The following is a 57671-nucleotide window of genomic DNA, read 5'->3' as shown; positions in this document are numbered from 1 at the left end:
TGTCCAGATCCGCCTGGATGCCTTGAATAAGGCCGCCATTCATATGGACCACTTCGTCGTTCGCATCGCGCACCATGATGATGTGCTCGCCGAAAACCTTCAATCCCTGATAGGTTTGCTGCAGTCTTTCATAGGTGCGGCCATTTGCTTCGGTTCGGCTCGAAAGCTTGACTAGGCCATTCTCCCCTAACAGTCCCAAAGCAGCATCGTTGCTGAGGGAAGCCATAGATGAGCCAGACGCTGCGAATCCCGCGCTTTGGTAAGTGCGGAGATCTACGCGCTCCGCCGCCATTGTATGAGCGGAAGCGAGCGTAAGGCCGACTATCAAGGCATTAAGCTTAAAGTGTCGATCAGACATGCTAAAACTCCAGTTTTAATTATTTAACCGGGTCGAAGCATACTGGCGCTTAACGAATTGGAAGATATATACGCAAGAGAACGATATATAAAAAGATAGGCAAACGAAAATAGAACAGGCTTTGGATATAGATACACCTGATCCAATAGGATCATTTCATGCTTTGGTAAAAGTATGAAATGCAGTGAAGTGACGGCAAATAAACTTCACATTCCATGTAAAAGTCATATAAGGCTTTTAGCAAACCCGTTTGTTATCTTTTTTACGCGTTAACCCTGTCGCGTTAAGGCTATCCATACACTGCACTTGGTAGCCCTTTATTATCCGAATCGCCAAACATCCAAGTACAGTTCTTTCCCATCCTTGTTATGGCGACGCGCCACCCGGGTCATTCAAGCATCTGTTTGATGAGAGGGCTAACCCTCTGAATTCCTGGGCTTGGCGACAATCCGCCAACTTGAATGCCGGAGTCGTTCCTTGATGCGATTTTTGTATGAGTTGGTATTTCCATTCGCATCGTTTGCTGACGCCGCGGCAAGCAAGTGGAAAAAATAGTAGGTTAAAAAATTACAATCTGTCAACGTTAATAAGGACTAGGATAATCGATTATCTATAGGTATTTTCCGTAGTGGCAAAAGCCTATACCTAGCCTTAAAACACAGGTTAAGTGGTTGATTCTTTCGGTTTTTACTGATGGTATTTAATAAACGGCATTAAGTTTAGAGAGCTGCCGCTCAACTCGAACGTCGCTGACTTTGACATAAATATTTTAAAGGGCTCGGTAAATATTACGGAGATGAAATAAAGGTTCTGTTTAAAAATTGATTTCTCCCTTTGGTTTCAATAGAAGAAACGTATAGTGAGAATTTGGAAAAAGCGCGCTTTACTTGCTTTTTATATATGCAACCTAATTGTGTATTAGATTTTGGCGTTAAGCGCGGATGGGACAATGGCGGTTTCAAAATTGGGACAATGTTTCCCTCTTATGGCGCTATCCGGGTAAGGAGAAGTTGTTAAAATCCCAAAAAACGCAGGAAAAATACCTGCCTTTAAAATGACGATGCGAGTCAGTGCGTAACAGGGTCGGTTGTGCGGTGGATGTCCCCGCGCAGCGGGAAGTAAAGACAAGACAGGGTGATAGTGGAGCATGGGAACGATAAACGTGAAGGATCTGCAAGGCGCGGAAGTAAAAATCCAGGCGGTCGACGGGCTCTCTCTGATGGAGCTGTTGCGGGACAATGGCTTTGAGATGGCGGCGATCTGCGGAGGCGCCTGCATCTGCGGCACCTGTCATGTTTATGTGCGCGGGGAGAACGCGCGCCACTTACCCGAACCTGCATATGATGAAGCCGAATTATTGGAAACCAAGTCTGATTACATTCAGGGAGTATCGCGGCTGGCGTGCCAGATAAATTATGCGGAAGAGTTGGACGGACTGATGTTGGAGTTGACTGAAGATAACTGATTGACGCATAAGTTGTCCCGCCAGGACGCCAGAGGGCGGGACGCACGCAAACGGTTAAGGTCTGTTGTTCTGGGGTGGCGACTTAATCGTTTTATAGTCCGCATTGCCGTGTCTGCGGAACTAAACTCGCCGCCACGCATCCAATTCTCACATCTCTTCACGCATAAATATCTCGATGCCGGGCAAACCGGATAGGGTATTTCATCCAGGTCGAAAACTTGTAGGACAATAGGGTTAAGTTATGGTGACGGAAGCACTTTTTAAAAAAATATCCCGGTTTAGGCTAAAGGTTTATTTAAAGCTTCACCGAATCAGTTTACATTCTGTTCTCGGGATGAATGCTCACTCCATAAAACATCAAAAAATACTGAATAACTATTACTACCCCTGGAACTAATAAGGACCGGGTTTGCCGGTTCACAACACCCTGAATTTCTGCGTGAGAACGTTACGCGTTTCTCACCGGAGGCGGCGCTCTTTGCGGTTCAGCGGTAAGGCGTTGCGACTGAAATGGTTCACCGAATGTGAATATTTAACAGCACGGACGGATGAACTTGCTTATAACTACAACGATGGATCACCAGCTGTTGGAATAGGTTGCAGTTTAGTTGAAAAGACGTTGGTTGCAGGACCAACTGACCGGTAGCTGGAGGCCAGACGCCGGGCGTTAATAAAACTAAGAAAATAAGCTTTTCATTATAGTTAGGGATGAATGCACTATGGATCTTAACAGTATGTGTATTTTTACCAAGGTTGCGGAAACCAAGAGCATTACCTCCGCAAGTCAAATGCTTGGTATAAGTAAACAAACCATCAGTCGTAAAATTATTCAATTGGAGGAATCTTTAGGCGTTTGCCTGATCAGGCGAACCACTCGTAACTTCGAATTGACCACCGCCGGTCAAGCGTATTTCCAATACTGCACTTGTATAGTGCAGCAGGCGGAGGAGGCCAATGCGATGGTCAAATCTCTGCAAAGCACTCCCGTAGGTGAAATAAAAGTCAGTATGCCCCTGGCGTTTAATAACAATAACGCCATGTCGAAATTGTTCACCAATTTCCTCAAGAAAACGCCGCAGGTAAAAATCGATATTCATCTGAGCAACCGCCGCACCTGTCTTATCAGTGAAGGAATAGACATGGCGTTTCGGCTGGGACCCCTGGTGGATTCGACTATGATCGCCCGCGGTCTTGGCGTATTGACCTTTGCATATGTGGCGAGCCCGGAATATGTGGAAATGAACGGACTGCCTGACAATCCCAATGACGTTATCAATCACACCATCATCGCTATGCATGACTGCAAACTTCTGGACGATTTTCGGATCAACGAGAAGATAGGCGATCGCGTGCAGATAAATGATTTTTCGTTGGCGAAGCAAATGGCGATGGACGGTTTTGGCATTGCGGTGTTACCGGTATTTATGTGTGTGGATGAAATAAGAGAAGGCATTCTGATTCCTATTCAGAAAGAATGCTTCCAGCCCACGCGGCAACTTAATCTGGTGTACACCCAATCCCGTCACCAACCCGCCCACGTCAGGAAGTTCATAAACCACGTTGTAGAGGAAACCCGCCCAATCCCTCCCTGGGAAATATATGTCGACGATGTTTTCCCATCCCATACCATGATTCCCCCGCATAAGAGTGTCGACAGAGAACCGTTGCTGATGCAGAAATAGTCGGTAGTAAGCAGCGCGCCCGGAGCTTTCCGATATTGTCCCATTACGGAAATATCGGAAAGCTCGCTCTTTCTACTTTATATATGCTTGTATTGACTTTGCGCTGGTGAGTACTTGACTTGATTCAGAGAATACGGCTCTCATCAACTTTTTCGAATGTCTGAATATAAGAGAAAAAGTAGTGAAGTCTCACGTTATTAAATGGCAACGGAACGAAACGGTGGATACTTTTCTTTATTATCCCGTGTCACGATGCTTGGCTTTATGTCGATAAATTGCACTTCTTTTATTTGAGCCTGAAATGCAGAGGGTGTGCTCATTCCCGTTATCTCGATAATATAGCGAACGTATATCCAGCGGCCATTGTTTCTGTGATTAAGGAAAGATTCAGCGTCCTCCGCGCTCATTTTCAGGCTGGGTGTCGCTGAAGAATTCTCAACTGTAACCGTGATCTCGCGAGGCAATACCTCGATATTGCTGCCCCCACTAAGGGCGAAGTCTTTCGCAGGCCTGAATGGAAACGCTTTTTTGTCAAAGTCGTACTTCCCTAACTCAACAGGAACCGTAATTTGATACGCGTTTTGCAAGGAGTGTTGAGTCAGTGCATTTTCCAGCTCCAGAGTGGCTCGATGAATTTCTTTGCGGTATGAAATTTCATTGTTCCGTAGCGAAACGAACTTATTCCCAATGTTGTGTTTTAAGTAGTCCTCTCCATATGGCGCCAGGTCTTTAACGCCTGACTGTGTCAAGCCTTCCAGCATCATTTCATGCCAGGCGAGCACTTCCTGCCTGGTTTCTATATTGCGGCGATTGGCCTCAGAAGCCTCATAGTTTATTGGTTCCTTTGTAACAGGGTTGTTCCAGCACGAGATGCATTTGCCGTCCACATACATATGGCGTCCATTCGACGCGCATCCGGTAAAGGAGAGCGCCATCAACGTTGCTATCAGAATTTTGACTATTTTCATCGTTATCCTTAATCAGGTTTTCATATTAACTTTGGCTGAAAGGGGGTATTGAAACGAGCGCGGGGTCCGTGTCTCGGAGGGGAAATGCTCTATCAAAAAGGCGCTTTGTTTTCTCATTATCCATAATGTCGGACGCTTCCTTTTGAGACTAGGCGTCGCCAGCTCTCTGTATACTTAAAAAAGCCGGGCTCGCTCATGCAAGGGACTGAATAATAACTATTATTTCTGCGCCTATCTATATATTAAGATGGAAGGATTCTTGTGATATGGGTTGTTGTGGACTATCTGTATTGGGTTATTATTAACCTGGCATCGATATAGATATGATACAATGCCCATATGATTATAGAAGACGCTCGCTCATTACCTGCCGCAGCGCAGGAAGAAAAAAGAAAACAGGCCGTGCGACTGCGCAAGCAGGGGTATAGCTATCAGGAAATAGCCGATAAGGTCGGTGTCCATAACCTGACGGTGGGAAAGTGGATCAGAGCTTATGAAGCGCAAGGGGTTAGCGGGATTAAATCCAAGCCCCGGGGACGAGAGCCCGGTTCGGGACAGCGATTAACGCCAGGGCAGGAGAACCGAATCAGATGTTTGATTGTCGATAAAAGCCCGGACCAGCTCAAGCTGGAGTATGCGCTCTGGACCCGTAAGGCGGTGCAACAGCTTATTGCGCAGGAGACGGGAGAGCACTTGGCGATCCGAACGGTTGGCGGTTATCTGGCCGCCTGGGGTTTCACGCCGCAGAAGCCGGTGAAGAAAGCGTATGAGCAAAACCCGTCTCAAGTCGAGAAGTGGCTGAAGGAGGAATACCCGGTCATCAGCGGACGAGCGAAGGCGGAAGGGGCGGAGATCTATTGGGGGGATGAGACAGGGCTTCGAAGCGACGCTCAACATGGGCGGGGCTATGCGCCGAAAGGGAAAACGCCGGTGATTCGCCTGAACGCCAAGCGTGAGTCGGTCAATATGATCTCAGCGATCAGCAACCAGGGCAAAGTGCGGTTTCAAATCTATGACGGCTCAATGGACGCAGACCGGTTGATAGGGTTCATGAAGCGGCTGATCCAAGACGCCCAACGGAAGGTCTTCCTGATACTGGACAATTTGAGAGTCCATCACGCCAAGGTTGTGAAGGCCTGGCTTGAGGAGAATGAGGATCGTATAGAAGTGTTCTATTTACCCGCCTATTCCCCGGAATTGAACCCGGACGAATACTTGAATTGTGACTTAAAAGCGGGAGTTCACAGTGGTAAGCCGGCGCGAAAGAAAGGGGATCTCAAAAAGAAAGTTCGATCACATATGTGTATGTTGCAAAAGAAGCCTTCGAGGGTGAAAAAATACTTTAACCACCCAAGCATCAAATATGCGGCATAGAATGCCTATATCGATGCCGGATTAATAACATGCCAATATGATTGCCATGTTAATTATTTGATGGAGTGATGAATATATAACCGTACTTACTTCGGTTTAGGGCGTATCCCAGCGTCTTATCTGAATAAGAGACGGCGGCTAAGCATCAGCCGCTGTGGCTGGGGATGTTCTTCGCCAGTGAAACAGTCCCAGCGACGTCAACAATCCCAATATGACCAGAGAGACGCCGATATATTCGGCGGAGCTTGGCGTTTCGCCGAGTATTACGTCGCCGAACAGCACCGCCAGACCCGGCGCCAGGGAGGTGAAGACGGCGGCTTGGGCTGCGCCCAAAATGGAGATGGATTTTGTATAACACACCAGGGCGATGGCGGCGGCGAGGACGCCCTGGAATACGCCTTGAACCTGTAATTCCTGTCCGCTTGCCTGAAGAAGGTGGGGGTCGCCGAACGCCAGATAGGCGGGGACATATATCAACATAGACAGAACGGAGACGATGGCCGCTCCGGTTACCGGCGAAACATTGTAGCGTTTGCTGTTGAGCGTGTAGGACGCCCACAGGAAACCGGACAGGACGAATACCAGATCGCCAATCCAGGCGTCGGCGAGTGCGTCCGACGAAGTGGTGACGCTCCGGTAACCAATACTCATGATGCCCAAGGCGATCAGCAAGAAACCGATCCAGCGCGGAGAAGAGGGTCGGTCGCCCAATAACAGGACGCTGCCCAGTGTGGCGAACAAAAAGGCGCAACCGGAAATAATAACCCCGCCATGACTTGCGGGCGCTAAAGTGAGGCCACCAACGCTGATCAGTACATAGGGAGCCCCGGCGCCGGTAGTGAGAATCAGCGCCTGTCTCCAGGTCAGACCTCCCAGACCCGACTTGATGACCCAAGGCAGAAAAATCACGCCAGCCACGATAAAGCGAATGGCGGCCACATCGTAGGCGGTTAAAGTCTGCTGTACGCCCAGGCGGGAAATAACCGGCCAGATACCCCAAATCAATGCCGCCAAGACGCCCATGGTGATGCCTTGTCCAATACGAGCCCGCTCAACTGTCACGATTCACCTACTGCTATCTGAAACTTTGAATTACTGAATACCAGAGCGACATTTTAGGAGGATAGGGTTGAATAATTTATGCGTATTTATGATTTAGAATGTCGAAAACACGCTTATTTTCATAATAAACGCATAAAAGAGGCGAAAATGAACGCACTGGACTCGTTTGACGTCGCATTGCTAAAAGCATTGCAGGAAGACTGCCAGCAAACCTCCCAACAACTGGCGGAGAAAATCGGTCTATCGCCCACGGCGATCCAACGTCGCATTAAAAGATTGAGAGAGCAGGGGATTATTCACAAGGAAGTGGCGATCCTGAACTCGCAACTGCTGGGTAACAGAATGACCGTGATCATTCAGGTAATTCTGGAAAAAGGCGGACCACGAATCGTCGACGCCTTCAAACGCAGGATCATCAAATTCCCAGAGGTGCAGCAATGCTACTACGTAGCAGGGGAGTTCGATTTCGTATTAATCGTCAACGTGGCCAACATCGCCGAATACGACCTACTCACCCGCAAACTGTTTCCGGACGACATGAAGATCAGTAAGTTCTACACCATCATCGCCATCGAAGCGGTAAAAGCCGACTTGAGTTTACCGTTGTGAGTTTTTGCCGGATTTGGCGCAGAGGGTTATCACAAAACTCAATTCCTGTGCATTTCGCCAGTCAGAATACAATAATGGACTGCCTTCGAACCTTATGGCATAGCCCTTCTGACGGCTTGTGTATTGAGTGGTAGTTTTGTTACGGTTTGTTTCGGTTATAAAAGCAATATTTATTGCAATCAATTCAATACAAGCCATCGCCACTTTGATATCACCTTGGGTAATACCATTTGGGGGACTCCGGGTTTGCTGATACGTGGGAAAAATGGGCTGAAAGCTACCTTTCAGCGCAGCCAGAGGATTTTAGGGATTAATCATGAGTTCTTGATATTTACTTGAAAAATCGCTTAGTAAGGCGGCTCAACTTACTTGTTAAAAATAGATTTCAAGCCCCACCAAGGTGCTGTACAGGAATGTTATATGACCAGCAAGCTTCGGAAATTTCCCCTTTTACTTTTGACCGCCGTCCTCGGTGGACTACTTTCCGGCTGTGGCGACTCCGCTGAGGAGGAAGCGAGGTTCCAGGCGGAAATAGCCAGGGATGACCGCATCAGCGCCCTGCATGCGGCTTGCCTTGAGTCCCCGACTGCTCTGGAGGAATACCGGGCATGCGTTCAGCACTCCCGCGAAACCAGGAATCCTGTATTAAGCCTCAGTAGTGGCGGAGAAAAACTTCCAGATGACATCTTCGCCGGCGCGGGATTGGAACATGTCACTGTCCTTTTCTTAAACAACAATAAGCTGACCACCTTGCCATCTTCCCTGACAAACCTGACAAATCTGACAAAGTTGTATCTGTTCGAGAATGAATTCACAGAGATTCCCGAGGTGGTGTTCGAGTTGCCCAGGTTGGAGAAAATGTCCATCACCTTTAACCGAATCTCCCATATCAGCGACAAGATCAACAACCTGAGCAACCTCAAATCCCTGGACTTGGCGGTCAACGAGCTGGCCACGCTGCCAAAGTCCCTGACGGGCCTGACCCGGCTGAAATATCTGAATCTGGCGGCCAACCGCTTCGCCACCATCCCCGCTTCCATCACCACCCTGCCCAATGTCGAGTACCTGTCCTTTGCCCGCAACCGACTGGAGGCCGTCCCGGACGCGGTTACGCAAATGCACTCGCTGAAGGGCCTGTTTTTAACCGACAACCATATTCATATTCTGCCGGAGCAATGGGACGGCATGGATCGGCTTGCGGTTCTCCACCTCGCCCGCAATTCCCTGTCCTCGTTGCCGGCATCCTTGGCCCGTCTTCCCCAGTTGGGCCAGTCCATCGAAGGCCATATAGGGCGGCTGCCTTTCGATGTGGATAACGCGGAAGGCATGGACGAAAAGTTCGAAGAAAGAGGGATTCGTGAAGTCGCTCACGGCATCGACATTTCCAACAACAAATTCACCCGCCTGGACCCGGCCTTTTGCCTGGTTGGCTGGATCAATCTTGAGAACAATCCCTTGACCACGGAAAAATTCAACTTTAGTTGCGGAAAGTAGACAGGAAAGGAGCAAGTAGAATGAGTGATCACCTTAATATTCACCGGAAATTAGAGATTCTCTCCGATAAAGCCAGCGATGCGAAATCCCGTTGGGATGAGTATGTCAGCGCCCCGTATTCCAGCGCGTATGAGGCGGCCCATAAGAAGTTTCAGAGCGTGTTAAATGAAGACAAGAAATCAAAACAGCAGGCGCTCGACCTGGCTTTCCTGGCGCTGTCCCTGTGCGGCGGCGCCCTGCTGACCTCCGCCTTCGCCGCCACCGCCCGGGTGGCGCTGGCGGACGCCATGTTGAACTATATCTGTAAAAGAAACCTGACGCGCGTCTTCAAGACCGTCGCCTTTATCGAGAACAGCGCGGCGACGCAATTCGTGTTCGGAGAAGTATGGAACATTGTGAAAACCAAGGGCATGGCCTCGGCCAAGCGTGATATTGAAACCAAGTTCAACAGCCCGGCGAAGCTTCTGTCGGATGAGCCCTGGCGGGTGGATAGCGCTCTCAAGGAGTTTACCGAACAGGCGAAGAACTCGGTCAAAGCCATGGTCGGCCACGTCGCCTCCAATAGCAAACTCTCTATCGAGGATCGGGGCCGGATTTACAAAGGCTTAATCAACGGCCCGTTTTTTGCTCCGCCCGACAAAACTCCTTACACCGATGAAGACAAGCTCGCCAAGGAAATCGAGTTCACCATGTATCTGAACCTGATTATCGACAGCGACTTTATACAAAAGCGCAAAGGAGGGAGAACCTCTATCGGCGTCAGCCCCTCTGCGGCGGATTATCCGAAAAATATTGGCTTCGGCAGGGGCTACCATCAAAAAATCGGGTATAACCGTATCGGCCAGACCATTATCGACCGGATAAATGTACTGCATAAAAGCCTGTACAAAGCGGAAAGCAAATTTATCGATTCTGGATATCTAGGCGAAACCATGAACAAGGAAATTATTCTGCGCGCCGAGTCTTTGCTGGCTAAAATTGGCGGCCGAAGTGATATCTATCGGCAGAAGTATGCCCCGTTGATCGTAGATAAGAGAGTTCAGAAAATTTCCTGAAGCAGGGATAGCAAGCCTTTTGGAATGTCCCGTCTACGTCGCTTTAGCAGGCGGGTGTAGGAAACGTGCTCCCATCGCCACCGTTGTCAAACGTCCAACCTGGCGGGCGACGAATTCATATAATTCACTGCTACTACCATCGCTCTGGGATAGTGCTGTACAGGAATGTCATATGACCAGCAAGCTTCGGAAATCTCACCTTTTACTTTTGACCGCCATCCTCGGCGGACTACTTTCCGGCTGCGGCGACTCCGCTGAAGAGGAAGCGAGGTTCCAGGCGGAAATAGCCCGGCAGGAACGGCTTGAAGCTTTGCATGCGGCTTGCCTTGAGTCCCCGACTGCTCTGGAGGAATACCGGGCATGCGTTCAATACTCCCGTGAGAGCAAAACTCCTGAACTAGGGCTCGGCGGAGGGGGGGGAAGAACTTCCAGATGACCTCTTTTCCGGCCAGGGATTGGAACATGTCACTATCCTGGGCTTAGGCGATAACAAGCTGTCCGTTTTGCCGTCGTCTTTGAAAAACCTAACAAATCTAAAAGAACTCCGCCTTGAGTCCAATGAATTCACCGAGTTTCCCGAGGTAGTGTTTGAGATGCCTTGGCTGGAGAAAATATCCATCACCATGAACCGGATATCCCATATCAGCGATAAGATAAACAACTTGAGCAACCTCAAATCCCTGGACCTAGGGGCTAACGAGCTGGCCGCGCTGCCGAAGTCCCTGGCGGGCCTGACCCGGCTGAAATACCTGAATCTGGCTGCCAACCGTTTCGCTACCATCCCCGCCTCCATCGCCACTTTGCCCAATGTCGAGTACCTGTCTTTCTCTGAGAATCGACTAGAGGCCGTGCCGGACGCGATTACGCAGATGCCTTCGCTTAAAGGGGTGTTTTTAAAGGATAACCATATTCATATTCTGCCGGAACAATGGGACGGCATGGACCGGCTGGCGGTTCTCCACCTCGCCCGCAATTCCCTGTCCTCGTTGCCGGTCTCCCTGGCTCGCCTTTCCCAATTGAGTCAGCCCACCGAAGGCCATATAGGGCGGTTGCCTTATGATGTGAGCAATGCTGAGATCACGGACACAAGCTATGAGAAATGGGGGGATGTCGAAGTGTCCTTTGGCATCGACATTTCCAACAACAAATTCACAAGCCTGGACTCGGCCTTTTGCCGGGTGGGCTGGATCAATCTTGAGAACAATCCCTTGACCACGGAAAAATTCAACTTTAGTTGCGGAAAGTAGCAAGTAGAATACAAGAGGCTTGTGGCTCACCGGATGTCAGTAATTCGAAATGAAGGGCTCTTAGTGACTCGCCCCTTATTCGACAGTCGAACACCGGAACTAGTAGATCACTAATGTGAAATCTAGCCGTTTTTTCTACTCAGGCTGGTCATTTTAGATTAGCGCTCTGGGAGGCCCTTCGACAGGCTCAGGGCGAACGGGGCGTGTAGAACAGGGTGGGGCGTGGGCGTCAAACTACTCATCAGTCCGCGGTTATGATTGTGGACAAAAGAGTTCGGAAAATAACCCGAACCAGCTCAGGGAGCGTACAACTCTACTGAGACTGAGGTTCCCTAAGTCTCATCCTCTTTTTCGGCGGCCAACTTGGCAAATATTGAACATGCTGGGCGATTTCCCCGCGCCTCCCTCCGTTCGCCCTGAGCTTGTCGAAGGGCTCTTAATGACTCGCCCCTTATTTGACAGGCGAAATCAGGAACTAGTGGATTACTAATGTGAAATCTGGCTTTTTTTCTGCCCAGGCTGGTCATTTTAGATTAGCGCTCTGGGAGGCCCTTCGACAGGCTCAGGGCGAACGGGGTGTGTAGATCAGGGATAGGGAATCTCTAAAAAACGTTGGCGGCAACGCAGGTAGTTTTTCAGAGGTGGAAGAACTCTCTCTGTCGCGTCCCCCTCTCAACCCACCGCACTAGGCGGTGGGCGCCAACCACTCCCAAATTCTTCAAGCCGTCACTGTATTCTTCAGCGTTTCAGCGACGGGTTTTGGTTTGGGGCCGAAGGCCAGGAGGAGGAGTGGGAGCATGATGAAGTCGAAGATGAGGGCGGTGAGGAAGGTGAGGGAGGACATGATGCCCAGGGTCACGTTCATGTGGAAGTGGCTGAGGGAGAAGGCGAGGAAGCCGACTGATAGGACGACGGTGGATATCAGCAGGGCGGGGCCGATGCTGCGGAAGGTTTCCACTACAGCTTCGTTGGGAGTCTTGCCCTGATCGCGGGTCAGGCGCAGATATTTACTGATGAAATGCACGGTGTCGTCCACCACTACGCCCAGGGTCATGGCGAAGATCAGCACGGCGGCGAAGTCCAGTGAACCACCGAACAGGGACCAGAACCCGAACGCCACCAGGATGGGGGCAAGATTGGGGGCCATGGAGATCAGCCCCAGACGCACACTGCCCAGCGTCAGCGTTAACACCAGGCCGATCAGTACTGTGGCCAGGGCGGCGTTGATGATCATATTGTCCGCCAGCCGTTCAATCATGTAAGAAAACATCACCAGCACCGACACGCCGCGGCTTTGGAAACTCTGGGTATTATCCTGCAGCCATTGATGGGTGCGGTCCACCAGATGAATGATTTCACTGGAGCTGGAGGAAGCAATAGTGGCGATCATGCGAGTGGAGGACTTGGCGATATTGATCTCATTGTTGATCTCCTGGCCGAAAGGCAGGTTGGCTTCGTAGAACAGCAGCGCCTGAGCGTTGGCGTCCTGTGAGTCCGCCGTTTTGTAGAACGCAGGTTCGCCGTTATGCAGAGACTTGTTGACCCGTTTCAGCGTGTCAGTCAAAGACGTCACATGATTGATCATGGGATCGTCGAGCAGGTGTTGTTTGAAGGCTTCCGCTTCTTGCAGAAAGACCGGGTCGGAAATGCCCTGCTCAGCGCCGGTATCGAGGCTGAAATGGATGGTCGTGGTGCCGGCCAGCCGCTGGTCGATAAAGTCCGCATCGTCACGGAATTCAGTGCCTTTTTCGAACATTTTCACCGGATGATCGTCGATCGTGAAATAGCGCAACCCGTACAGCGGCGCCGTTATTAGCCCCAGAAACACGACTGCCGCCAGCGCTTTTCTGCGCACCAGAAATTCCCCCAGCGCCTTGCAGAAGTGACTGAGGGCGGAAGTGGCGGACTGGTCGCGCTGGATGTTGATCAACATCATGGACGCGGGTATCAAAACCATAGCGTTGATGTAGGCGAACAATACGCCCAGCGCGCACATCACGCCGAGATGTTGAAACGGCGGCACATCGCTGTACAGCATAGACAAGAAGCCAATGCTGGTGGTGAGGCTGGTCAGGGTCACAGGGTAAATATTCTGCTGCAGCGTGTGCTTCACCGCTTCATCCCGGTTGGGATAGCGGCTGCGGCCGAACAGGAAACTGAGCGCCACATGAATGCCTACCGCCACACTGATGGTGAGAATGACGTGAGGCGCAATGGAGCTGTGGGGACTGAACTCGATACCCAGAAAACCGGTGACGCCGAAGGCGGAGAAAACCGTGAGCATGGTCGAGAACACAATGCACAGAGTTACTTTCCAGGAACGGAACAATAGCGCCATGATGACCATAAAAATCAGGAACATCAGCGGAAACAAGGTCGCCATATCGGCGCGGGCGTACTCGTCGAAAGCGGCGTTGAGCATAACGATGCCGCCCAGACGAATATCGATGTTGGCGTAACGCAGCTCATAGTCATCGCGAATAGAGCGCACTTTGGCGGCGGCTTCGGCGATGGCGTTTTCCTTGTCGGGAATCATCAACTGCAGATAAATAGCGGTGACTTTGCCATCGGGAGACAGCATTCTGTCCTTGATGCGCGGTTCACTCTCGGCGATGGCGCGGCGGGAGCTGAGATAGCCAGGATTCCGCAGTTTCTCCGGCAGAACCAAGTCCTCCACCAGGATTTCCTCTGCGTCCGCCTCGATGTGCTGAAAGTTGGTGATTGAATCCACACGGGTGACGAAATCCACTTGCCATAAGTCCTCCGTCAGCCGCTGCACTGCTTCCATCACTTCCGGGGAGAACAGGTCCGCGCCCTGGGTCGCCTCCACCGTCACGATCAGCGGATCGGTGCGGGAATAGGTGTCCAACAGATTTTCCCAGGCCACCAGGTCCACATTGTCCTTGGAAAAATACACTCGATAATCGTCGTTGAATTTGATGTGCTGCAACCCCGGCGACAGAAGCAAGGGCAGTAACAGCAGACACGCAATCACCCGTTTCGGGGCGGCGATGATCAGATGGGCGAGAAAGAGGGCTAGCCTGTTCATAATGAATCACCGGATCAGTCGAAATAGTAAGTGAATGAAGCGTTGATCAATGGGTCGTCGCGCAGGGTATACAAGGGATCGCTGTCGTCAGGGTCGTAACCGCGCAAAGTCAGCTCCATGGCGATATTGGGGGTCAGACGCCGTTTGAAGTTGAGGTGATAGACCGCGGCGCTGTGATTGAGATCTGCAATGGCGCCGACGATCAGCGTGCTGTCGTTGTAGTCGTTGGAGGCCCAGCGCACGCCGACGAAGAGGTCCTGATCGAAGGGCGTTCCCAATGCGCCATCGCCGCGGGAGTCGTAGATATACTCGGCGAAAACGCTGAGGTCCGCTTGTTCTTCGGGGCGGATAAAGGTGTATTCCGCCCCCGCTACGGCGGCGAAAAAGTCCGTCGGCAACGCATAGCGCGAGCTGGATTCTTCTGTGTTGTTGTAAGCGAACTCGCCTTTATACAGCCAGCTTCCTGCTGTGCCCTGCACCGTAAAACCCGTCGTCCTCACTTTGTAATACAGCGGGCGCAAATGTCCGGGTTCGGCGCCGGGAACAAATAGCGGGTCCTGCCGATAACCATCGTAATGAAAGGCGGCCAGATTGACCTCTCCGGTTACTTTCTCCACCCGCAGCGCATAACTCAGGCGGTGATTGTCCCGATCATCGGTGAACAGGGCGTCGCCTTCGTCGAACTCCAGTTGTCCGCGGGTGGGATTCTCACGGGCCTCGCGACTGGGCAGGGTGCGCTCGCGAAACCAGGGCAGCGCATACACTTCATACTGCATGGATTCCGCCTGATAGGCGTAGCGAATACTGGGAGCGCCTAGCTTGTCCTGGCCGGCGGGATCGCCGGCGATGTCCCGCTGGTTGATCATATCCGCCACCTGTAATGGCAGTACGTTCACCGCTTCCACGGTGCTCCATGAGACATGACGTAACCCTATATTGACGATATGGCTGTTGTGGAAATACTCGAAATCCAGTTCTTTGAAGTCGACGCGGTGGCGATTATCGTCGACAAAGTCCACACGGCCGTAGGGCGTCGCTTTCAGACTCCAGTTGCGCGGCAGATAGGTGAATAGTTCCGCCGAGCCGGCCAGCGCCGCATTGCCGTGGTCCTGAATCGACGCTCCGTTCTGCGGATACCAGTAAACTTCGGGGCTCAGGTATGCGCTGGTGACGGAAATATCCGCTCCCCAGGCGTAACAGGGCAGGGCGGCGGCGAGAATCAGTCGCGCCGCGCCCAATTTGCGAGTATGAAACCGCAAGCGTGTATCCTTGGGCATGACCATCCCTTTTGGCGCCGGAGTTAAAAGCGGCGCAGGGTGTCGTTGCTCACCCGGCTCAAGTTGAAGCTGTTGAACTCACCGCTGTCCGCCTCGCCAAACACGTAGTCGCTGAGCTGTAGAATGGTTTGTTTCTTGTTTTGCAGGTTCACCATCTCAAAGTGTTTGGGGCGCCAGAAGCGGCCTTCATATTTATTCCAGTCCGTCATTTTCAAGGTTTTCAGCAAGTCGCCCTTGGCGTCGTAAAACTCGATATAGCTGGTCTGGTAGTTACTCTTGTCCACATGGGTGACTTGCTTGCTGTAACCGGAATAGCCGTACACCGGCGTGCGCTCCACCACCCAGTAATCCGGGGTTTCGCTTAGCAGGTTGTAGGTGTACTTGGACAGTTCTGTCGTAGAGATATCTTCCCAACTGAACTCCGAACCCACGAAGGAGCCCGACTTGTTCTGCGCGTTGATTTTCTTGGTGCGCTTGATGGTGGGCATGAACAGCCACTGATTGTCCGCGCCCTCAGACTGCTCAAAGGTAAGCATCACAGTGCCTTTGATGTCGTTGGGCTCGACGAAGATGCCGATGGTCTTATCGGGCACGCCGGCTTCCTCCATCATTTTTTTGATCACCAGGCGTCTACTGGTGCGTCCCTGGGCGTCCACCAGGGTCATTTCCATACGCGCTTCTGTGGAAGTCCAGCCCTCATCGATCAGGTACTGATGGGTGTAAATCTCTAAGCCCTTTTTTTGGGATGGCGACTGATGGAGCGCCGCAATAGGGTCCAGATATCCATTGATGTTCTTCTCGTCGTAATTGCCCGCCTGAACCGCGCTGGCCGTCAGCGCCGCCGTCAGAAATGCGATGGAAAGTGTTCCTCTGTGCATGATGAATCTCCGCTGATTTCCTGTGTGATCGCCGCCGGACGCTCCGCGACTCAAGCGTCGTGGGGCCGGGACAGGTGATTGATGACATATCGGTTGGACACTACGGGCTTGAAATAACGCGCCGCGATCTTTTTGTGCTCGGGATTGTCGATGAAGCGTTGCAGGTAGTGCTCCGACTTGAAGGTCCAGATGGAGATGAAGTCTCCATAACTGACATCGGGCGACACCGCCGATAAGGATTCCTCTCCCTGCAGTCGGTGAATGGGGCCGCAATCCATGCTCAACAGACCTTCGGACAGGGCGGCGAGGCGATTGAGCGCCTGCTGAAAACAGTCGATATCCGCAGCGGAGGCGTCGTCCTTGAACTTCACCATGACAATGCGCTTGAAGGCGCCGGTTTCCCGGTGAGACCGGAACAGCCGGCTGCGCAACGAGCGCAATGCGGCGGCGGGAGCGAACTTGCGCTCTTTTTCGGAAGGAATGGCGGCGTTTTCCGTCGCCTGAATGAGAAACCGCTCGGCGGCTTCGGCGAATTCCTCCGCCGTCTGGCGTACGAATCGCCAGAGAAAACTATCGTTTTCATTCCAGGTCGCCGCGCCGTGGGTAAATAACCGGGACAATCCCGTCTCCGTTCTGAACTTACCCGTTTCTGGTTTGAATCTCATACTGGGCTCCACTTCCGAAATGCGCCTTCTGCATTCCCTATCTCTCGTTAATTCAAACACTTAAATAAAGCGTTCTAACTTTGCTATGGGCCAAATTCTTAATGAGCGGGGCGCCTGTGAGCAACCGTTAATGGTGAGACATTGTGTCCCGATTTTGGTTGTAGCCAACGAGAAGGGGAGTCAATTAAGGTTTTTTAAACAGCGAAATCACGGATTGCAGGCTCATGTTATTCATCGAAGGCGAATACGAAACCATAGAAGACTGGGTGGCCGATGCGGACACCGGATACTTCAAGCGCACCAAGCCGGGCTCGCAACGTCAGGACGCCGCGGTGCTTTCCAAACTGCTGCGCAAGCGCAAGGCGTATAAACGCTTCCATCCTGAATGCGTCATTCCGGAAACGGACGTGGAGTACATCCTGCAGCAGGCCAGCCTGTCGCCTTCGGCCTTCAACATACAGCATTGGCGCGTGATCCGGGTGCGGCGCCAGGCGCTCAGAAACGAGATTCTGAAAGCGGCCTGGAATCAAAAGCAGATCAGCGAAGCGGCGGAGATTATGGTGGTGTGCGCCGACAAGAAAGCTTGGGCCGCCCCCGGCATGCCGTTCTGTCACAGCCGCAATCCCCAGGACCGTGCAGCGTTCGCCAACATGCTGCGTTCCATTTACGCCAACAATCCTGCGCTGGAAAGAGATGAGGCCATGCGTTCCGCGAATCTGTTCGCCATGTCGGTGATGTTGATTGCGGAGTCGCTGGACTATCAGAGCTGTCCCATGTCCGGGTTCAACTACAAACGGGTTTCCGAGCTTCTGCAACTGGATGAAGACAGAGTGGAGATCGCCATGATTCTGACCATCGGCAAAGGCGTCAGCCAGCCGGGGACAGGCAAAAGGCGTATTCCGGCGGCCCGTTTCACCCACGAGGACAAGTACCGGGATTGAACGACGGGCGCAGGGATAGAGCGACGCTTCGGCGGATTCCACTGCGACAACAATTAAAAGCACGCGAAACAAAGACTGTCTTTAGAAGGAGGCACTGTGGACACCATATTCATTATGGGCGCAACCGGATTCATCGGCGAGGAAACCGCCAGAAGCCATATCGCCAAAGGCAATAAAGTACTGGGGCTGGCGCGCAGTGAAGCCAGCGCCGCCAAATTGAGATCCATCGGCGTCACCCCCGTCATGGGCGATGTCTACCGCCCCGAAGAGTGGCTTTCAAAGCTGCCCAGGATCGATTACGCCATCAATGTGCTGGGCTTTTTCACCGACGGCATGCCGGCGCGCTTCAGCGTCAGCCACGCGGAAAAGTGCTGCGAGAAATACACCCGCTGGATCAAGGTCACTATCGATCTGGCGCGCCGAAAAGGCATAAAAGCGGTGGTCAACGTCACCGGCACCACCATCTTCGAAGACATGGGCGTGGACTGGGTGACGGAAGAAACCCCCATTCGCTACACCCCCTCCGGTTTCAACCGGGTCGCGACGCCCGCCACCAAGCTGTGCCAGCAGGCGATTGCCGAAGGACTGCCGTTGATCATCGCCGTAGCGCCCAGCGTAGTGTACGGCGACAAGCCCACTTCTTCCTTTGACGAGGTCTTCGTCAAGCCGCTGGAAAAAGGGCAGATGGGCGTGGTTGGCGACGGCAAGAACTACATCACCACTGGACACGTGGAGGACGTCGGTCGCGCCATCGCGCATATCACTGACGTCAAATACGCCGGTGAATTCTTTCACATCGCCGACGACCAGCCGGTCACTCAGCGCGAATTCGTCACCTCCATCGCCAGAGCGCTGGGCAAAACGCGGGTGATGACCATGCCGAGATGGCTGGTGGCGATCCTGGGCGGCAAGTGCGCGGTGGAATTCATGACTCTGTCCCAGCGCATCAGCAACGCCAAATTGAAGAGCACCGGCTTCACCCTGAAACACCCGCGTTTTCTCGATGAAGTCGGCGATGTGGTGCGCAGTATGAGACGCGCCCGCGCAGGTCAGAAACTGCAGGCGTCGCCCGCCTGATTCCGCAACGCCAGCAAGGAGACAAACATGGATTTTCGCTTTATCAACAATCGCCTGGATGAGTCCATCGCCATTCTGGAACTGGACGATCCGTCCGCCAACACACTGACTTACGACCTGCTGCATGAACTGGAATACAAGTTCCTGGCGCTGGAGGCGGACCCGCAGGTGCAGGCGATCATCATCACTGGCAAGGGCGCGCGCTTTTTCTCCGGCGGAGTGAACATCGGCATGCTGCTGACCGCAGGCAAGAAGTTCAACTCCAACTTCATTCTGTACGCGGCGGAAGTGCTGGAAGCGATCACGCATTCCAAGAAGCTGATCGTCGCCGCCATCAACGGCAACATCACTGGCGGCGGACTGGAGTTGGCGCTGGTGGCGCACAAGCGAGTGGCGGTGGAAGGCGAGTACAACATCGGTTTCCCTGAAGTGCGCCTCGGCGTTATTCCGGGCATGGGCGGCACGCAGCGGCTGACGCGTCTGGTGGGACCGCAGACCGCGCTGGAAATGATCACCCAGGGGCAGTTCATCAGTGCGGAGCGGGCGAAAGAAATCGGTCTGGTGGACGAAATATATCCCCAGGAAGGTTTCCTCAATCGCGCCATCGCTTTCACCCGCGAGCAACTGAACGCGCTGAAACCGGCGCCGACGCTCTCCAGTGAAACCGGCGCGGCGCTCGCGCAGAGCCTGAGTACGCCGTTCCCTGAAGGATTGGCGACCCTGCGTAAAGAGAACGGGCTGGCGGTGATTACTCTGACCGAAGCCAGCGCCTCGGCGGATGCGTTCTCCACCTTGCGCGCGCTCAACGAACGGCTGCTGGAGGCCCGCATCGACGAAGACGTATACGCCTTGGCGATCGATCTGTCTGCGGGTCTCCTGCGAGCCGACGAACTGATTGATAACGATGACTTCGTGGTTGAGTACGGACGCAGGGTGTTCTCCCGCATCGACGGCTTCGCCCGCCTGTGCGTGCTCTACTGCGACCGCGCCATGTCGGAGCTGGAAATGGAACTGGCGCTGGCCTGCGATTTCCGCTTCTGCGACCAGTCCGGTCTGAACGCGGAGGTGGCGCTGCCCACCGGTGAGCTGGCGATTCTGCAACGCTATCCCAGCCAGCTTCCCGCAGCGCTCGCCCGCAAACAAGTGACGTTGGCGCGACTGGTGGAAACAGGTCTGTTCCGTTGCATCGAGGAGGAAAATCCCCTGGCCTGGGTGGCGCGTTACATGACCCGGTTTCTGCCGCCCAACGGCGCCAGCGCCGCCATCGGCTACGCCAAGCTGGCCATCAGTAAAGGTTATGCGGAGAGCATTCCCTCAGCGCTGCTGCTGGAGCGCCACCTGCAGGAACAACTATTCATCGGCGCGGACAGTCAGGAAGGCATGAGCGCGTACATCGAAAAACGCACACCCAACTTTAAAGGGGCATAGGAAAATGGCCGCCATTAACGAATACACCATTGATAAGAAGTATCACGACGCGTTGATCGAATGGCAGCGCAAGAACTTCCCGGACATCGGTCTGCTGGAGAAGTACTGGGATGTCTACTTCCCCAATGATCCGGCCTGGCGTTTGACCGCCAAACTCTCCGAAGTGAAAGCGGATCTCATCAATCAGGGCAAGTACCAGGGCGTGAAGAAGTACGCCACCGCCCGCGAAATGAAAGGCTCCATGCTGTATCAGGCGCTGCGCATCATCAAGGCCCAGTGCAGTACTGAGCTGGGCTCTATCCAGCAGCATATGGACACGGTGAACACCTGCTACACGGATAAGGCGAAGTTCAGCGTACTGCGCATCATGGCGGAAGAGTTTCGTCACGCCTACCAGATGTTCTGGGTGCTGTCACACGACCCCAGTTGGTCCGCCACCGGGTCCAGCCGCATCGCGGAGAATACGCTGGACGAGTTGTTGTCCATGAACACCGGCTCCCATGTGCTGGACGCCTTCAACATTCCGTTTACGGATTCACTGGATAACGTCACTTTCGCCTGCTTCATCGACCGGGTAGGGCGCTTCCAGCTTACCATGCAGGAAGAGTTCGCCTACGCGCCCATGGCCGCCAGCATGCGTCCCATGCTGAAAGAAGAGGCTTTCCACCTGAAGACCGGCTGGGAAGTGCTGAAGGAAATCTGCGAAATGGCGGCGGTGGGCGAAGGCCCATGGACCCTGGCGGACATCCAGAAAAAGATCAACCTCTGGTATCCCCGCGCTTTGGAGATGTTCGGCAGTGAGGAGGGCGGCGAGTCCAACCTCGAATTCAGCTTCAAAACCATGTCCAACAAAGAGGCGATCGGCGGCTATATCAAAGAAATCGAGTGGCTGCTCAATTCTCTCAACGCGGCCATCCTGCAGCGTCGGCATCCTGAACTGAGCAAGGAGCAGGTGCGACTGATGGCGAAAGAAACCGCCATTCTGCGGCTGCCGTCCACTCGCTTCCTGCGCTTCCGCAGCGGCGAGGGGATACATGAGTCCACTTTCGACGTGGATGGCAATCGCATCAGCCCCTTTGAATACATCAATTACCTGACCCGTGTGCTGCCGGAGAAACTGTGTAGCACGGAGTACTTCAAAAGCTACACGGACAGGATTCGTCAGGCCTTGCCGTCCATGACGGCGGCCTAGACGGGGACCTTGGACAGAAACGGGCACATTAATACGGATGGATAAAGTTATGTACGACGTTGCAATCATCGGATCAGGATTTGGAGGCGCCGCCAGCGCCATCATGCTGGCGAAACTGGGCCACACTGTGGCGCTGATAGAAAAGGGCAAGCACCCCCGCTTCGCGCTGGGCGAATCGACCACGCCCATCATGAGTAAGACCATTCGTCATCTGGGGCAGAAATACGACATTCCCGAGTTCGTTAATCTGGCCAGTTACGACACCATCATGAACGCGCACATGCCGATCACCTGCGGACCCAAGGAGTTGTTCCATTATTTCTGGCATGAACCGGGATTGTCCTCCGCCAAGCTGAGCAATGGGATTGTGCCGGAAATCATTGTGCAGACCCCGGAAGTCGACACGCAGTTGTACCGTGCGGAGAGCGACAAATATCTGGTGGACGTGGCGATCAGCTACGGCGCGGATTATTTCGAGGAAACCACCGTTGAAGACATTGAATTCAATGACGACGGCGCGGTGATCAAGTGCTCCCGTCCAGACGGAAGCGCCAGCGAAATCAAAACCAGGTTCATTATCGACGGCACCGGCCATCGTTCGCTGATTTCCCAGCGTTACGACCTGATTGTGCCGCAGGAAGAGCTGGATACGCCGCTGAACAGCCGCAGTATTTTCACCCACTTCAAGGACATTGGCGACTTCGAAAGCAGTCTGGAATGCGATGACGCCTTTATCGGACGCACCCCGGTTCCGCGTATTCGCGGCACCCAGCACCACTGCTTCGACGGCGGCTGGATCTGGTTCATCCCGTTCGATAACGGCGTCACCAGCGTGGGGCTGAACCTGGATATCGACACCTATCCAATCAATGACAAAACCGGGGAAGAAGAATTCTGGGAGATCATCGGACGTTATCCGATTGTCGAAAAGATGTTGAAGGGACGCGAAACCTTGATGCCGTTTATCAAGACCAAACGCATTCAGTTTCGCACAAAACAAGCGGTCGGCGATCGTTGGGCCATGTTGCCGGGTTCGGCGGTAGGAGGTGATGGTTGGTTTAGCACCGGACTCGGCTTTACCTTACTTTGCGCGCATCGCATCGTAGACATGCTGCATACCAAGATGCTCAAGGACGACGACTTTTCCCGTCAATATCTGGAGAACTACGAAACCGCGCTGTTCAAGGAGTGGAAGTACGTCTGCCGCATGGTGGACGGCATCTACAAGAGCATGCGCCACTTCGAAGTATTCAAGTACTACTGCTTCTTCTGCTTCATGGGCGCAGAGAGCTTCGTGCACCGCGGCGGCATCAAACGTCCGCATGATCTCAAGTTCCTGCTGCTCAACGTCGGCGACGACAACTTCGTCGCCAAGTTCGAAGAGTTCTACACCATGGTGAAAGACCTGCACGAACGCGATGAAGTGACCCAGGAGCAGCTCGATTACCTGCGCGATTTCGTGCGCTACGAAATGAAAGACTACAACTACCGGGATTACGGCAACCCTATTTACGGCGGCGTGCACCGTCGGTTGGACAAGTCATCCCGATACTTCGCGGAACTGGCCTGATCAACTGAGAAATGACCACGGAGAGGACAACATGGTTGCGAGTAATCTTGATCCTATAAGCGTTGATGTCGTCGTAGTGGGCGGAGGCATCGCGGGGTGCTGGACGGCGCTGAAGCTGTTGCGCAAGGGCATCCCCACCGCCATCGCCTTCTACAGCGATAGCGATCGGGGCGGCAAGCTGGGCGCTTCCGCTTTGTCGGTGGGCGCCATCAACACCTCTCCGTTGACGCGCGGGGATTATCTGGAATGGTTGACCGACCTGGGGCGCGGACAAGAGCACTCCGACGTCGGCGCCATCACCAGAAATCACCTGGCGTCGGAACTGGATGCGCTGCTGGAGTTCGACGCGCTCAAGAACATCCAATTGGGTGTGGCGCTGAAATCCGGTTCCGGTCGTCATCTGTTGACGCGGCTGCTGCAGGAGATCCGTTATCTGGGAGGCGTTGTGTTGGACAACGCCTGGGTGACCCGCATCGTCGCCGACGCCAAGCGTTGCCATGGCGTACAGTATCAAAGCGGCGATCAAATCGGAGCGGTGTACGCCGGCGCGGTGGTGTTGGCTTCCGGCGGCTATTCCGGTCTGTTCCATGGTTCGGTGAAAACCGGCACCTACGGTTCCGCGCATGGTCGTCACCTCGCCGCCGGCGGCTGGTTGAGCAATCTGGAGTTCGTGTTCAAACACGGCTACGGACAACCGGACCTGGGCACCCTCACGCCGACGGAAGAACTGCCTGGCGCGGAAATCTATGACGAAAACGGCGAACACGTGGACTGGCTGGAGCAGGAACTGTTCTACGGACGCGGCACCAGCAACCACTTCCAGGCGTTTATGACCTGGCGTAAGGGCGGCGATCTTAAATACTACGTGGACTTCCGCTATCGCGAACTGCACCGCTGCGTCAAACGCATCGCCGTCGTCGGCTCCGACGATATCGAAGATATCTGCGCGGACAAAGAAGCCTTGATCGCCGGTCTGGTGGAGCGTTGCCCGGAAGCCAGTCAAGACGCTTTGCGGGAGATTCTGGAAGCGGTGAACCGGCATGAACGGGAGTACAACTTTGAGACGTTCAGCGAGATCAAGGCGCTGGTCGCGGACGCCTATCCGGTGGATCGCAGCCGTATCCGTCAGATCTCCTATTTCTCCATGGGCGGCGTGGCCCACCACAAATTCAAAACCAATCTGAAGAACGTGTTTGTGTGCGGTGAAGCCATGCACGACTACGGCGCCCATCGGGTGGGCGGGTTGCCGTGGGCGTTGTATCTGTGCGCCGCCAAAGTGATTTCAGAAAAGATTGATTTGCTCAAGCGGCAGGGACATTTGCTGTCCACGCCGTTCGAGCTGGAAGACAAAGCGTCCGCCTATGACAAGAAGCTGGTGGCGGAGTTGCAGCAGGGATTGCAGCGCTATCAGGAAAGCGGCGTGGATGTGGAAGGCGCAGAAGCCTTCGCCGACTGGATTCGGGATCAACGACGCACGCTGACGGCGCAACACCGGGAACTGGATGACGTGGTGGCCTATCTGCTGGTGGGCGAGGCCATTATGCGCTCCTCCCTGGCCCGGCAGGAAAGTCGCGGCTGTTTCTTCCGGGACGATTTCGGGGATGAAAATCCCGCCCTGAGCTCACAACGGACGCTGACCCGCTATGACTCAGAATCCGATGAAGTACACGCGGAGCTGATCAGCGCCGAACAACTCTCCGCAATGATAGACAGAGGGCGATTAGCGATGGACGACAAATCTTTGATAAGCAGCGCGGCCACAAAAAACGCGGCTTACTTTCTGTTGAAAAAGCATGTTGAAACCGGACTTGGCGGCAAAGCGGCGGTGGAGACGCTGGATGTTTCATACACCTACGACGAACTGTGGAGCCTGACCAGTCGATACGCCGGTTTCCTGAGAGCCAGCCGCATCGACGAGGGCGATCGCGTGGCGCTGCTGCTGAACGACCGTCCCGAATATCTGGCGATGTTCCTGGCGACGCAGCAAATCGGCGCCATCGCGATACCGCTCAATACTTTCTCGAAAGAGCAGGAGCTGACTCATTATCTGGAGGATTCCGGGGCCAAGCTGCTGATTACCGAAGCGGAACTGGTGGCTCGTTACTCCGTAGAGCAGATCAACGAACAGACCCATGTGGAAGTGGTCAGCTATGAAGATATTCCCACCGAGCGCATGGAGCCGGTGGAGGATATTCTTCCGGTCAGCGATGAAACCATCGGCTTCATTCTCTACACCTCCGGCAGCACTGGCAAACCCAAAGGCGCGATTCATCGCCAGGTGAGCATGGGCTTCAGCGCGGAGAATTTTGCGCGCAAAACCCTGAAGATCAACGACCGCGACCGTATTTTCTCTTCCTCCAAGTTGTTCTTCGCCTATGGATTGGGCAATTCGCTGTACTTCCCATTGTACTTCGGCGCGACCGCGCTGCTGTGCAGCACCAAGGCGGCCCCGGAAGTGATTCGCGATATTTTAGGACAACTCAAGCCGACAGTCTTCTTCGCGGTGCCAGCGGTGTATCGGGGCATCCTGGAGGGCGGCGGCGCAACGGAAGACAACTTCCGCTCCGTACGCTTATGCGTCAGCGCCGGCGAAGCGCTGCCGATCAAGCTGGCGCAGCAGTGGTGCGCCGCCACCACTGTGGAAGTGCTGGATGGCATCGGCAGCACGGAAGCTCTGCATATTTTCTGCGTCTCCAACCATTCCTCCGCCAGGGAGAGCTACTACGGCCGCGCCGTGTCTGGCTATGAACTCAGTGTGTGCGATGAGAACGGTAAGGCCCTGATGGAGAACGCCATCGGCGAATTGCGGGTTAAAGGCCCCACTCTGGCGCAGGGTTATTGGAATAATCCGGCCAAGACCGCGGAAACCTTTTTCGACGGCTCGCTGTTAACTGGCGATCGCTATTTCGCCAACGACAAAGGCGAGTATGTTTTTGTCGGCAGACATGGCGACACCTACAAATCCTCCGGCCTGTGGGTCTCCACTCTGGAGATCGAAGCAGTGCTGGGCGAGCTGGCGGCGGTGGCGGAGTCCTCCGTAGTGGTGTTCCAGGGCAACGACGGGCTGTTGAAATCCAAAGCCTATGTGGTGGCCCGGGAGGCGGAAAGCTTCGAGGACAAACAGCGGGTGGAGACGGACACGCACCGCTTCCTGCGCGAGCGTCTGCCCAAGTACAAAACCCCTCATTGCGTGGAGGCGCTGGACGAACTGCCACGCACCGCCACCGGCAAAATCGCCAAGGCGATCCTGCGGGATATGGCTCAGGAAGTCATCTGGGCCAGACCGGTGAGAGAAAGCGCTCCAGAACGGGAGCTGAACATGGCGCAGTAGCGCCGCACTCTAAACGTCTGCGCAGGGAGGGTCTCGGCGCGGCGAAAAATAAAAAAACTTCCCCCAAGAAACTGATTCCGCCTCCGGGCGGAGGAGGTGGGGGCTCTAAACCATACTCTTACGGAGAGAAGTAGAATGAGCTTCAGTAACCCAAAGTACTATTCGAACACAGCCACACTGTACAGCGCGGCTTTGGATGAGGGTGACTACCACGATTGGAAAGACTCCATCATTACAGGCCTGATGGGATTCATCACCCCGTTCCCGGAGAAGATGCGCATCAACCGCGCCTTCGTCCGGCAGATGTACGAGGGCTACCAGCAGGAAGGCTTCAACAACATTCTGGATATTGGCGCGGGTCCTATTCCCAGGGGGCATGAGTGGGCGACTGAAGCCAATATCATGTATGTCGATCACAACCCGGACATCGTGGAGCACGCGCGCAGAAAACTGCCTGTCGGGGCCAGCGCCAGATATGAAACGTCCAGCGTCGGCGCGTTGCCGGGTCTGTTGGAGAAAGGCCTGGTGGATGGCTTCTTCGACGAATCCCGAAAAGTGGCTTTCGGCTCCAACGCGGTCTTGATGTTCGTGGACGACGCGGAAATCAAGAGCACCTTCCAATACCTGTACGACTGGTGCGCGCCGGGCTCCGTGCTGAAAATCAGCACCACCGGCATCACGGGTTCGGAAAGCGACCTGCGGGCCAAGTTCATTCGCACTTTCTTCAAGAAGGTCAATGCGCCCATGCACATCCGCAACGTTGACAAGTTCTGCGAACTGCTGGCGCCGTGGAAAGTCACCCGTCGCCCCATGCCGTTGTGGGAGTGGGTGAACTGGCCGCCTTCCAAAATGACGGCGGGCATTGGCTTCGATATCTACGGAATTGAACTGCGTAAAGAGTGAGCGGCGCCAGCCATGCCGAGAGGTTCGCCCGCTCTTCCCATGGATCGCGGTTAACGCACGAGGAATAAGATATGGACAACATACACAAGGACATTCCTTTCGGAAGTCCGGTTCAGGTGGGGCAGAGCGTATTCCTGCTGAAAATGCCGCTGCCGTTTCGCCTGGATCATATCAACCTGTATCTGATCGATGATCAGGACGGGTGGATTCTGGTCGACACCGGCCTGAATCATCGCGCTGTGCGTGAGACATGGGAAGCGCTGGCGGATACGGTCTTCCAGCAGAAGCCGATCAAGAAGATCCTGATCACCCATCTGCATCCGGATCATATTGGTCAGGCGGCCTGGCTGCAGCGGCGTTTCAAGGCGGACGCCTATATTTCCGAAGGGGACTGGCTGATGGCGCAGCGGCTGTGGTTTTCCCCTGCGGAAAGCGCGATTCCCCGCTACGCCGCGCACTACCGGGCGTTTGGCGTGGATGGGGAACGCTTCGAACAACTGATCGAAAACCGCGGCAACTATCAGCGCCTGGTGAAGGAACTGCCTTTACAGGTCAAGTTCCTGCGCACTGGCGATATCGTCAGCGCCGCCAGCGGCGACTGGCGCGTGGTCAGCGGCAGCGGTCATTCTCCAGAGCATCTGTGTCTGTGGAATGAGGCCAGCCGTGAGATGATCACCGGCGACCATGTGTTGCCGAAAATCACTCCGAATATCGGCATTATCGTGGGTGGTCTGTCTAACCCACTTGAAAACTACCTGTTGTCCCTGGAGGATTTTCTGGCGATTGATTGCGCTAGATACTTTCCTGCCCATGGACTGCCTTCCGAGAACTACCATGAGCGCATCGCCGAGATCAAAATGCATCATCATCGGCAGTTGCAGAAACTGTTGAGCGGTTGCGGCGAACCGACCACCGTTTATGACGCAGTGGGAATGCTGTTCAACACAGAACTGCCGCCACACCAATATATGTTCGCGCTGGGGGAAACCGCCGCGCATTTGCGTTACCTTGAAAGCATCGGACTGATGCATCGCGAAGGCGAGAAAACCTGGCTTTTTAAATCCGTCTCCCAAGCGGACGAGCAGAGGGAGGAAACCGCCTGCGCGTCGTCGGTGTAAGATCATGACGGAGAGGAGCGGCGAGGTGATTAACGTCAGAAATGTTCTGGTGACGGGCGCCACAGGATTCGCCGGCAGCCATATTCTGGAGGCGCTGAGCAAAGTGGTGGGAATCCGGCCCATCGCCGCCTGCCGTCACCCGAGCGCATTGCCCGCGGATGTTTATTGTGAAGTGCGGGAAGGCGATCTGCGCGACGCCAATTACATCAAAGATGTGTGCCGAGGCGTGGACGTAGTGATCCACGCCGCCGCCTGGACGTCACTGTACGGACACTGCGAAAGCTCGCAACGTCTATATTTTCAACCAACTCTGGGGTTGATCGAAGCGGCGCGGCAGGCGGGTGTGAAAGTCTTCATCAACACCAGCACCGCTTCCGCCGCCGCGCCGGAGCGTTCCTCCGACCCCTATAGTCCAGGCGTTGAACCTCCTTATTGGCCGCATCTGTGTAATCTGGTGCGCATCGAAAATATCCTGCGCGGCTACGCCTGCAGTTGGTTCAAGGTGATTAATCTGCGCATGGGCATCTATGTGGGGCGGCGTTACCGCGTGGGCTTTTTGCCAATCCTGCTGCCGCGGCTGAAAACCCGGCTGATTCCCTGGATTCGCGGCGGCAAAACCAGCTTGCCTCTGATCGATGGTCGCGATATCGGACAGGCGTTTTCCCTGGCTGCGCAATGGACGCCGGGCGAAGACTACGCCGCCTTCAATATTCTGGGCTCCGGCCCGCCCAGCGTGCGCGAGGTGATCGAATACATCGCCGATCGTCACCATATCCCCAAGCCCTGCTACAGCGTGCCGTTCCCGGTTGCTTATGGGGTGGGCGAACTGATGGAGCTGATTGATCCGTTAATGCCCTTTGACCCATTGGTTACCCGCAGCCTGATTCACTTGCTGGAGGAAACCGGGGCTGACAACAGCCGCGCCACGGCTGTGTTGGGTTATCAGCCGCAGATCGACTGGCGCCGCTCCATTGACGAACAAATTGAAGAAATATGCCGCCAGAAAACCCTGGCGCCCATGCATAATTTGCTGGAGACCTGAGTGTTTGCTTACACTGGCGCGATATGAGTGTTTTGGGAAGTGGATCGCATAATGGAATCTCTTTTGTCCTTCATCAACAATTCTGTCTTATGGCTGGTCTATAGTGGTCTGGGCTTGTCTGGCGAAATTAACGCTCGAACATTGCGAAGCGCCACCGACGCGCTGGATGAATACTTAACAAACTCAACGCCTTTCAGGGCGCGTGACTTTATTGCGTAACACCATGCTTAAAATAAAAAAGACGGAAAGGATTCATTATGAATAAAGACATCTGGTTGATTTATCACAAATCCTCACTCAGCCCCCGTTCGTCCATCAATATGGACGGCTCCGATTACATGGTCGGCGTCAGCGCTGTGCCCGCCAGAGAGATGATGGAAGCCATTGAGCTGTTCAAAGAACATCTGCGGGAAGACTACATGGCGCCCATGGAACTGTGGAAATGCGTGAAATGGGGCTCCGGCGATTATGGCCTGGAAAGTGAAATCGGCGCGGATATTGAAGAATCCGTCACCCTTGCCCAGGCCAGCAACACCACTATCACCACCGGTATTTCCTCCGAATTTCTGGCTGATATTGAAGAAGAGCTCGTTGCGGTGAAGTCTGAGTGACGCAAAAGTAAGACGGCAAGACGCGCAAGCCCTTACTGAGTAACGCAAATGTAAAGGGCGACGAAACGCGCGCATTTATTCCAGTGCGCGCGTTTTGTTGTGCGTGTCTACTCATCAATCCGTCAGGCGACGTGGTCTCGTTGCCTGAATCTGTCTCTATTTAAACTAGAACACCCCGATCCTCATCGTTATAATCGCCGGCTTTTTTCCAAAAAGGGGCCAGTTATGTTCGCCGGTTTTGATTATGGGACCTCCAATTGCGCGCTGGGCGTGATTCGTCGCGGAGAAGAGGCGTCACCGGAGGTGAAGTTACTGGGCCTGGATCGGGACTCAGTGTTGCTGCCTTCCAATCTTTATGCTCTGGATCGCAGTCTGGTATGTGAGTATGTGGCCGGGCGCATCGCCGATCCGGACGCTCGCGAATCCTATCTCGCCTCCCGGCCCAATGCCGCCGGACAGGCGCAACGCGCCCGCCGCGAGCTGAGCATCGGCTCTGATGAGCAAGTGCTGTGCGTCGGTCGGCAAGCGGTGGATCTGCATATCGAAGCGCCGGATGAAGGCTTTTATATCAAGTCTCCCAAATCTTTCCTGGGCTCTGGCGGTCTGAGCCGGCCGCAACTCGATTTCATTGAAGACGTGGTCACCGCCATGATGATATGGGCGAAGTCCCAGGCGGAGGAGAGCGCTGGGGCGGAATTGTCGCACGCAGTGATCGGTCGTCCGGTGAATTATCAGGGCGCCGATAGCGATGCAGCGAACAGGCAGGCCATGGAAATCATGACTTCCGCGGCGCAGCGGGCGGGATTCAAAGACTTTGAATTCATGTATGAGCCTCTTGCTGCGGGCGTTAACTTTGAGAGCCGCATGCAGCAGGATCAAGTGCTGCTGGTTGTTGATATCGGCGGCGGCACCACCGACTGCTCCATGGTGAGAATGGGGCCGTCGCATCGCAATAACGACAATCGCAGCGATGATTTCCTGGCGCACTGCGGCCAGCGCACCGGCGGTAATGATCTGGATATCTACCTGACATACAAAGGCCTGATGCCGTTGTTTGGTCTGGGAACCGATAAAAAATCCGGTCTCACCATGCCCACGCAGCCGTTCTGGAGCGCCATCGAAATCAACAATGTGCGCACCCAAGCGGAATTCAGCGCCTGGCAAACCCGCGATGACATTGCGCAGCTATGCCGCGACGCCAAGCGCCCCGAGCTATTGAACCGTCTGTTGCTGCTGCAGGAAGGCCGCAAGAGCTATCAGTTGGTGCGCAGCGGAGAGCAGGCCAAGATCGAGCTGTCAGACGCCGACGCCCATGAGGTGAATCTCGACTACATCGAAAAAGGCCTCAGCCAGCCTTTGGACCGCGCGATGCTGGGGGAAGCGATTCAAAATCCCCTCAACCGGATTATCGACATCGTGCGCGAGGCCCTAAAACTGGCGCAGTGTCGCCCGGACCTGGTGTACCTCACTGGCGGCAGCGGTAAATCCCCGGTTATCCGCGCGGCGCTTGAGCAGGAACTGGGCGAGATTCCCGTCGTAGACGGCGACTTCTTCGGTAGCGTCGCGGCGGGCCTGACCCAATGGGCCGCCAAAATCTACCGATAACAGGCTGCAGATAAAGGTACGGATGAAGTTACGGATAAAGGCCGAAAAGTAAGGAAATAAAATAGAGCGAGTGATCAAGAAACTAACGTTAGGATTGTTTGGGTTTTGGTTGCTCGTTTTGATGGTCGCTCTGATTACATTGGGTACCTGCCCAGGCGCGATTGAGTGCAGTCAGCATGACGATCGCATCCTCTTAAGGTCTTTGCAAAACGCGTTGCGCTTGTATCAGCTCTACCACAACGCACTGCCTACGATTGGGCAAGGATTACAGGCGTTGAACAACGGTTACCTCGCCACAGTCCCCAAAGACGCTTATGGGCAAGAGTTCCGATACTCTCCCGAACCCTGGCATGGGGCGGAAATGACGCTGTATTCCATCGGTCCAAATGGTGTCGATGAAAAAGGTGAGGGCGACGATATTGTGAATTGGGAAAAAGTCTATCCCTGCAGCGTCTTCGATCCTTGTCCTACCTTCTGTGAACACACCCAGAATGCAGCGATATATGCCGGTATGATCTTGCTTCCTATTACCTGTCTGTCTGGATTGGCGTGGTTGGCGATCTTTATACGACGCAGGCGTCAGGCAAGAGGGGTTGAGAGAGAGTAGAGGGGCTGGAGTTAAATGGAGAAGCTCTTGATGGCTGGGGAGGAGGTTATTTCAACAATGTTCAATTTACGGGAGAGAAATTTCCAAACACCCGCTTTATACCTAGAGTCGCGCTGCTAAGATTGGCGGGCGCTTGGGTCATAATGGGCTATCTTCCCGTGATAGTTCGTCATCCTTGCATTCCCTTTTAGTACTATCTTTATTCTATTCCGCTTCTACCTGCATGTAGTCGATATAAGCGTTGAGTCCATCCTCCGCTTCTTGCTGCGAAGCGTAGGGACCGATGGGAATTTGTTCGCGGGTCAGGTAAAACCACTCGCCGTTTTCGATATAAAAACGATCTGAGCGATCGTAGCTGGGACGCTGAAGCGCGTCGTCGGTGCGTGTCATTTGGTTCATGTCTACTCCATAAGAAACTGCTGTTAGAACCAGAAAGGCGAAAAATTATACACAATTACACTTTGTTACAAAAAGGCGAAATGTCTCGCCCTTCTAAGACTTTCAGCGAATAACCCTCAAACTGGCAGGGAATTGTCGCGAAGTTTTAGCGGACGCGACCGCTCTTCCAGGCTTTCAATAGCTCATCGTAGGACGCGGTGACGCCTTTGGGTTTCTCATTGGACAGTTTGGGTTTAGGCGCGCCAGGTTGACCTAGCCAGTACTCCGCGCCTTTGACTTCGCTGGCGTCTGCAATTTTGGGCGCGCAGGACTGTAGCTCCATGTTTCTTTGAATGACCGCCATCGCCCGATCTTGTCTTTCCGCCAAGGTGTCCAGCGCCTGCTGTGGCGTTTTCTTACCGGTGATGGCGTCCGCCAGCGTCGGCCACCAGTAGCGCGACAGCTTCGGGTAATCCGGGACGTTGACGCCCGTGGGCGTCCAGGCTTTGCGGGCGGGGCTCAAGTAGAACTCCACCAGTCCGCCAAGTTTGGGCGCGGCTTTTTGCATGGCGGCGGATTTCAGGTCGGACTCGCGAATCGGCGTCAGCCCCACCAGGGTTTTCTTCAGTGAAACGGTCTTGGCGACCGTGAACTGCGCATAGAGCCAGACTGCCTTTTGCCGGGTTGGACTCATGTTTTTAGGAATGGTCCAGGAACCGGCGTCCTGATAGCCCAGTTTCATGCCTTCCTGCCAATAAGCGCCGCGAGGCGAGGGCGCCATCCGCCATTTCGGCGTGCCGTCGCTGTTCACCACTGGCAGACCAGGTTTGGTCATGTCCGAGGTGAAGGCGGTGTACCAGAATATCTGCTGGGCGATGTGGCCTTGCGCAGGTACGGAGCCCGCTTCGGTGAAGTCCATTTTGATGGCTTCCGGCGGTGCGTATTTCTTTAACCAGTCGATATATTTTTCCAGCGAGTACACCGCCGCAGGACTGTTGGTGGCGCCGCCGCGATCCATGCTGGAGCCGACAGGATGGCAGCCTTCAATACGGATTCCCCACTCGTCCACGGGCTTGCCATTGGGCAGGCCGGGGTCTCCCGCGCCCGCCATGGAAAACCAGGCGTCGGTAAAGCGCCAGCCCAGGGACGGATCGCGTTTGCCGTAGTCCATGTGGCCGTATACCCGTTTACCGTCGAGATTCTTGACCTTGTTGGTGAAGAAATCGGCGATGTCCTCGTAGGCGGACCAGTTGATCGGCACGCCGAGTTCGTAGCCATAGATCTCTTTGAACTTCTTCTTCAGATCCGGGCGCTGGAACCAGTCATAGCGAAACCAGTACAGGTTAGCGAACTGCTGATCGGGAAGCTGATAGATCTTGCCGTCCAGCCCGGTGACGAAACTGATGCCGATAAAGTCGTTGATATCCAGGGTCGGCAGGGTGACGTCTTTGCCTTCCCCTTGCATAAAGTCGCTCAGCGCAAGAATGCGCCCGGAGCGGGAATGATTGCCGATCAAGTCAGAGTCGCTGATGAAGGCGTCATACCGGTGCTGGTCGCCAATAAACTGCACCCATAGGCGATCAATGACCGTGCCTTCCGGCTGCAGCTCGTGGTGGATTTTAACTTCCGTTAGCTCCGCGAACGCTTTGGCCAACACCTGGGATTCATATTCATGGGTTTTAATGGTCTCCGACAGCACGTTCAGTTCGAGTCCTTTAAACGGCTTGGCGGCGTGGATAAACCAGGCCAGTTCTTCTATTTGTTGTTCGCGGCTGATGGAGGAGTCCTTGAACTCGCTGTCCACCCATTTTTCCACTTGCGCGCGTTTTTGCGGGGGGAGCCTGTCGGCGTAAGGCCCGGCGGCGGCGTCCGCGGCATAGAGTCCCGCGGTGAGAGTGAGGGAAAGGATAGAGACGCTGAAAGTGTTTTTTATTGTGATCATAACTACTCAACCTGTCTTCGTATTTGTTCGTTTTTATTTGAGAAAGGAAAGATTGGCGACTGTCTTCGAAATACGAAACGAATCGCGGTGGATAAAATTTAAACACAAAATGCTCGGATTTAAATGGCTGGTACGGAATTATTTGTAATTATTCGTATTGATATAGCCTAAGTAGGCGTGAAAATTGGATTTTCCAAAACGAAAAATTTAGAAAAATGGCGTTTTTGTGCACAGCGTGTATAATCCAACGCCCTTTTTTTATCGGTCTCGCCGACGGGTGACGACCGCTCCGCTTTTGATCGTTCTTGGAACAAATATGCTGTTACTTTCAAAAAAACATGACTGGCTGGGAAATGTGCGCGCCGACCTGCTGGCCGGACTGGTGGTTGCGCTGGCGCTGATTCCCGAAGCGATAGCGTTCTCCATTATCGCTGGCGTTGACCCCAAAGTAGGGCTGTACGCTTCCTTCTGCATCGCCATGATTATCGCGATCGTCGGCGGCAGACCCGGTATGATCTCCGCCGCCACCGGCGCCATGGCGCTGCTGATGGTGGATCTGGTGAGAATTCATGGCTTGCAGTACCTGCTCGCGGCTACTTTGCTGACGGGCGTGCTGCAAATATTGGCCGGCTATCTGAAGTTAGGCCAGTTGATGAGCTTTGTTTCCCGATCAGTAGTGACGGGCTTCGTTAATGCGCTGGCGATTCTTATTTTTGTAACGCAATTGCCGGAGCTGACTAACGTCACCTGGCACGTATACGCCATGACCGGGGCGGGACTGGCCATCATCTATCTGTTCCCGCATGTGCCGGTGATTGGTAAAGTCCTGCCGTCGCCACTGGTCTGCATTCTGTCCATGACCGCGGTGGCGGTGCTATTTGATCTGGATATCCGTACCGTAGGCGATATGGGCAAACTGCCGGATACGCTGCCGATTTTCCTGCTCCCGGACGTTCCCTTGAACTTTGAAACGCTGGCGATCATTTTCCCCTATGCCGCTCCCATGGCGGTGGTGGGGTTATTGGAATCTTTGATGACGGCGACCATCGTTGACGACCTGACCGACACAAAGAGCGACAGGAACCGTGAATGTAAGGGGCAGGGCATCGCCAATATCGGCGCAGGCCTGTTTGGCGGTATGGCTGGATGCGCCATGATCGGGCAGTCGGTGATCAATGTTAAATCCGGCGGTCGCGGCAGGCTGTCCACCTTCGCGGCGGGATTCTTTTTGCTGGCGATGATCGCTTTCCTGGGGCCTTGGTTGTCGCGTATTCCCATGGCGGCGTTGGTGGCGGTGATGATTATGGTGTCTATCGGTACTTTTAGCTGGGATTCCATCATTAATCTGAAGAAGCATCCGCTCTCCACCAATATCGTGATGATTTCTACCGTTGCCATGGTCATCGTGACTCATAACCTCGCCTACGGCGTTTTTCTCGGTGTGTTGCTGGCGGCGTTGTTTTTCGCCAATAAAGTCAGCCACTTCATGTATGTAGAATCCGCCCTGAGTGAAGACGGCGCGCAGCGCACCTATCGGGTGGTGGGCCAAGTGTTTTTTAACTCTTCCGACAAGTTCGTCGCCAACTTTGATTTCAAGGAGGCTGTGGACAAAGTCGTCATCGACCTGCATCGCGCGCATTTCTGGGACATTTCTGCGGTTTCTGCGCTGGATAAAGTGGTGATAAAGTTTCGCCGGGAAGGGGCGGATATCGAGTTGATTGGCCTGAACGAAGCCAGCGAGACAATTGTTGACCGCTTCGGCGTGCACGATAAGCCCGAAGAGATCGAAAAAATCATGGGAGGTCATTGATGGAAAACAATAACAAGACGGTGCTGGCCTGCATCGACGGCTCGAACTTCAGTCGTGCGGTGTGTGACTACGCCGCCTGGATTGCGCAGCGTGTCAGCGCTCCTCTGAAGCTGTTGCACAACATTGAGCATCGCGAAGCGCCCGCAGTGTCGGACTTGACCGGCAGCATTGGCCTGGGCAGCAGAGAGAAACTATTGGCGGAGCTGACCGACCTGGAGCAGCGTCGCAGCAAGATCTTGCTGCAGGAAGGCAAGCTGATGCTGGAGGCGGCGAGAGAAAGAGTGATCGCCGCCGGCGTCAGCGACCCCATCGTCAACCAGCGTCATGGCGGGCTCACTGAGGCGCTGATCGAGCTGGAGGACGATATCGGAGTGCTGGTGATGGGCATTCGCGGCGAAGAACATGAGAATCAGGCGGGCCGAGTTGGCGCGCACCTGGAAACCATCATCCGCTCTTTGCACCGTCCGGTGCTGGTGGTGAATGGCGAATTCAGCGCCCCCCAGCGCATCATGCTGGCCTATGACGGCAGCGAAGCTGCTGGCAAAGCGTTGAACATGGTCGCGGAAAGCACCTTGTATCGGGGGTTGTGTTGTCATGTCGTTCACGTCAGTCGTGACGGAAATGCAAATGATCAGGTGCTCGATCAGGCGGTGCGGCGTTTGCAGAATGCCGGCGTGGAGGTCATCGCGGCCAAGTTGACCGGCGCGGTGGAGCAGGAATTATGCGATTACCAGCGCGAGCATGATATTGATTTGACGGTTATGGGCGCCTACAGCCACACCCGTCTGCGTGAACTGCTGCTCGGCAGTTTCACCGCCAAGATGCTGACAATGACGCAAAAGCCATTGTTATTGCTGCGTTAGGGATATCTCGAAAAAAGCAGGAATATTCTGAAAAAGAGAGAAAGCGTCCGCCTGTACGGCGGACGTTTACTTTCTGACCCGCCGTCTAGATACGCTTTGGTAAAACGTCTTTCAGCTTGTCGTGCATGTCGCGCAGAGCCTTTTCTGTGGTAGCCCAGTCGATACAGGCGTCGGTGATGGAGACGCCATATTGCAGATCCGCCAGGTTGGCGGGGATTGGCTGATTGCCGAAATGGATATTGCTCTCCACCATCACGCCCACGATGGACTTGTTGCCTTCCATGATCTGATGGGTGATGTCCTGCATGACCAACGGCTGCAGCGAGGCGTCCTTGTTGGAGTTGGCGTGACTGCAATCCACCATGATGGCTTCGCGCAGTTTGGCCTTCTGCAGTTCCTTTTCGCACAGTGCGACGCTGACGGAGTCGTAGTTCGGCTTACCGCCGCCGCCGCGCAGCACCACGTGACCGTAGGCGTTGCCTTTGGTGCGGATGATGGCGACCTGACCTTCCCGGTTAATGCCCAGAAAGGAATGCGGATGCGATACGGAACTCATGGCGTTAACCGCCACTGTCAGGCTGCCGTCGGTGCCGTTCTTGAAGCCGATGGGCATGGACAGGCCGCTGCTCATTTCCCGGTGAGTCTGGGATTCCGTGGTTCTGGCGCCGATGGCGGACCAGGAGATGGTGTCCTGCAGATATTGTGGGGAAATCGGGTCCAATGCTTCCGTTGCGGTGGGCAGACCCATTTCCGCCAGCTCCACCAGCAATTGCCGGCCCAGATGCAGGCCTTTCTCAATTTCAAAGGAATCATCAATATTGGGGTCGTTGATCAGTCCTTTCCAGCCGATAGTGGTGCGCGGCTTTTCGAAATACACGCGCATGACCAAATACAGTGTGTCCTTTAATTCGTCCGATAACGTTTTTAGTTTCTGCGCATATTCTTTTGCGGCGGCGACGTCGTGAATTGAGCAGGGCCCAACCACTACGAACAGACGGTGATCCTTGCGATCAAGAATATTGCGAATGGTTTCGCGACCCTCGATAACGGTTTGTCCCGCTTGTTCGGACAGAGGGATGTCGCTCTTAAGCTGGTCAGGAGTAATAAGAATCTCCTGACTGTTTACATTTACGTTTTCAATCTGATTTAAGGACATGCTTGATCCCTACTTGATTTCCCGTGTCAGCACTCCAGGCGTCAGGCGAACGTCGCTTATGGGAGAAGAGTTCGTCAGGTCCCCGATGGCGCTGGTTTGATTTGATTCCGCCTGCGAACCCCGCGGCGCGGCCGGGTCCGGGCAGGACAAGAAGGATAGCAAGCTTGCCCGCGTTAGCCTATAGATGAATAGAGGAAATTCAGCGCACAGTGGGAGTTTGCGGGTGGTTTAACCGCAGAACGGGAACCCGGAGACGGAAATTTCCGTCTCCGGTAGGGTCGGCGTTAGCCGACTATAGGCAACACTGGGGCAGATAGGGAAATTCGTCCAATGGACGCCTGTCCCTGCGCCGGTCAGTGCTGCGACGCTCAAGGTTCTTGATCCTGGGCGCGTTTGATCCAGTATGGTTACGGCGCTCTCGGCGGCGGCGATCTTCGCAAAGGTTATACATCGAGTCCTCCTTGTTATTCACTACTGTTTGGTCTTGTGGGACTCTGGTTTAAAGCATACCAGTATTACGTTTATGGGGTCATATTGATTGGTCATAAGAGTCGTCTTTACAGAATTGGCGGTTATAGCCGATGCGCATGAAATATCTGTCAGACGCGACTCGTCCGCGGTAAATCCGACTATACTTTCAAAGTCGTCCGGACATTTTTAACCTCACACTTTACATTCCTTTCAAATACCGGACCGTCGCGGGCCGGATCTCGCCGATGCGGCTGTCTTGAGAAGATGGGTTGCGCGCTAAAGGTACATAATGGAGCAAGCTGACGTTACGGTAGAAGCCCTTTCCGCGGCTCTGGTCAGGCTGGAGCTTCCAGAGACAAAAGAGATATTTTCCTATCTTGGCGGTGACGCCCCTGGCTCGGTTCAGATAGACAGAGAGCGTCATGAAGTGGCTGCGAAGTTGGCCAGTGTCAGCCGGGAAAAGCAGGAAAACCTGAAAGATGTGGTGCTGGCGCTCAACAAAGAACTTGGCGGGTTGGACAAAACGCTGGTCAACTGCCTTACTTTCATCGACCGCGCGGCGGAACGCTGGGAAAACGCCAGTCCTCTGGACCCGTTCGTAAAAAAGTCGCTGCTGCGACGCAAGTACATATTCGCCGCCTTGCTGCTGGACCAGCCGGAGTTCGTGATCAATGAAGAGCATCCGGTAGCCCGTCTGCTGGCGCTGGTGGAGAAACTGTTTATGGGATGGGAGGAAGGCGCGGGGCAGCCGCCGCCTTTCGTGATGAAATCGCTGTCCGCTCTCACACATCTGCTGGATGACGACAATTGCCTCAGCGCAGATGAGCAAAGACAGGCATACGAAGCGTTGATGACAGAGTGGCGCCGGGAAAGTCAGCGCCGTCATCAATTGGAAAAGCGCCTGATTGAAACTGAGTTGGGGCTCGATAACGCCTGGTATATCCATCAAAAGGCCGCTATGGCGATAAATCAGTCAGCGATGGAGGTGGAGTTGCCTGAGGTGGTGATTCAGTTCATGAAAGGGCCTTGGCTCGATTCCTTGCGGTTAGTTCTGTTGCAGGAAGGTGAAAGCAGCAAGCATTACTCGATCATGCGCAAGTTATGCGATCGCATCGTGTTCACGTTTCGCGGCGATCATACTCCCGCCAGCAAACAGAAGCTTTACACCTTCGCAGGATTGATTGTCGAGGAGTTGGAAAAGCATCTGGTGAGCCTGAGCCACAATCCCAGCGATGCGGAGCAGACCCTGGCCTGGCTGGAGGATATCCTGATGAGCATCGTCAAAGGTCAGGATGTGGAGCGGGTAATGTTCACCCCGGCTCTGACAGAACTGGATGAGGCGAGAGATCAATTACAAATAGACGAGTTGGCGTTGACCGAGATGCGCGGCGGCTGGTTCAACCGATTCGAGAAGGTATGCAAGTTTCTGGTCTATCTGCCTGGGCAGAAAGTGGCGGTTTGGGGCGACTACAATGGTAGAAAGACCTCAATGGAGCCCATAGAAGCATTGATCAAAGACAAGAATGAAGGTCGCTTGCAGGTGTTTGACGGCTCGACACGCATTCAGCAAGTGTTCTACGAGCTGGCCAGGGAGTATATTGTCTGGGACCGTGCGCAACGACTGCGGCGGCAAGGTTTGCTGGCGAAAGAAAAGGCGCTGCGCAAGGCCGCGCAGGAAAAAGCGGAAGCCGAAGCCAAGGCGATCATCGCTGCGCGGGAAGAAGCCGCCAGAAAGCTGGAGCAGGAACGCCTGGAGGCGGAGCAGGAGTTGCTCCGACGGGAGCTGGAAGAACAGGAAAGACAAGCCCTGGAGAGGCGGCAACAAGCGCGTAACGCGATTGATGGCCTCAAAGTGGGCGGCTGGGTGCAGCTGCAGAAGGCGGGAGAGCCGGTGCGCTGTAAGCTGGGCGTACGATTGAACGCCACGGACAAGCTGATATTTGTAGATGATTTCGGGATGAAAATAACAGAGATGAAACGTGACGAGGTGGTTGACCAGATTCTCGACGGCCTTTTTGAGGTGTTGGGAGCTGGCGTTGAAATGGAAGAAAGGTTGTCCCGCGCCTTGGGCAGAATAGGCATTGCGAAGAGGTGACGTATGTCGGTGAAAGAAACCCCCCTGGACGATAACCAGCGCACGGAGCCGCGTCTGCCGCACAATGAGGTGATTTATGTGGAGATCATGACGCCTGGCGCGGTGGAAAGCGATAATCTAAATCCGGCGGTGCGGGCGACCGAGACCGTGGATATTTCCGCCAATGGTTTGCAAGTGCGGATTCCGGAGGCGCTACGAGTCGGCGCCATTTTGCAGATTTGCATCCTGCGTGAGAAAACCGGCGACAAGTTTCATCTTACCGCCGAAGTGAAGTGGCGAAAACGACTGCCTGGCGCCTATGGGTATATGACGGGGCTGGCGCTGTTCGAGTCGGAAGAAACGTCCATCGCTGAATGGAAAATGGCGGTTTCCGCCATGTTTTCTGATGAGGACGCAGATCACGCGGACCACGTCACTCACTGAGACGTCGCAGTGCGCGAATTCTCAGTGAAGGTGGGTGTGATTCGGCGGGCTAAATACCCTCCATAGGCTCGAAGCCGCCGTCGCCCTGCAGAATCGACTCCAGCTCTTTGATTGAGGGGGTGGTGCGGGTGGGCGCCTGCTGCAGGTCGGAGAGGAACACGATGGCGTCCTGTACCGTCTGGTAGGCGACTTCCTCCATAGGCACATGACCCACGCCGGGGTAGCTGATAAAAGTGATGTTTCGGATGTCCCCCCGCCAACGTTCCGCCAGTTTAATCGGAACCCAACGATCTGCTTCTCCCCACATCAGTAACGTGGGCGAGCGTATGTCCGCAAAAGGAAGATTGCGTTGCTCCGCCGCGGCCTCTTTCATAATGCGCATGGTGCGTACATAAATTTTCCTGGCTCCGGGGCGTTGCGACATATGCACATAGCGATATAAATTGCCCTGGCTGATGCGTTTGGGGTCGCCATAAACCTGCTCGACATTGCGCGTCACCAACACTGGCGGTTGCACGTAGTTGGCCAGTGTCCCCACCACCGGCATGGTGGCGAGATCGAATACGCCCGGGGTGTGGTCCTGCGGGTAGCCCACCGGGTCAATCAGAATAAGTTTTTCCACCTGTTCGGGATGCTCCGCCGCATAACGGGCGGAAAGATATCCGCCGAAGGAGTTTCCAGCCAGGCTGAAGCGGGTTAATTCCAGTTGCCTGATGAATTTGCTGAAGTGGGCGTAAACGTAGTCTTCATCGAAGTCGTCTGCGTCGTCAGGACCTCCGGTCAGGCCATACCCGGGAAGGTCTAAAGCAATGACGCGGTAGTTCTTGCGTAATTCCTCGATCCATCCTTCCCAAGTATGTAAAGACGACATGATGCCGTGCAGCAACACAATGGTCGGCCCTTCGCCGACGTCGCGATAGTGAATCTGCAAGTCGTCCACTTCCATGAAGCGGGAATCTCTATCCGCATATTGTTTTTTTAACTCTTTCAGGGGGATGTCGGCGACGCCCATGGCGTTGGCGAGTGTGGGGCTGGCCTTGAGAGATGGCTTGAAGCCAGCGCAGCCACTGAGCCCGACGACGAATAGAAGGCAGAACGACAGTAAGAGCTTCCTGTTCATATGCGGCTGAAATACTCCTGGTGTGGATTTTATTTTTATATGGATTGCGCGAGGGGGCGTCATACCCCGAGATAACAAAAGGTTACATTAACCCTAAAGGAGGACTCATACAGTGACGTGGTGCTGAAAACCAATATGCGCCTACCGGATGAAATGCTGGGAAATCGCTAAGCGAAATGGGGGAGAAAAGCAAAGTAGACGGACAAAAGGAGAGGAGGTTAGGAGCAAGGAAGGGGAAGGGAGAGATAAGATAAGGAGCCGGCATGATCCGGCCCCATTGTGCTGCAGTCAGCAGCGATAACTTATTCGCCGCCTCTGGCGGTAATATTGAAGCCGCCGTCCACGTACATAATTTCACCAGTCACGCCGCTGGCGAGATCGGAGCACAGGAACAGCGCGGCGTTGCCGACTTCTTCAATGGTGACGTTACGACGCATTGGCGTCTGCTTTTCATTTTCCTGCAGCATCTTACGGAAATCCTTGATGCCGGACGCCGCCAGGGTGCGGATCGGGCCTGCGGAAATCGCGTTGACGCGGGTGCCTTCCGGCCCCAGGCTGCACGCCATGTAGCGGGTGTTGGCTTCCAGGCTGGCTTTGGCCAGCCCCATCACATTGTAGTTAGGGATGACGCGCTCTGCGCCCAGATAGGTCAGAGTCAGCAGGCTGCCGTTGCGGCCTTTCATCATTTCGCGGGCGCCTTTCGCCAGCGCGACGAAGCTGTAGGAGCTGATGTCATGAGCAATGCGGAAGCCTTCGCGAGTGGTGGCGTCCACGTAGTTGCCTTCAAGCTCGTGGCCTGGCGCGTATCCTACTGAGTGCACCAGAATATCGACGCCGTCCCAGTGTTGGCCCAGGTCTTTGAACAGCTGCTCGATTTCCGCGTCGCTGCTTACGTCGCAGGGAAATGTCAGCTTGGAGTCATATTCCGCGGCGAAACCTTCCACCCGGCCCTTGAGCTTTTCGTTCTGGTAGGTCAGGGCGATTTCCGCGCCTTCCCGATGGAATGCGTCAGCGATACCTTTGGCGATGGATAATTTACTTGCAACACCGACGATCAGTGCTTTTTTTCCGCTTAGTAATCCCATTTTTCTATCCTGTAGTTATCTTCAGAGAGACCTTCAAGCTGTTTATGAATAAACGGCCGATGATTGTATTTACTTAAGCTAACATCCAAAACTTATTGTCGGCTGAAACTATAAATATTTTCTTACTAATCACGGCGACGCTTCTATGAGTCTTTAGTATGACAGAAAAGAGCGCGCCGTGGCCCGTCCCGCAACGCTCCACGAGGGTTTAACGGGAGGCTTGAAAGCGGACTGGTATGAGATGTGACCGCTTTGTATTAATAAAAAGCAGTTTCCAGCAATTTGCGTGTATACGGTTGCGTAGGATTGGCGTAAATGGCGTCGCAGTCGCCGGCCTCAACCAGTTCTCCGCCCTGCATGACCACAATGCGGTGGCACAGCGCTTTCACCACACGCAAGTCATGGCTGATGAATAAGTAACTGAGATGATGCTCTTTCTGCAGTCGCTGCAACAGCTCGATGACCTGCTGCTGGATGGTGCGATCCAGAGAAGAGGTGGGTTCGTCGAGAATCAGCAGTTTGGGTTTCAGCACCAGCGCACGGGCGATGGCGATGCGTTGCCGCTGTCCGCCGGAAAACTCGTTGGGATAGCGATAGCGCCATTCTGGATCAAGCTCCACTTCACGCATCGCCTCTATTACGCTTTGCTCGCGGCTGGCGGCGTCGCCGATATTATGAATCTCCAGTCCCTCGCTGATGATTTCTTCGATAGTCAACCGTGGGCTGAGCGAACCGAAAGGGTCCTGGAAAATAACCTGAATCTCCCGGCGAAGCGGTTTCAGGGACTTGCTGTCCAGCAGGTCTATGCGCTGGCCGTTGTAATTGATGACGCCTTCGCTGTTTTCCAGACGCAATATACTGCGTCCCAGTGTGGACTTACCCGAGCCGCTTTCGCCTACTAGTCCGACGGACTCGCCGGGTAGTATATTGAGGCTGATATTGTTCACGGCTTTGATGTGGTCCACTGTACGCTGGAAAACGCCTTTCTTTATCGGGAACCAGCATTTCAGTTCTTTTACTTCCAAGATCGGCGTCTTATCTGTTGCTATTTGTGGCGGCGTCCCGTGAGGCTCCGCCTCAATCAGCTTCTTCGTATAGGGGTGAGAAGGATTGGAGAATAGCGCCTGAGTTTCTCCCTGTTCGACAACATTGCCTTTTTCCATGACAACAACATAGTCAGAAAGCTTCCTCACAATGTGCAGGTCGTGAGTAATAAACAGGACAGACATATTCATCTCTGTCTGCAGCTCACGGATCAAATCCAGAATTTGCGCCTGTATGGTAACGTCCAGCGCCGTAGTTGGTTCATCGGCGATCAATAATTTGGGCTTGTTGACCAGCGCCATGGCGATCATTACGCGCTGTCTTTCCCCGCCAGAAAGCTGATGCGGATACGCATTGAGTTTTTGTTCCGGATTGCGGATGCCGACTTTATTGAGCCAATCCAGCGCCAGCTCCATGCACTGCTTTTTGGTCAATCCCTGGTGTCTTTCAATGGTTTCCGAAATCTGCCGATGAATCTTATGCAGTGGGTTGAGAGAGGTCAGCGGCTCTTGAAAGATCACGCTTATCTCATGGCCGCGCACTTGTCGCATCCGGGACTCCGGCGCACTGATCAGGTCTTCTCCTTGCCAGAGAATCTTGCCGCTTTTGAATTTGAGAGGAGGGGAGTTCAGGAGCTTGAGTATCGACAATGAGCTAACGGACTTGCCGGAACCGCTTTCGCCCACTAGCGCCACAGTCTGTCCCGCTTTGATATCAAAGCTGACGCCATGGACCACCTGATTTTCTTTGCCTCCCTGGGCAAAGCTAAGAGTCAGGCCTTGCATGCTTAAAATTGTATCCATGAGACTCTCTCAGTTAGTAGCTGGTGCGTGGGTCGAAGGCGTCTCTGACTGCCTCTCCGATGAAAACAAGCAATCCCATGAGTAATGCTAAAATGACAAATGCGGTTATACCGAGCCATGGTGCTTGTAAATTCGCTTTTCCTTGGGCTAGCAATTCACCTAGGGAGGGGGAGCCTGGAGGAAGCCCGAAACCCAAAAAGTCAAGAGAAGTCAGGGTAACGACGGACCCTGAAAGCGTAAAAGGCATGAAGGTCATGGTGGCGACCATGGCGTTTGGCAGGATGTGTTTGAGCATTAGTCTGCCGTCACTCATACCCATGGCTCTTGCAGCCATTACATACTCAAAATTACGGCCTCTAAGAAATTCGGCGCGAACCGCCCCAACATAGCCCATCCAAGAAAAAAGTAATGTGAAACCCAATAAAATCCAGAAAGTGGGTTGGACAATGCTTGCTAGGATAATGAGCATAAATAGTATCGGCATGCTCGACCATATTTCGATAAAACGCTGAAATATAAGGTCTGTAGCTCCCCCATAGTAGCCTTGTACTGCGCCGGCTGTGACTCCGATTAAGGCGGATATGATGGTCAGGCTGAATCCAAATAAAACTGAAATTCTGAAGCCATATATTACTCTGGCTAGGACATCTCGGCTTTGATCGTCAGTACCCAGTAGATGATCTGTGCTTGGCGGACTGGGTGCTGGTATGGGTAGATCGTATACGATTGTCTGGTAACTATATGGAATTGGAGGCCAAAGCATCCATCCGTTATTGTTTATCAAGTTCTTTATGTAAGGGTCTTTATAGTCGGCGGATATTTCGAACTCCCCTCCAAATTGCGTTTCTGGATAAGCATTAAAAATAGGGAGATAGTACTCATCATTGTACTTAATCAGAAGGGGTTTCTCATTTGCAATAAAGTCTGCAAATAGGCAAATGATAAACAAAAAGCTAAATATAAATAGAGAAATATAACCAGATCGATGAGATTTGAACTTCATCCAGCGCTGAGAGTTTTTTTGGCTTAACTTTATGAGAGCCATATTGTAATTATCCAAAAAGGTTAATCTGTCGTTGTCTATCCGCGTTTCTCGAAATCTATTCGTGGATCTACCCATGTATAGGTTAGGTCAGTGATTAGTGACATAATTAGACCTATTAGTGTGAAAATGTATAGCGTACTGAATACCACCGGATAGTCTCTTTGGGTAATGGACTCAAAGCCCAATAAGCCAATTCCTTCAAGAGAGAAAATGATTTCTATAAGAAGAGAGCTGGTAAAAAAAATGGAGATAAAAGCTGATGGAAATCCTGAGATAATAATGAGCATGGCATTTCTGAATACATGCTTATAAAGTACTTCGTTGTTGGTCAGACCTTTAGCTTTAGCGGTCATGACATACTGCTTATTGATCTCGTCAAGGAATGAGTTCTTAGTCAAAAGCGTCAATGTGGCGAATCCGCCAATAACACTCGCTGTTACGGGTAGGGCCATGTGCCAGATATAATCGAGCACTATCTTATACCAAGGAAGAGTTTCCCAGTTGTCTGAAATAATTCCCCTTAGAGGGAACCAGCTAAAGTAAGTTCCACCAGCAAACAAAATTACTAGTAATATCGCGAATAAAAAACCAGGAATTGCGTAAGCCAACGAAATTATGGAGCTGGTCCACCGATCATATGGTGTGCCATTTCTGAGTGCCTTGGATATCCCAAGAGGAATAGATATAAGGTAAACCAAGAGAGTCGTCCATAAACCTAGTGAGATGGAAACTGGCATTCGTTCCCAAATCAGATCTGTCACGCTTCCACTCTTGAATATGCTGTCTCCGAAGTTAAAAGTGACGTAGTTGAGCAACATATCCCAGTAGCGCTCATATATAGGTTTATCAAAGCCAAACCGTTTCTCTAACTCCGCAACTACTTCAGGATCAAGTCCCCTTGCTCCTCGATAGGTAGAGTCATTAACTTTTCTGGACGCACTTTCTACGTCACCCTGATTTGCATTGGTTATGCGGTCAAGAGATTGGCTCTCCATGCCCTGCATCTTGGCCATCAATTGTTCGACAGGACCACCAGGAGCTGTTTGTATGATAAAAAAGTTGATAGTGATGATGATCCAGAGGGTCGGGATCATGAGCAGTAGTCTTTTTAAAATGTAAGCTGCCATATTTTATTGCTCTATTTTTGCGGCTTTAGCTTTGTCAAACCACCAAGTGTTTAAGCCTAGATCATATTTGGGTCTGACTGCGGGCCTGCTAAATTTGTCCCAGTAGGAAACTCTATATGCGCTTAAATGCCACTGAGGAATGATGAAAAAGTTCCAAAGCAAAACTCTGTCCAGAGCTCTGCCATAGGCTAACAACTTTTCTGGGTTTTCCTGATTGGCTTCAATTCCTTCTATAAGTGCATCGACTGCCGGGTCTCTGACGTTAGCGGTATTGTATGTGGAGTCGACATATTTGGAGTGCCACGCAATTTTCATACTGGTAGAAGGGTAGTGGTGAGCGCTGTATGAATGGACTAGCATATCGAAGTCTAACTTTCTGAGACGGGCCAGAAATTGGCTGGCGTCGATCTGCCTAATGTTCATGAGAATGCCAATCTTTTCTAAATTCCTTTTTAGAGGCGCTACTATGCGCTCAGTAGTAGGGCTGTAGCTTAGCATCTCAAATTCAAACTGTTTTCCAGTTGAGATGTGTATCATCTTTCCGTTTCGTGGCTCCCAGCCTGCTTCTTTCAATAACCTGAGCGCGACTCTAATGTTGTCGCGAATTTGCCCGTTGCCATCGGTAACAGGGAGCTTGAAAGGAGTTGTAAATAGCCGTTCTGGAAGGTGCTCCCTTAAAGGCTCAAGCAGTTCCAGCTCCTGCTCGCTGGGCAAACCTGACGCTGCATATTCTGTATTAGTGAAATAACTGGTTGTGCGCTTATATTGGTTATAAAAAAGCGCTTTGTTCATCCACTCAAAATCAAGGAGGTAGGCTAATGCTTCCCTTACTTTTCTATCCTTAAACTGAGGCCTTTGAGTATTGAATATATATCCAGCCGTGCCTTGGGGCTCACTATGGCTTAGTTCTTCCTTGATGACTTGATGCTTTTCTAAGGCTGGAAATTTATACGCGGTAGCCCAGTTTTTAGCGTCACCTTCTTGCCAAAAGTCGAACTCACCCGACTTAAATGCCTCGAAAGCAACGACGGAATCTCGATAGTAATCGTACCTAACATAGTCAAAATTGTTGAGTCCTTTGTTTACGGGCAGATCTTTTGCCCAATAATCATCTAATGACTTTAGGACAATATACTGTCCAAACTTATATTCACTAACGGTAACCCCGCTACTTCCAAGAGGAACCTCTTTGGATGGCTCAGAAAAATTCCTTGAACTCCAATAGTGTTCTGGCAGGATTGGTATGCCAAACAATGCAAACATTTGCTCTCTGTTCGCATTGGTCATTCGGATTTTCACGCGCTGTGAATCAAGCACTTCAATACTTTCTATAAACGAATAGAATTTTTTAAATTGAGGTACGCCTTCAGCAAAGAATTTGTCAAAGGTAAACTTTACATCATTTGCCGTTATAGGGTGGTGGTCTTGGAATGTCGCTTTGGGATGTATATGAAAAATAATCCAAGAGTAATCTGACGCGTACTCTAGCTTTTCGGCTATTAGTGGATAATAAACTTCAACCTCATCAGAAGGTGTTGCAAGCAGCGGATCGTAGATTTCGTCAGTGCCACGGGCAGGGTTGCCTCTTAGAGCGTAGCGGTTGAAATTGTCAAACGTCCCAACAGCATATCGTCTGAGGATGCCGCCCTTGGGCGCGTCGGGGTTAACGTAATCGAAGTGAGTAAAATCGTCCGGGTACTTGGGTTCGCCTCTGAGCGCGATGCCTTTTGCTGTGATGACCTCCGGCTCTCCATAACATACCAAGCTAACGGCGCATAAGAGCAGCAGAACGAAGGGTCGAATCATTTCATAGCCTTGTTAAAGGTTAATTTATTGAAAACAAGCAGTTATTGATATTAGCAGTTTAATGCGGGCGTACAAGACGATTGACGGACCGCCGCCGTAAACTGTGATCCACGCGTCCTTGCCGGCAAAATCCCTGCGCCCGGTGGGAGGGCGATCCTGTTTGCATGTTGCTTTGTCCGGCGCAAGGCTTCAAGCGCTTTATATTACGATCCGTTTAGGCTGAGCCGCTCTCTTATCACTGTCGCACAGCATGTTGAACGTGGTGTAAGGCCGCATGAACGGCTGACTTTCCGTAAAGCGACTACACTTATTCAACACATGACTTTTACGCGTCCTGCGGCGACTTCTACTATTTAATTAAGAGAACCCAATAGAGCGATCATGGTTTTGGCAAAGACAAAGGCGCCTTTTGGCCTGGACGAATGGCTTGAAGAGTTGGCGCACATGGACGCTGTGGTGATGGGGGCGATCATCAGGCAACTGAACCAGTTGACGGCCTCGGAGGAGTCCTCCGTGGCGCAACTTTCGGATGTGGTGCTGAAGACCCCTGCGCTGACTTCAAAAATCATCAAACTGGCGAACAGTGCCGTGTATAACCCCGGCAGGGCGGCCATTCCCACGGTCAGCCGGGCGATCATGCATATCGGCTTCAATGCGGTAAGGGCCATCTGCGTGTCCTCTATTTTGATGGAGGCGTTGTTGAAGCAGCATCCTCGCGACAGCCTGGTGATGCAGATGGCGCGTTCCTGTCACGCCGCCGTACAGGCTCGCAATCTGTGTGATAAAGCGCGGGCGGATGTGAAAGAGGAAGTATTCGTGGCGACCCTGTTGCTGCACTTGGGAGAAATGCTGATCTGGGGGTATCCCCATCCCGCCGTGGACAAGGCCTATCGCATGTACCAGCAGGGCGTTTCCACCTCGGAGCTGGAAGCGCTGCTGGGGGTAACCTTCGACCGGCTGACCCGGGAAATGGCCGATGAATGGGGGTTGGGCGACACGCTCAGCGAAGCCTTGTCGCCCTCGGACGAACCCAGTAAAAAGGCGCAGGCGGTGCGTCTGGGAGAGGACATTTCCATTGCCGTTGAGAAGGGCTGGGACTCTCCGGAGATGCAGGCGGTATTAAAGCGTGTGTCTGTGTTCAGCAACACGCCAGTCGGTGCAATCAAGGCAAGGCTGCAAGCCAGTATGGAGGAAGCGGCTGAGTTATCCAGAGAATACTCTGACCCGCAGATCTCCAGAATTCTGGAGCAAACCAGTCGGGAAGCGAAGTCGGCTGAACTGGTAGGGGACGAGCCCGTGTTACAGCCGGACCCGCAGTTTCAACTGGAGACGTTGCAGCGCATCATGCAGATGATGGTGGGCAAAATCGATACTGGCGTTTTATTTCAGACCGTGCTCGAAGGGCTGCATCGAGGGGTTGGTCTGGAGAGGGTGGTGTTGGCGATTTTCAATCAGCCCCGCACACAGATCGGCGCCAAATTTCTGTTGGGGAAAAAGATGATTAACTGGCGTGAGCGCTTCCGGTTTGCTTACGATAAGTCGCCAGATAACTTTTTTCATGCCGTGATGAGCTCGCATCAGTCCGCCTGGATAGGCAGCGGCAGTTACGCTTCGCTGAGTAAACTGCGTACCCGTAATTTCATTGAGATTGTTGGTTTGGGGGATTTTTTCATTGGGCCGATTATCGCAAACGGTAGAGAAGTGGGCTTTCTTTATGCGGATCTGAGGGTCAGCGGGCGGCCAATGAGCGAAACTTATTACACTGGCTTCAAGCATTTTGTGCAGCAAACCTGTCTGTGTCTGTCTCTGCTGGCGAAGAAATAAGTTTTTAGCGGACGATATTGATTCGAAAACTTCTCTTGTGTCTCTCATAAAAAAAGCCAGCGTTGTCGCTGGCTTTTCGGTCGTTTGCTTGCGGCGGGCGTCAGTTGATTTGCGTGACGTCCACGTAGATGCTTAGACGCTGGCCTGGGCGTAGAACGCTTCCTTTGTTGATAGAGTTCCAGCGCAACAGATCATTGACGCTTACGTTAAAGCGACTGGCGATGCGGTACAAAGAGTCGCCGCTACGGATTTTGTAGCCGATCTTGCGAATGACCTGACGGTTTTTAATGGACGGGGATGAGGCTTTGGCGGTTTGCTGTACGCCGGACTTGGTCCAGATGACCAGCGTCTTGCCAGGGGAAAGCACATCGCCAGGCGCCATGCCGTTCCAGCGAGCCAGCTTGCGCACGTTGACTTTGTAGTCCTGCGCGATATCCCACAGTGTGTCGCCGGCCTTCACCACATGCTCCACCTTCGCTGTGCCACTGCCGCCAACCTGCTTCGCTTGTTTCGCTTCCAGACGGTTGTCTGCGCTCAGACTATAGAAGTCTTCGCCTTCATAAGAGCTGGGAATCAAGAGCTGTTGGCCGACCCTGATCAGTGCGCCTTTCAGTCGGTTGACTTCCTGCACTACTTCGGGGGTGGTTTTATGGTGTTTGGCGATGGTGATCAACGTATCGCCTTGTCTGACTTTGTAGCGAGTCCAGTTCACCAACTGCTTTTTGGGCGTGTTAGCGTAAGCATCCTCGAAGACTTTCAATTGAGGCAGGGGCAGAACTATACGATGCGGGCCCAGCGGCGCCGTCGCCCACTGATTGTATCCGGGGTTGAGGACGTAAAGGTCGTCCACGTCGATCTGCGCCAGTTTGGCGGCTTGAGCGAGGTCGATTTGTGACTCTAACTCCACAACGCCGAAGTAGGGCTCGTCAGCAATATCTATGAGAGTGACTCCGTTAGAGTCAGGGTCCGCCACCACTTTGGCGATGGCCAGCAGACGGGGTACGTACATGCTGGTCTCACGGGGCAGGCTTAACGACCAGTAATCCGTCGGCAGGCCTTTCGCTTTGTTCTTCTTGATCGCACGCATGACGGTGCCGGCCCCTGAGTTATAGGCCGCCAGCGCCAACAGCCAGTCGCCATCAAACATATCAGAGAGCTTCTGCAGGTAGGTCAGCGCGGCGTCTGTTGAGGCGACAATATCGCGACGACCGTCGTACCACCAGTTTTGTTGCAGGCCGAAATGCTTGCCGGTGCTGGGAATGAACTGCCAGATGCCGGAGGCGCGGCCATGGGAATAGGCGAAGGGGTCGAAAGCGCTTTCCACTACAGGCAATAACGCCAGTTCGAGGGGCATATTGCGTTTTTCCGCTTCTTCCACAATGTGGTGTAAATACAGGGAACTGCGACCGAAAGTGCGGTCAAGATAGGACTGATGACTGGCGTACCATTTCTGTTCAGAGTCGATACGGGGGTTGGTTTGATTGACCAGGTCCATTGCGAAACCAGCTCGTATCCGGTTCCAAAGGTTGACGGGCGTTTCATCCACGCCGACCTCCATGTCCCCGTCTTCGCCGCTGGCGCCTTGTGCGGCCCAGGTTAACTGTTCCTCTGGAGAGAGGTCATTCAAATCAAGGTATTCGTAATCGGATTGCAGAGACGGATTCCACGGGTCCTGTTTGCCCCCTGCCGGGCCTTCTCCGTTCTTGCGGGTCGAGGCGTTCGCTTGTTTAGCGGCGCTTTCGTCAGCCAGGGGCTCTCCGCCTTCCTTTGATAGTCCTTTTAATTGCGCACAGGAGGCGCAGACTAGTAATGACAACGTGATCGCGAGGCGCGAGATCCAAACCATAACTTCACAACTTTTCTTTTGAGCCTGAAAAATGCCAGGGTCGGATTTTAGGTACTCATTTTATAGACAGCAAGTTAAAAAATTTTAGAACCGATCTTTCCAGGCGCGAATCGCCGCAAAAGTGTCGGTCGCAGAGGCGCAGGGAGAACCGGATACTTCCTGCGCCATCCGCCGTACTGCAGGGTGCTCAGCCATTAGAAATGGGTTATAGGCGACCTCTTCGCCAAGCACAGCCGGCAGAGTCGGAGCGCCTTGGGCCCGCAGAGACTCACATTGCAGTATTCTTTTGTTTACCTCGTCCGAGTCTGGCATTACGGCCTGGGCGAAACGGAGGTTCGATAACGTATATTCATGCGCGCAATATATATAGGTATTCGCTGGCAGGCGTTTGAGCTTGTCCAGGGACTGGCGCATCATCGCCGGATCGCCTTCAAACAGGCGTCCGCAACCGGCGGAAAATAACGTGTCGCCACAAAACAGGCGCGGAGCGCCGGCGATTTCGCCGAAGTAGGCGATGTGGTCCAGGGTATGTCCGGGCGTTTCAAGTACTTCCAGGGAGAAGTCGCCCAGCTCTACATGGTCGCCTTCTTGCAACGGAACGGTAATCGCCTTGATAGAGGCGCGCATGAAACCATAAACCGGAACAGGGTGATTCGCGAGTAATTCACTCACGCCGCCGATATGATCGTGATGGTGGTGTGTGATCAGAATGCCTTTCAGCGTGAGATGGTTCTCCGCCAAGTGCCGCAGCACCGGACGCGCGTCGCCGGGGTCCACCACCCAGGCGTCGCCCTGATCGTTCTGGATCGACCAGATGTAGTTGTCGTTGAAGGCGGGTATGGGAAATATCCTGATCATTCTGAATCACTGACTGCTGCGTATTGATGAAATATTAGAAAACTTGTCGTCGGGCGCTTATCATACTTCGAACTGCCCTTATCATTAACCCGATGGCTTGTGACCATGTTAATAGCATAGCTGCTCGCTGTCTGTTGTTAAGTGGTTTTCAAACGAAAGTAAGTTTTCTCAGAGAACTGACCAAGGGGGAAGCGTGCGAGGACTGAAAGTTAAAAGCGATATGGAAGCGGAGCGTCTGCAGAAGGAGCTTGAAAGCTGGTTTCAGTCGCCTTTGGGGCAAACCATGCTCGCTAATCAGCGTCAGACAGTAGAGCAAAGCATTGGGCGCTTTTTCGGATATCACCAGCTGGAGTTGCTGGTCAGCCATGAACTGCCGGTTGGGCAATCCAGTCTGCTCGGTCACCGCATTATTTCCGTTCCCCGCTGGGAAAAAGGGCTTCCCGAAGGCTCACTGGTTTGCCATTCCCATGAATTGCCGCTGGAAAGCGACAGTATCGATCTGGTGATTCTGCATCACACCCTGGATGTGGCGGCGCGACCGCACCAGTCGCTGCGCGAGGCGGCTCGGGCGCTGCGTTCGGGCGGCCACATGGTGATAATCGGGTTCAACCCGCTCAGTGCCTGGGGGCTGCGCAAAGCGATCTTCCGGAGTCCGAAAGCCCCCTGGTCCGGACGGTTTCTCACTTCCTCTCGTTTGGAAGATTGGCTGAGCCTGCTGGATTTTCGCCTCAAGGATGTGCGCTATCGCTTTTATGCTCCACCTATCTCTAACCTGCAATGGTTGAGTCGCCTTGCGTTTCTTGATAAGTTCGGCGCACGTTTCCGGCTGCCCCTGGGAGCTTACTACACCATCGTTGCTCAAAAACGAGTGGGGTGCGTGATCCCGCTCCGACCTCAATGGCGTAGCTCGCGAGTGGCGGGGGCGGCGGTGGTCCACCAATTTACGCCCTACAGGCCGTACAAAAAGAATGAAGACAGTTGAAATTTACACCGACGGCGCCTGCAAGAAGAATCCTGGGCCCGGCGGTTGGGGAGCGATCCTGATATACGGAAAGACGACAAAGGAGATATACGGGGGGGAGCTCGACACCACTAATAATCGCATGGAGCTGATGGCTGCGATCAAAGCGCTGCGTGCGCTCAAGCAGGGCTGCAAAGTCGAACTCTATACAGACTCTCAGTATGTGCGTAAAGGCATCACTGAATGGATGAAAAACTGGATCAAAAAGGGTTGGCGCACCAGCGGCGGCGACCCTGTCAAGAACGTTGACTTGTGGCAGGAGCTGGACAAAGAGCGCAACAAGCATGACATCAGTTGGCGTTGGGTAAAAGGCCACAGCGGCCATCCATTAAACGAGCGCGCAGACGAACTGGCGAACCTCGGCGTTAAAGAAGTCTTGGGCGAGGCAGGTTGAGAATCTTCATATGCGTCAAATAGTACTGGATACAGAAACCACCGGTCTTGAAACGTCACAAGGCCATCGGATTATTGAGATCGGTTGCGTCGAGGTGATTGATCGTTCACTCACTGGTAACCACTATCACGTCTATATTAATCCTGAGCGGGAAGTGGACGCCGGGGCGTTTGAAGTTCACGGCATTTCCAACGAGTTTCTTGCGGATAAGCCCAAGTTCAGACAGGTCGCCCAAGAATTCCTGGACTTTATTAACGGCGCTGAGCTGGTGATCCATAACGCGGCCTTTGACGTGGGCTTTATCGACTACGAATTTTCTATGCTGGGCGCTCCTTTCGGCAAAGTCAGCGACTACTGCTCCGTGGTCGATACATTGATGATGGCGCGGAAGAAGCATCCGGGTCAGAAGAACAACCTGGACGCGCTCTGTAAACGCTACGGAATTGATAACAGCCACCGGGATCTCCACGGAGCGTTGCTCGACTCGGAAATTCTGGCGGATGTCTATCTCGCCATGACCGGCGGACAGACCAGCCTTTCCTTGCACTCAGAAGACGGCGGGGCGGAAGCAGAGGCCTCCGAGGTGCGTCGAATCAACGCGCAGAGGCCGGCATTGAGGGTGATTCGCGCTTCCGACGCCGAATTGGCCGAACACGCTCGTCAGCTGGACGCCGTAGAGAAAGCCGCAGGCTTTAGTCTTTGGCGTAAAAAACAGGAAGATGGGCTGAACTGAGTGCGACTATTGCCAAGTACCTGATTGGCGCCGTAAAAGCAAAAAGCCGCTCTGCAGAGCGGCTTTTTTGTATCAGGCTTCCTAGAAGCGACCGATTTCGTTATTAAATAGTGATGACGATCATCACGTAACCGATTCCGCCCATGACGATAGTGTAGGGCAGCGCCATCCATACCATTTTGCCGTAGGACAATCTGATTAAGGGTGCGATGGCTGACGTCAGCAGGAACAGGAAGGCGGCCTGACCATTCGGCGTAGCGACGCTGGGCAGGTTGGTGCCGGTGTTGATCGCTACCGCCAGCGCTTCGTAATGGGCTCTGTCAATCAGGCCGTCATTAAAAGCGTTGCGCACCTCGTCAATATAAACAGTCGCAACGAAGACATTGTCGCTGATCATTGAAAGCACGCCGTTAGCGATAAAGAACATGCCAGGTTGGGCGCTCTTCTCCAGTCCCAGTACATAGTTAATGATGCCAGTGAACAGATGTTGTTCGTGAATCACGCCAACGATGGCGAAAAACACCACCAGCAGAGAGGTGAAGGGCAGGGCTTCTTCGAAGGCCTTGCCGATCTGGTGCTCTTCAATAACGCCGCAGAACGCCGTCGCCAGAATGATAACTGTTAGACCGATCAAGCCCACTTCCGCCAAATGAAGCGCCAGCGCCACTACCAGGATGAGTGCGACTATAGCCTGCGCAATCAGTTTGGACTCATGTTGCAAGGTCATCTTTTTCTTTTCCGCTTCGTTGAAGTCTTCCAGAATTTTCCGGACGGAAGCAGGAATATCGTCGCCGTAGCCGAACCAGCGGGTCTTCTCCAGAACGACACAGGTGGCCAATCCGGCGAACAGAACGGGGATGGAAATCGGCGCCATCTGCATGAAGAATTCAATAAAGTCCCAGCCCAAACGTTGAGCGATCAACAGGTTCTGAGGTTCGCCAACCTGGGTGCAGACGCCGCCCAGCGCTGTACCCACTGCGGCATGCATTAACAGGCTGCGAAGGAAACTGCGAAATTGCTCAAGGTCGGCGCGATGGTCGTGATGCACAGCGTCGTCATCGCCATGATCGTGGTCATGATGGAAGTGCTTGCCTGAAGCGACCTTGTGGTAAACCGAGTAGAAACCGACGGCGACGCTGATGATAACGGCTGTAACGGTCAAGGCGTCGAGGAATGCGGACAGCACCGCCGCCACCAGGCTGAACAGCAGCGACAGCAT

Annotated in this window: 47 protein-coding genes (2 of these 47 running past the window's edge); 28 read left to right on the top strand and 19 right to left on the bottom strand. The window is 53.4% G+C overall.

Features of this window, described 5'->3' with window-relative positions; genetic code table 11:
- A protein-coding gene (locus AC2IBB_RS21745; RefSeq protein ID WP_486328835.1) for a M4 family metallopeptidase crosses the window boundary here: on the bottom strand, positions 1 to 358 show its 5' end (the start). Its footprint begins 1859 nt before the window's first position; only the first 358 of its 2217 coding nucleotides appear in the window; its start codon is at positions 356 to 358; the stop codon falls past the left edge of the window.
- A gap of 1147 nt (positions 359 to 1505) precedes the next feature.
- Here AC2IBB_RS21745 and AC2IBB_RS21740 point away from each other — a divergent pair.
- Positions 1506 to 1823, top strand: a complete 318-nt coding sequence (locus tag AC2IBB_RS21740; RefSeq protein WP_486328834.1) for a 2Fe-2S iron-sulfur cluster-binding protein — start codon at positions 1506 to 1508, stop codon at positions 1821 to 1823.
- A gap of 719 nt (positions 1824 to 2542) precedes the next feature.
- A complete protein-coding gene (locus AC2IBB_RS21735; RefSeq protein WP_486328833.1) occupies positions 2543 to 3505 on the top strand; it encodes a LysR family transcriptional regulator in 963 nt (320 codons plus the stop codon).
- Positions 3506 to 3702: 197 nt separating this feature from the next.
- On the opposite strand, the gene AC2IBB_RS21730 is transcribed toward AC2IBB_RS21735, so the two are convergent.
- Positions 3703 to 4473, bottom strand: a complete 771-nt coding sequence (locus tag AC2IBB_RS21730; RefSeq protein WP_486328832.1) for a DUF4852 domain-containing protein — start codon at positions 4471 to 4473, stop codon at positions 3703 to 3705.
- Between the two features lie 339 nt (positions 4474 to 4812).
- Here AC2IBB_RS21730 and AC2IBB_RS21725 point away from each other — a divergent pair, with 339 nt between their 5' ends.
- Positions 4813 to 5847 carry an IS630 family transposase gene (locus AC2IBB_RS21725; RefSeq protein WP_486328297.1) on the top strand — a complete coding sequence of 345 codons (1035 nt, stop codon included), beginning with the start codon at positions 4813 to 4815 and terminating at the stop codon, positions 5845 to 5847.
- Between the two features lie 138 nt (positions 5848 to 5985).
- Here the strand turns inward: AC2IBB_RS21725 and AC2IBB_RS21720 are convergent, their stop codons facing one another.
- Positions 5986 to 6909 (bottom strand): DMT family transporter, encoded by a 924-nt coding sequence (locus AC2IBB_RS21720; protein ID WP_486328831.1) that lies wholly within the window; start codon positions 6907 to 6909, stop codon positions 5986 to 5988.
- 147 nt (positions 6910 to 7056) lie between these two features.
- Between AC2IBB_RS21720 and AC2IBB_RS21715 the strand changes: the two genes are divergently transcribed.
- The 5 genes from AC2IBB_RS21715 to AC2IBB_RS21695 all read left to right on the top strand — a co-directional run bounded on the left by AC2IBB_RS21715 (position 7057) and on the right by AC2IBB_RS21695 (position 11314).
- Positions 7057 to 7518, top strand: a complete 462-nt coding sequence (locus AC2IBB_RS21715; protein WP_486328830.1) for an Lrp/AsnC family transcriptional regulator — start codon at positions 7057 to 7059, stop codon at positions 7516 to 7518.
- Between the two features lie 420 nt (positions 7519 to 7938).
- Positions 7939 to 9012 carry a leucine-rich repeat domain-containing protein gene (locus AC2IBB_RS21710; RefSeq protein ID WP_486328829.1) on the top strand — a complete coding sequence of 358 codons (1074 nt, stop codon included), beginning with the start codon at positions 7939 to 7941 and terminating at the stop codon, positions 9010 to 9012.
- 20 nt (positions 9013 to 9032) lie between these two features.
- Positions 9033 to 10067, top strand: a complete 1035-nt coding sequence (locus AC2IBB_RS21705; protein ID WP_486328828.1) for a hypothetical protein — start codon at positions 9033 to 9035, stop codon at positions 10065 to 10067.
- A 172-nt stretch (positions 10068 to 10239) separates the two neighbouring features.
- Complete coding sequence (locus AC2IBB_RS21700) at positions 10240 to 10503, top strand: hypothetical protein (protein WP_486328827.1); 264 nt, start codon at positions 10240 to 10242, stop codon at positions 10501 to 10503.
- Between the two features lie 79 nt (positions 10504 to 10582).
- Positions 10583 to 11314 carry a leucine-rich repeat domain-containing protein gene (locus tag AC2IBB_RS21695; protein WP_486328826.1) on the top strand — a complete coding sequence of 244 codons (732 nt, stop codon included), beginning with the start codon at positions 10583 to 10585 and terminating at the stop codon, positions 11312 to 11314.
- A 718-nt stretch (positions 11315 to 12032) separates the two neighbouring features.
- Here AC2IBB_RS21695 and AC2IBB_RS21690 read toward each other — a convergent pair.
- Genes AC2IBB_RS21690 through AC2IBB_RS21675 form a run of 4 tightly spaced genes read right to left on the bottom strand, consistent with a single transcriptional unit; the run spans position 12033 to position 17183 of the window.
- Positions 12033 to 14363: an efflux RND transporter permease subunit gene (locus tag AC2IBB_RS21690; RefSeq protein WP_486328825.1), complete on the bottom strand. Its 2331-nt coding sequence runs from the start codon at positions 14361 to 14363 to the stop codon at positions 12033 to 12035.
- A gap of 14 nt (positions 14364 to 14377) precedes the next feature.
- Positions 14378 to 15640, bottom strand: coding sequence for a hypothetical protein (locus tag AC2IBB_RS21685; RefSeq protein WP_486328824.1), 1263 nt, complete (start codon positions 15638 to 15640; stop codon positions 14378 to 14380).
- A 23-nt stretch (positions 15641 to 15663) separates the two neighbouring features.
- Positions 15664 to 16518: an outer membrane lipoprotein-sorting protein gene (locus AC2IBB_RS21680; RefSeq protein WP_486328823.1), complete on the bottom strand. Its 855-nt coding sequence runs from the start codon at positions 16516 to 16518 to the stop codon at positions 15664 to 15666.
- A gap of 50 nt (positions 16519 to 16568) precedes the next feature.
- The gene (locus AC2IBB_RS21675; RefSeq protein WP_486328822.1) at positions 16569 to 17183 is read right to left on the bottom strand and encodes a Dabb family protein; all 615 of its coding nucleotides are present in this window, start codon (positions 17181 to 17183) and stop codon (positions 16569 to 16571) included.
- A gap of 224 nt (positions 17184 to 17407) precedes the next feature.
- Here AC2IBB_RS21675 and AC2IBB_RS21670 point away from each other — a divergent pair, with 224 nt between their 5' ends.
- From AC2IBB_RS21670 to AC2IBB_RS21615, 12 genes are all read left to right on the top strand, one after another.
- Positions 17408 to 18124 carry a nitroreductase family protein gene (locus AC2IBB_RS21670; protein ID WP_486328821.1) on the top strand — a complete coding sequence of 239 codons (717 nt, stop codon included), beginning with the start codon at positions 17408 to 17410 and terminating at the stop codon, positions 18122 to 18124.
- Positions 18125 to 18220: 96 nt separating this feature from the next.
- On the top strand, positions 18221 to 19201 hold the full coding sequence (locus AC2IBB_RS21665; protein WP_486328820.1) for an NAD-dependent epimerase/dehydratase family protein: 981 nt from the start codon (positions 18221 to 18223) through the stop codon (positions 19199 to 19201).
- Between the two features lie 27 nt (positions 19202 to 19228).
- Complete coding sequence (locus AC2IBB_RS21660; protein WP_486328819.1) at positions 19229 to 20629, top strand: enoyl-CoA hydratase/isomerase family protein; 1401 nt, start codon at positions 19229 to 19231, stop codon at positions 20627 to 20629.
- A 4-nt stretch (positions 20630 to 20633) separates the two neighbouring features.
- The gene (locus AC2IBB_RS21655; protein WP_486328818.1) at positions 20634 to 21821 is read left to right on the top strand and encodes a Phenylacetic acid catabolic protein; all 1188 of its coding nucleotides are present in this window, start codon (positions 20634 to 20636) and stop codon (positions 21819 to 21821) included.
- Positions 21822 to 21870: 49 nt separating this feature from the next.
- A complete protein-coding gene (locus AC2IBB_RS21650) occupies positions 21871 to 23391 on the top strand; it encodes an NAD(P)/FAD-dependent oxidoreductase (protein ID WP_486328817.1) in 1521 nt (506 codons plus the stop codon).
- A 31-nt stretch (positions 23392 to 23422) separates the two neighbouring features.
- The gene (locus AC2IBB_RS21645) at positions 23423 to 26722 is read left to right on the top strand and encodes a benzoate-CoA ligase family protein (protein WP_486328816.1); all 3300 of its coding nucleotides are present in this window, start codon (positions 23423 to 23425) and stop codon (positions 26720 to 26722) included.
- A gap of 135 nt (positions 26723 to 26857) precedes the next feature.
- Positions 26858 to 27625, top strand: coding sequence for an SAM-dependent methyltransferase (locus AC2IBB_RS21640; RefSeq protein ID WP_486328815.1), 768 nt, complete (start codon positions 26858 to 26860; stop codon positions 27623 to 27625).
- A gap of 71 nt (positions 27626 to 27696) precedes the next feature.
- Positions 27697 to 28743: an MBL fold metallo-hydrolase gene (locus AC2IBB_RS21635; protein ID WP_486328814.1), complete on the top strand. Its 1047-nt coding sequence runs from the start codon at positions 27697 to 27699 to the stop codon at positions 28741 to 28743.
- Positions 28744 to 28747: 4 nt separating this feature from the next.
- Entirely contained in the window at positions 28748 to 29785 is a 1038-nt protein-coding gene (locus AC2IBB_RS21630; RefSeq protein ID WP_486328813.1) for an NAD-dependent epimerase/dehydratase family protein, read from the top strand.
- Between the two features lie 257 nt (positions 29786 to 30042).
- A complete protein-coding gene (locus tag AC2IBB_RS21625; protein WP_486328812.1) occupies positions 30043 to 30396 on the top strand; it encodes a hypothetical protein in 354 nt (117 codons plus the stop codon).
- Positions 30397 to 30621: 225 nt separating this feature from the next.
- Positions 30622 to 32001, top strand: a complete 1380-nt coding sequence (gene yegD / locus AC2IBB_RS21620) for a molecular chaperone (protein ID WP_486328811.1) — start codon at positions 30622 to 30624, stop codon at positions 31999 to 32001.
- 70 nt (positions 32002 to 32071) lie between these two features.
- Complete coding sequence (locus AC2IBB_RS21615; RefSeq protein ID WP_486328810.1) at positions 32072 to 32608, top strand: type II secretion system protein GspG; 537 nt, start codon at positions 32072 to 32074, stop codon at positions 32606 to 32608.
- Between the two features lie 204 nt (positions 32609 to 32812).
- Here the strand turns inward: AC2IBB_RS21615 and AC2IBB_RS21610 are convergent, their stop codons facing one another.
- On the bottom strand, positions 32813 to 33007 hold the full coding sequence (locus tag AC2IBB_RS21610; RefSeq protein ID WP_127969866.1) for a DUF6316 family protein: 195 nt from the start codon (positions 33005 to 33007) through the stop codon (positions 32813 to 32815).
- A gap of 145 nt (positions 33008 to 33152) precedes the next feature.
- The gene (locus tag AC2IBB_RS21605; RefSeq protein ID WP_486328809.1) at positions 33153 to 34928 is read right to left on the bottom strand and encodes an ABC transporter substrate-binding protein; all 1776 of its coding nucleotides are present in this window, start codon (positions 34926 to 34928) and stop codon (positions 33153 to 33155) included.
- A gap of 316 nt (positions 34929 to 35244) precedes the next feature.
- On the opposite strand from AC2IBB_RS21605, the gene AC2IBB_RS21600 reads away from it, so the two are divergent.
- A complete protein-coding gene (locus AC2IBB_RS21600) occupies positions 35245 to 36738 on the top strand; it encodes a SulP family inorganic anion transporter (protein WP_486328808.1) in 1494 nt (497 codons plus the stop codon).
- Entirely contained in the window at positions 36738 to 37601 is an 864-nt protein-coding gene (locus tag AC2IBB_RS21595) for a universal stress protein (RefSeq protein WP_486328807.1), read from the top strand. The genes AC2IBB_RS21600 and AC2IBB_RS21595 overlap by 1 nt, the downstream gene beginning before the upstream one ends.
- Positions 37602 to 37686: 85 nt before the next feature.
- On the opposite strand, the gene AC2IBB_RS21590 is transcribed toward AC2IBB_RS21595, so the two are convergent.
- A complete protein-coding gene (locus AC2IBB_RS21590; RefSeq protein WP_486328806.1) occupies positions 37687 to 38757 on the bottom strand; it encodes a 3-deoxy-7-phosphoheptulonate synthase in 1071 nt (356 codons plus the stop codon).
- Positions 38758 to 39517: 760 nt separating this feature from the next.
- On the opposite strand from AC2IBB_RS21590, the gene AC2IBB_RS21585 reads away from it, so the two are divergent.
- Positions 39518 to 41323 (top strand): DUF1631 family protein, encoded by a 1806-nt coding sequence (locus tag AC2IBB_RS21585; RefSeq protein ID WP_486328805.1) that lies wholly within the window; start codon positions 39518 to 39520, stop codon positions 41321 to 41323.
- 3 nt (positions 41324 to 41326) lie between these two features.
- Positions 41327 to 41746, top strand: a complete 420-nt coding sequence (locus AC2IBB_RS21580) for a PilZ domain-containing protein (RefSeq protein WP_486328804.1) — start codon at positions 41327 to 41329, stop codon at positions 41744 to 41746.
- 49 nt (positions 41747 to 41795) lie between these two features.
- On the opposite strand, the gene AC2IBB_RS21575 is transcribed toward AC2IBB_RS21580, so the two are convergent.
- The 6 genes from AC2IBB_RS21575 to AC2IBB_RS21550 all read right to left on the bottom strand — a co-directional run bounded on the left by AC2IBB_RS21575 (position 41796) and on the right by AC2IBB_RS21550 (position 49776).
- Positions 41796 to 42866, bottom strand: a complete 1071-nt coding sequence (locus tag AC2IBB_RS21575; protein ID WP_486328803.1) for an alpha/beta fold hydrolase — start codon at positions 42864 to 42866, stop codon at positions 41796 to 41798.
- Positions 42867 to 43168: 302 nt separating this feature from the next.
- The gene (locus tag AC2IBB_RS21570) at positions 43169 to 43951 is read right to left on the bottom strand and encodes an enoyl-ACP reductase FabI (protein WP_486328802.1); all 783 of its coding nucleotides are present in this window, start codon (positions 43949 to 43951) and stop codon (positions 43169 to 43171) included.
- Between the two features lie 257 nt (positions 43952 to 44208).
- Positions 44209 to 45798, bottom strand: a complete 1590-nt coding sequence (locus AC2IBB_RS21565; protein ID WP_486328801.1) for an ABC transporter ATP-binding protein — start codon at positions 45796 to 45798, stop codon at positions 44209 to 44211.
- A 13-nt stretch (positions 45799 to 45811) separates the two neighbouring features.
- Positions 45812 to 46843: an ABC transporter permease gene (locus AC2IBB_RS21560; RefSeq protein WP_486328800.1), complete on the bottom strand. Its 1032-nt coding sequence runs from the start codon at positions 46841 to 46843 to the stop codon at positions 45812 to 45814.
- Positions 46844 to 46878: 35 nt separating this feature from the next.
- Positions 46879 to 47970 carry a microcin C ABC transporter permease YejB gene (locus tag AC2IBB_RS21555; protein WP_486328799.1) on the bottom strand — a complete coding sequence of 364 codons (1092 nt, stop codon included), beginning with the start codon at positions 47968 to 47970 and terminating at the stop codon, positions 46879 to 46881.
- A gap of 3 nt (positions 47971 to 47973) precedes the next feature.
- A complete protein-coding gene (locus tag AC2IBB_RS21550) occupies positions 47974 to 49776 on the bottom strand; it encodes an extracellular solute-binding protein (protein ID WP_486328798.1) in 1803 nt (600 codons plus the stop codon).
- A 381-nt stretch (positions 49777 to 50157) separates the two neighbouring features.
- On the opposite strand from AC2IBB_RS21550, the gene AC2IBB_RS21545 reads away from it, so the two are divergent.
- Positions 50158 to 51600 carry an HDOD domain-containing protein gene (locus AC2IBB_RS21545; RefSeq protein ID WP_486328797.1) on the top strand — a complete coding sequence of 481 codons (1443 nt, stop codon included), beginning with the start codon at positions 50158 to 50160 and terminating at the stop codon, positions 51598 to 51600.
- 100 nt (positions 51601 to 51700) lie between these two features.
- Here the strand turns inward: AC2IBB_RS21545 and AC2IBB_RS21540 are convergent, their stop codons facing one another.
- On the bottom strand, positions 51701 to 53446 hold the full coding sequence (locus AC2IBB_RS21540; RefSeq protein WP_486328796.1) for a LysM peptidoglycan-binding domain-containing protein: 1746 nt from the start codon (positions 53444 to 53446) through the stop codon (positions 51701 to 51703).
- Positions 53447 to 53530: 84 nt separating this feature from the next.
- Positions 53531 to 54304, bottom strand: coding sequence for a hydroxyacylglutathione hydrolase (gene gloB, locus AC2IBB_RS21535; RefSeq protein ID WP_486328795.1), 774 nt, complete (start codon positions 54302 to 54304; stop codon positions 53531 to 53533).
- 193 nt (positions 54305 to 54497) lie between these two features.
- On the opposite strand from gloB, the gene AC2IBB_RS21530 reads away from it, so the two are divergent.
- The 3 genes from AC2IBB_RS21530 to dnaQ are packed head-to-tail and all read left to right on the top strand — an operon-like array spanning position 54498 to position 56452.
- Positions 54498 to 55286: a class I SAM-dependent methyltransferase gene (locus AC2IBB_RS21530; RefSeq protein WP_486328794.1), complete on the top strand. Its 789-nt coding sequence runs from the start codon at positions 54498 to 54500 to the stop codon at positions 55284 to 55286.
- Positions 55273 to 55719, top strand: a complete 447-nt coding sequence (rnhA, locus tag AC2IBB_RS21525) for a ribonuclease HI (RefSeq protein ID WP_486328793.1) — start codon at positions 55273 to 55275, stop codon at positions 55717 to 55719. Before AC2IBB_RS21530 ends, rnhA begins: the two co-directional genes overlap by 14 nt.
- A gap of 10 nt (positions 55720 to 55729) precedes the next feature.
- Positions 55730 to 56452, top strand: coding sequence for a DNA polymerase III subunit epsilon (dnaQ, locus tag AC2IBB_RS21520; RefSeq protein ID WP_486328792.1), 723 nt, complete (start codon positions 55730 to 55732; stop codon positions 56450 to 56452).
- A gap of 103 nt (positions 56453 to 56555) precedes the next feature.
- Here the strand turns inward: dnaQ and nhaB are convergent, their stop codons facing one another.
- Positions 56556 to 57671, bottom strand: partial view of a sodium/proton antiporter NhaB gene (nhaB, locus tag AC2IBB_RS21515; protein ID WP_486328791.1) — the 3' portion only. The gene runs 384 nt beyond the window's last position; the window shows 1116 of its 1500 coding nt (coding positions 385–1500); the start codon falls outside the window, past its right edge; the stop codon is at positions 56556 to 56558.

It is taken from the genome of Hahella sp. NS-SX17 (assembly GCF_057367735.1).
Note: the sequence above shows the minus strand (reverse complement) of the source record. Positions and strands in the feature narration are given on the sequence as shown.

Coding starts and splice junctions, on each gene's coding strand:
- AC2IBB_RS21740 (WP_486328834.1), top strand. CDS start 1,506: ATGGGAACGATAAACGTGAAGGATCTGCAAGGCGCGGAAGTAAAAATC.
- AC2IBB_RS21735 (WP_486328833.1), top strand. CDS start 2,543: ATGGATCTTAACAGTATGTGTATTTTTACCAAGGTTGCGGAAACCAAG.
- AC2IBB_RS21730 (WP_486328832.1), bottom strand. CDS start 4,473: ATGAAAATAGTCAAAATTCTGATAGCAACGTTGATGGCGCTCTCCTTT.
- AC2IBB_RS21725 (WP_486328297.1), top strand. CDS start 4,813: ATGATTATAGAAGACGCTCGCTCATTACCTGCCGCAGCGCAGGAAGAA.
- AC2IBB_RS21715 (WP_486328830.1), top strand. CDS start 7,057: ATGAACGCACTGGACTCGTTTGACGTCGCATTGCTAAAAGCATTGCAG.
- AC2IBB_RS21710 (WP_486328829.1), top strand. CDS start 7,939: ATGACCAGCAAGCTTCGGAAATTTCCCCTTTTACTTTTGACCGCCGTC.
- AC2IBB_RS21705 (WP_486328828.1), top strand. CDS start 9,033: ATGAGTGATCACCTTAATATTCACCGGAAATTAGAGATTCTCTCCGAT.
- AC2IBB_RS21700 (WP_486328827.1), top strand. CDS start 10,240: ATGACCAGCAAGCTTCGGAAATCTCACCTTTTACTTTTGACCGCCATC.
- AC2IBB_RS21690 (WP_486328825.1), bottom strand. CDS start 14,363: ATGAACAGGCTAGCCCTCTTTCTCGCCCATCTGATCATCGCCGCCCCG.
- AC2IBB_RS21685 (WP_486328824.1), bottom strand. CDS start 15,640: ATGCCCAAGGATACACGCTTGCGGTTTCATACTCGCAAATTGGGCGCG.
- AC2IBB_RS21680 (WP_486328823.1), bottom strand. CDS start 16,518: ATGCACAGAGGAACACTTTCCATCGCATTTCTGACGGCGGCGCTGACG.
- AC2IBB_RS21675 (WP_486328822.1), bottom strand. CDS start 17,183: ATGAGATTCAAACCAGAAACGGGTAAGTTCAGAACGGAGACGGGATTG.
- AC2IBB_RS21670 (WP_486328821.1), top strand. CDS start 17,408: ATGTTATTCATCGAAGGCGAATACGAAACCATAGAAGACTGGGTGGCC.
- AC2IBB_RS21660 (WP_486328819.1), top strand. CDS start 19,229: ATGGATTTTCGCTTTATCAACAATCGCCTGGATGAGTCCATCGCCATT.
- AC2IBB_RS21655 (WP_486328818.1), top strand. CDS start 20,634: ATGGCCGCCATTAACGAATACACCATTGATAAGAAGTATCACGACGCG.
- AC2IBB_RS21650 (WP_486328817.1), top strand. CDS start 21,871: ATGTACGACGTTGCAATCATCGGATCAGGATTTGGAGGCGCCGCCAGC.
- AC2IBB_RS21645 (WP_486328816.1), top strand. CDS start 23,423: ATGGTTGCGAGTAATCTTGATCCTATAAGCGTTGATGTCGTCGTAGTG.
- AC2IBB_RS21640 (WP_486328815.1), top strand. CDS start 26,858: ATGAGCTTCAGTAACCCAAAGTACTATTCGAACACAGCCACACTGTAC.
- AC2IBB_RS21635 (WP_486328814.1), top strand. CDS start 27,697: ATGGACAACATACACAAGGACATTCCTTTCGGAAGTCCGGTTCAGGTG.
- AC2IBB_RS21630 (WP_486328813.1), top strand. CDS start 28,748: ATGACGGAGAGGAGCGGCGAGGTGATTAACGTCAGAAATGTTCTGGTG.
- AC2IBB_RS21625 (WP_486328812.1), top strand. CDS start 30,043: ATGAATAAAGACATCTGGTTGATTTATCACAAATCCTCACTCAGCCCC.
- yegD (WP_486328811.1), top strand. CDS start 30,622: ATGTTCGCCGGTTTTGATTATGGGACCTCCAATTGCGCGCTGGGCGTG.
- AC2IBB_RS21610 (WP_127969866.1), bottom strand. CDS start 33,007: ATGAACCAAATGACACGCACCGACGACGCGCTTCAGCGTCCCAGCTAC.
- AC2IBB_RS21605 (WP_486328809.1), bottom strand. CDS start 34,928: ATGATCACAATAAAAAACACTTTCAGCGTCTCTATCCTTTCCCTCACT.
- AC2IBB_RS21600 (WP_486328808.1), top strand. CDS start 35,245: ATGCTGTTACTTTCAAAAAAACATGACTGGCTGGGAAATGTGCGCGCC.
- AC2IBB_RS21595 (WP_486328807.1), top strand. CDS start 36,738: ATGGAAAACAATAACAAGACGGTGCTGGCCTGCATCGACGGCTCGAAC.
- AC2IBB_RS21590 (WP_486328806.1), bottom strand. CDS start 38,757: ATGTCCTTAAATCAGATTGAAAACGTAAATGTAAACAGTCAGGAGATT.
- AC2IBB_RS21585 (WP_486328805.1), top strand. CDS start 39,518: ATGGAGCAAGCTGACGTTACGGTAGAAGCCCTTTCCGCGGCTCTGGTC.
- AC2IBB_RS21580 (WP_486328804.1), top strand. CDS start 41,327: ATGTCGGTGAAAGAAACCCCCCTGGACGATAACCAGCGCACGGAGCCG.
- AC2IBB_RS21575 (WP_486328803.1), bottom strand. CDS start 42,866: ATGAACAGGAAGCTCTTACTGTCGTTCTGCCTTCTATTCGTCGTCGGG.
- AC2IBB_RS21570 (WP_486328802.1), bottom strand. CDS start 43,951: ATGGGATTACTAAGCGGAAAAAAAGCACTGATCGTCGGTGTTGCAAGT.
- AC2IBB_RS21565 (WP_486328801.1), bottom strand. CDS start 45,798: ATGGATACAATTTTAAGCATGCAAGGCCTGACTCTTAGCTTTGCCCAG.
- AC2IBB_RS21560 (WP_486328800.1), bottom strand. CDS start 46,843: ATGGCTCTCATAAAGTTAAGCCAAAAAAACTCTCAGCGCTGGATGAAG.
- AC2IBB_RS21555 (WP_486328799.1), bottom strand. CDS start 47,970: ATGGCAGCTTACATTTTAAAAAGACTACTGCTCATGATCCCGACCCTC.
- AC2IBB_RS21550 (WP_486328798.1), bottom strand. CDS start 49,776: ATGATTCGACCCTTCGTTCTGCTGCTCTTATGCGCCGTTAGCTTGGTA.
- AC2IBB_RS21545 (WP_486328797.1), top strand. CDS start 50,158: ATGGTTTTGGCAAAGACAAAGGCGCCTTTTGGCCTGGACGAATGGCTT.
- AC2IBB_RS21540 (WP_486328796.1), bottom strand. CDS start 53,446: ATGGTTTGGATCTCGCGCCTCGCGATCACGTTGTCATTACTAGTCTGC.
- gloB (WP_486328795.1), bottom strand. CDS start 54,304: ATGATCAGGATATTTCCCATACCCGCCTTCAACGACAACTACATCTGG.
- rnhA (WP_486328793.1), top strand. CDS start 55,273: ATGAAGACAGTTGAAATTTACACCGACGGCGCCTGCAAGAAGAATCCT.
- dnaQ (WP_486328792.1), top strand. CDS start 55,730: ATGCGTCAAATAGTACTGGATACAGAAACCACCGGTCTTGAAACGTCA.